The 57,572-nt window shown below is 67.5% G+C and carries 47 protein-coding genes; 34 read left to right on the top strand and 13 right to left on the bottom strand.

Annotation, left to right across the window (positions count from 1 at the left end; translation table 11 throughout):
• Positions 1–57: 57 nt before the first annotated feature.
• The 6 genes from lipA to ACYQ1H_RS06920 all read right to left on the bottom strand — a co-directional run bounded on the left by lipA (position 58) and on the right by ACYQ1H_RS06920 (position 5,561).
• Complete coding sequence (gene lipA, locus ACYQ1H_RS06895; RefSeq protein WP_460027309.1) at positions 58–1,032, bottom strand: lipoyl synthase; 975 nt, start codon at positions 1,030–1,032, stop codon at positions 58–60.
• A gap of 24 nt (positions 1,033–1,056) precedes the next feature.
• Positions 1,057–1,692: a lipoyl(octanoyl) transferase LipB gene (gene lipB / locus ACYQ1H_RS06900; protein WP_460027310.1), complete on the bottom strand. Its 636-nt coding sequence runs from the start codon at positions 1,690–1,692 to the stop codon at positions 1,057–1,059.
• On the bottom strand, positions 1,689–3,158 hold the full coding sequence (mgtE, locus tag ACYQ1H_RS06905) for a magnesium transporter (RefSeq protein WP_460027311.1): 1,470 nt from the start codon (positions 3,156–3,158) through the stop codon (positions 1,689–1,691). The genes lipB and mgtE overlap by 4 nt, the downstream gene beginning before the upstream one ends.
• A gap of 17 nt (positions 3,159–3,175) precedes the next feature.
• The gene (locus ACYQ1H_RS06910) at positions 3,176–3,472 is read right to left on the bottom strand and encodes a YbeD family protein (protein ID WP_460027312.1); all 297 of its coding nucleotides are present in this window, start codon (positions 3,470–3,472) and stop codon (positions 3,176–3,178) included.
• Between the two features lie 63 nt (positions 3,473–3,535).
• Positions 3,536–4,387 (bottom strand): D-amino acid aminotransferase, encoded by an 852-nt coding sequence (locus ACYQ1H_RS06915; RefSeq protein WP_460027354.1) that lies wholly within the window; start codon positions 4,385–4,387, stop codon positions 3,536–3,538.
• A gap of 25 nt (positions 4,388–4,412) precedes the next feature.
• Complete coding sequence (locus ACYQ1H_RS06920; RefSeq protein ID WP_460027313.1) at positions 4,413–5,561, bottom strand: D-alanyl-D-alanine carboxypeptidase family protein; 1,149 nt, start codon at positions 5,559–5,561, stop codon at positions 4,413–4,415.
• A gap of 150 nt (positions 5,562–5,711) precedes the next feature.
• On the opposite strand from ACYQ1H_RS06920, the gene mnmG reads away from it, so the two are divergent.
• The 22 genes from mnmG (at position 5,712) to ACYQ1H_RS07030 (ending at position 27,453) form a co-directional block, all read left to right on the top strand.
• Positions 5,712–7,586, top strand: coding sequence for a tRNA uridine-5-carboxymethylaminomethyl(34) synthesis enzyme MnmG (gene mnmG / locus ACYQ1H_RS06925; protein ID WP_460027314.1), 1,875 nt, complete (start codon positions 5,712–5,714; stop codon positions 7,584–7,586).
• Positions 7,583–8,212: a 16S rRNA (guanine(527)-N(7))-methyltransferase RsmG gene (gene rsmG, locus ACYQ1H_RS06930; RefSeq protein WP_460027315.1), complete on the top strand. Its 630-nt coding sequence runs from the start codon at positions 7,583–7,585 to the stop codon at positions 8,210–8,212. Before mnmG ends, rsmG begins: the two co-directional genes overlap by 4 nt.
• 6 nt (positions 8,213–8,218) lie before the next feature.
• Positions 8,219–8,983, top strand: coding sequence for a ParA family protein (locus tag ACYQ1H_RS06935; RefSeq protein WP_460027316.1), 765 nt, complete (start codon positions 8,219–8,221; stop codon positions 8,981–8,983).
• Positions 8,984–9,005: 22 nt separating this feature from the next.
• Positions 9,006–9,887 carry a ParB/RepB/Spo0J family partition protein gene (locus ACYQ1H_RS06940; protein WP_460027317.1) on the top strand — a complete coding sequence of 294 codons (882 nt, stop codon included), beginning with the start codon at positions 9,006–9,008 and terminating at the stop codon, positions 9,885–9,887.
• A gap of 49 nt (positions 9,888–9,936) precedes the next feature.
• Positions 9,937–10,317: an ATP synthase subunit I gene (locus ACYQ1H_RS06945; protein WP_460027318.1), complete on the top strand. Its 381-nt coding sequence runs from the start codon at positions 9,937–9,939 to the stop codon at positions 10,315–10,317.
• Between the two features lie 20 nt (positions 10,318–10,337).
• The gene (atpB, locus tag ACYQ1H_RS06950; RefSeq protein ID WP_460027319.1) at positions 10,338–11,117 is read left to right on the top strand and encodes a F0F1 ATP synthase subunit A; all 780 of its coding nucleotides are present in this window, start codon (positions 10,338–10,340) and stop codon (positions 11,115–11,117) included.
• A gap of 42 nt (positions 11,118–11,159) precedes the next feature.
• Positions 11,160–11,432, top strand: a complete 273-nt coding sequence (gene atpE, locus ACYQ1H_RS06955) for a F0F1 ATP synthase subunit C (RefSeq protein WP_460027320.1) — start codon at positions 11,160–11,162, stop codon at positions 11,430–11,432.
• 55 nt (positions 11,433–11,487) lie between these two features.
• On the top strand, positions 11,488–11,967 hold the full coding sequence (locus tag ACYQ1H_RS06960; protein ID WP_460027321.1) for a F0F1 ATP synthase subunit B: 480 nt from the start codon (positions 11,488–11,490) through the stop codon (positions 11,965–11,967).
• Positions 11,967–12,503 carry a F0F1 ATP synthase subunit delta gene (locus ACYQ1H_RS06965; protein ID WP_460027322.1) on the top strand — a complete coding sequence of 179 codons (537 nt, stop codon included), beginning with the start codon at positions 11,967–11,969 and terminating at the stop codon, positions 12,501–12,503. The genes ACYQ1H_RS06960 and ACYQ1H_RS06965 overlap by 1 nt, the downstream gene beginning before the upstream one ends.
• Before the next feature lie 15 nt (positions 12,504–12,518).
• Positions 12,519–14,060, top strand: coding sequence for a F0F1 ATP synthase subunit alpha (gene atpA / locus ACYQ1H_RS06970; RefSeq protein ID WP_460027323.1), 1,542 nt, complete (start codon positions 12,519–12,521; stop codon positions 14,058–14,060).
• A gap of 9 nt (positions 14,061–14,069) precedes the next feature.
• Complete coding sequence (atpG, locus tag ACYQ1H_RS06975; protein WP_460027324.1) at positions 14,070–14,936, top strand: F0F1 ATP synthase subunit gamma; 867 nt, start codon at positions 14,070–14,072, stop codon at positions 14,934–14,936.
• Between the two features lie 46 nt (positions 14,937–14,982).
• On the top strand, positions 14,983–16,365 hold the full coding sequence (gene atpD / locus ACYQ1H_RS06980; RefSeq protein ID WP_460027325.1) for a F0F1 ATP synthase subunit beta: 1,383 nt from the start codon (positions 14,983–14,985) through the stop codon (positions 16,363–16,365).
• Positions 16,366–16,392: 27 nt separating this feature from the next.
• The gene (locus tag ACYQ1H_RS06985; RefSeq protein ID WP_460027326.1) at positions 16,393–16,815 is read left to right on the top strand and encodes a F0F1 ATP synthase subunit epsilon; all 423 of its coding nucleotides are present in this window, start codon (positions 16,393–16,395) and stop codon (positions 16,813–16,815) included.
• A 137-nt stretch (positions 16,816–16,952) separates the two neighbouring features.
• On the top strand, positions 16,953–18,326 hold the full coding sequence (gene glmU / locus ACYQ1H_RS06990; protein WP_460027327.1) for a bifunctional UDP-N-acetylglucosamine diphosphorylase/glucosamine-1-phosphate N-acetyltransferase GlmU: 1,374 nt from the start codon (positions 16,953–16,955) through the stop codon (positions 18,324–18,326).
• 3 nt (positions 18,327–18,329) lie between these two features.
• Positions 18,330–20,162 carry a glutamine--fructose-6-phosphate transaminase (isomerizing) gene (gene glmS, locus ACYQ1H_RS06995; RefSeq protein WP_460027328.1) on the top strand — a complete coding sequence of 611 codons (1,833 nt, stop codon included), beginning with the start codon at positions 18,330–18,332 and terminating at the stop codon, positions 20,160–20,162.
• Positions 20,163–20,227: 65 nt separating this feature from the next.
• Positions 20,228–21,238: a phosphogluconate dehydrogenase (NAD(+)-dependent, decarboxylating) gene (gnd, locus tag ACYQ1H_RS07000; protein WP_460027329.1), complete on the top strand. Its 1,011-nt coding sequence runs from the start codon at positions 20,228–20,230 to the stop codon at positions 21,236–21,238.
• Positions 21,235–22,764 carry a glucose-6-phosphate dehydrogenase gene (zwf, locus tag ACYQ1H_RS07005; protein WP_460027330.1) on the top strand — a complete coding sequence of 510 codons (1,530 nt, stop codon included), beginning with the start codon at positions 21,235–21,237 and terminating at the stop codon, positions 22,762–22,764. Before gnd ends, zwf begins: the two co-directional genes overlap by 4 nt.
• Entirely contained in the window at positions 22,754–23,215 is a 462-nt protein-coding gene (locus ACYQ1H_RS07010; protein WP_460027331.1) for a YcgN family cysteine cluster protein, read from the top strand. Before zwf ends, ACYQ1H_RS07010 begins: the two co-directional genes overlap by 11 nt.
• Before the next feature lie 108 nt (positions 23,216–23,323).
• Positions 23,324–23,923, top strand: a complete 600-nt coding sequence (gene smrA, locus ACYQ1H_RS07015; protein ID WP_460027332.1) for a DNA endonuclease SmrA — start codon at positions 23,324–23,326, stop codon at positions 23,921–23,923.
• Positions 23,920–25,008 carry a phosphotransferase enzyme family protein gene (locus tag ACYQ1H_RS07020; protein ID WP_460027333.1) on the top strand — a complete coding sequence of 363 codons (1,089 nt, stop codon included), beginning with the start codon at positions 23,920–23,922 and terminating at the stop codon, positions 25,006–25,008. The genes smrA and ACYQ1H_RS07020 overlap by 4 nt, the downstream gene beginning before the upstream one ends.
• A gap of 74 nt (positions 25,009–25,082) precedes the next feature.
• On the top strand, positions 25,083–26,426 hold the full coding sequence (gene ribA, locus ACYQ1H_RS07025) for a GTP cyclohydrolase II (RefSeq protein ID WP_460027334.1): 1,344 nt from the start codon (positions 25,083–25,085) through the stop codon (positions 26,424–26,426).
• Between the two features lie 4 nt (positions 26,427–26,430).
• The gene (locus ACYQ1H_RS07030; protein WP_460027335.1) at positions 26,431–27,453 is read left to right on the top strand and encodes a zinc-dependent alcohol dehydrogenase; all 1,023 of its coding nucleotides are present in this window, start codon (positions 26,431–26,433) and stop codon (positions 27,451–27,453) included.
• Between the two features lie 49 nt (positions 27,454–27,502).
• Here ACYQ1H_RS07030 and ACYQ1H_RS07035 read toward each other — a convergent pair whose 3' ends face one another.
• The 3 genes from ACYQ1H_RS07035 to ACYQ1H_RS07045 are packed head-to-tail and all read right to left on the bottom strand — an operon-like array spanning position 27,503 to position 32,206.
• On the bottom strand, positions 27,503–29,038 hold the full coding sequence (locus tag ACYQ1H_RS07035; RefSeq protein ID WP_460027336.1) for an FAD-binding oxidoreductase: 1,536 nt from the start codon (positions 29,036–29,038) through the stop codon (positions 27,503–27,505).
• A gap of 16 nt (positions 29,039–29,054) precedes the next feature.
• A complete protein-coding gene (locus ACYQ1H_RS07040) occupies positions 29,055–29,990 on the bottom strand; it encodes a hypothetical protein (RefSeq protein ID WP_460027337.1) in 936 nt (311 codons plus the stop codon).
• Between the two features lie 50 nt (positions 29,991–30,040).
• The gene (locus ACYQ1H_RS07045) at positions 30,041–32,206 is read right to left on the bottom strand and encodes a YgiQ family radical SAM protein (protein ID WP_460027338.1); all 2,166 of its coding nucleotides are present in this window, start codon (positions 32,204–32,206) and stop codon (positions 30,041–30,043) included.
• A 167-nt stretch (positions 32,207–32,373) separates the two neighbouring features.
• On the opposite strand from ACYQ1H_RS07045, the gene ACYQ1H_RS07050 reads away from it, so the two are divergent.
• Both ACYQ1H_RS07050 and ACYQ1H_RS07055 read left to right on the top strand, forming a co-directional pair.
• Entirely contained in the window at positions 32,374–33,573 is a 1,200-nt protein-coding gene (locus tag ACYQ1H_RS07050; RefSeq protein WP_460027339.1) for a class I SAM-dependent rRNA methyltransferase, read from the top strand.
• Between the two features lie 111 nt (positions 33,574–33,684).
• Positions 33,685–35,034 carry a DegQ family serine endoprotease gene (locus tag ACYQ1H_RS07055; RefSeq protein WP_460027340.1) on the top strand — a complete coding sequence of 450 codons (1,350 nt, stop codon included), beginning with the start codon at positions 33,685–33,687 and terminating at the stop codon, positions 35,032–35,034.
• A gap of 41 nt (positions 35,035–35,075) precedes the next feature.
• On the opposite strand, the gene ACYQ1H_RS07060 is transcribed toward ACYQ1H_RS07055, so the two are convergent.
• Both ACYQ1H_RS07060 and ACYQ1H_RS07065 read right to left on the bottom strand, forming a co-directional pair.
• Positions 35,076–36,500 carry an efflux transporter outer membrane subunit gene (locus ACYQ1H_RS07060; RefSeq protein WP_460027341.1) on the bottom strand — a complete coding sequence of 475 codons (1,425 nt, stop codon included), beginning with the start codon at positions 36,498–36,500 and terminating at the stop codon, positions 35,076–35,078.
• 14 nt (positions 36,501–36,514) lie between these two features.
• Complete coding sequence (locus ACYQ1H_RS07065) at positions 36,515–37,117, bottom strand: TetR/AcrR family transcriptional regulator (protein ID WP_460027342.1); 603 nt, start codon at positions 37,115–37,117, stop codon at positions 36,515–36,517.
• A gap of 82 nt (positions 37,118–37,199) precedes the next feature.
• On the opposite strand from ACYQ1H_RS07065, the gene ACYQ1H_RS07070 reads away from it, so the two are divergent.
• From ACYQ1H_RS07070 to ACYQ1H_RS07095, 6 genes are all read left to right on the top strand, one after another.
• Complete coding sequence (locus tag ACYQ1H_RS07070) at positions 37,200–38,216, top strand: HlyD family secretion protein (protein WP_460027343.1); 1,017 nt, start codon at positions 37,200–37,202, stop codon at positions 38,214–38,216.
• A gap of 105 nt (positions 38,217–38,321) precedes the next feature.
• Entirely contained in the window at positions 38,322–39,821 is a 1,500-nt protein-coding gene (locus tag ACYQ1H_RS07075) for a DHA2 family efflux MFS transporter permease subunit (RefSeq protein WP_460027355.1), read from the top strand.
• Between the two features lie 34 nt (positions 39,822–39,855).
• Positions 39,856–40,911, top strand: a complete 1,056-nt coding sequence (locus tag ACYQ1H_RS07080) for an HlyD family secretion protein (RefSeq protein ID WP_460027344.1) — start codon at positions 39,856–39,858, stop codon at positions 40,909–40,911.
• Positions 40,908–43,664 (top strand): ribosome-associated ATPase/putative transporter RbbA, encoded by a 2,757-nt coding sequence (gene rbbA / locus ACYQ1H_RS07085; RefSeq protein WP_460027345.1) that lies wholly within the window; start codon positions 40,908–40,910, stop codon positions 43,662–43,664. Before ACYQ1H_RS07080 ends, rbbA begins: the two co-directional genes overlap by 4 nt.
• Before the next feature lie 5 nt (positions 43,665–43,669).
• Positions 43,670–44,797, top strand: coding sequence for an ABC transporter permease (locus ACYQ1H_RS07090; protein WP_460027346.1), 1,128 nt, complete (start codon positions 43,670–43,672; stop codon positions 44,795–44,797).
• A 16-nt stretch (positions 44,798–44,813) separates the two neighbouring features.
• Entirely contained in the window at positions 44,814–45,128 is a 315-nt protein-coding gene (locus tag ACYQ1H_RS07095; RefSeq protein WP_460027347.1) for a P-II family nitrogen regulator, read from the top strand.
• Between the two features lie 14 nt (positions 45,129–45,142).
• Here the strand turns inward: ACYQ1H_RS07095 and ACYQ1H_RS07100 are convergent, their stop codons facing one another.
• Positions 45,143–47,110, bottom strand: a complete 1,968-nt coding sequence (locus ACYQ1H_RS07100; RefSeq protein WP_460027348.1) for a monovalent cation:proton antiporter family protein — start codon at positions 47,108–47,110, stop codon at positions 45,143–45,145.
• Between the two features lie 317 nt (positions 47,111–47,427).
• Between ACYQ1H_RS07100 and ACYQ1H_RS07105 the strand changes: the two genes are divergently transcribed.
• From ACYQ1H_RS07105 to recD, 4 genes are all read left to right on the top strand, one after another.
• Complete coding sequence (locus ACYQ1H_RS07105) at positions 47,428–47,937, top strand: YbjN domain-containing protein (protein ID WP_460027349.1); 510 nt, start codon at positions 47,428–47,430, stop codon at positions 47,935–47,937.
• Between the two features lie 311 nt (positions 47,938–48,248).
• Positions 48,249–51,614: an exodeoxyribonuclease V subunit gamma gene (gene recC, locus ACYQ1H_RS07110; RefSeq protein ID WP_460027350.1), complete on the top strand. Its 3,366-nt coding sequence runs from the start codon at positions 48,249–48,251 to the stop codon at positions 51,612–51,614.
• On the top strand, positions 51,607–55,311 hold the full coding sequence (recB, locus tag ACYQ1H_RS07115; protein WP_460027351.1) for an exodeoxyribonuclease V subunit beta: 3,705 nt from the start codon (positions 51,607–51,609) through the stop codon (positions 55,309–55,311). The genes recC and recB overlap by 8 nt, the downstream gene beginning before the upstream one ends.
• A complete protein-coding gene (gene recD / locus ACYQ1H_RS07120; protein WP_460027352.1) occupies positions 55,308–57,158 on the top strand; it encodes an exodeoxyribonuclease V subunit alpha in 1,851 nt (616 codons plus the stop codon). Before recB ends, recD begins: the two co-directional genes overlap by 4 nt.
• A gap of 51 nt (positions 57,159–57,209) precedes the next feature.
• Here recD and ACYQ1H_RS07125 read toward each other — a convergent pair whose 3' ends face one another.
• Positions 57,210–57,443 (bottom strand): hypothetical protein, encoded by a 234-nt coding sequence (locus tag ACYQ1H_RS07125; protein ID WP_460027353.1) that lies wholly within the window; start codon positions 57,441–57,443, stop codon positions 57,210–57,212.
• Between the last annotated feature and the right edge of the window lie 129 nt (positions 57,444–57,572).

The raw sequence follows: 57,572 nt of genomic DNA on the forward strand, positions 1-57,572 counted from the left end.
ATTGGGTATGGCTGGCTCGCTGGGGCCTGAATGATGAGGCGGCTGACGATACCCGGTCTATGCCATCAAAGCTACGGCCTGGGCGTCGGCATGATAGGACGAGCGAACCATGGGGCCGCTGGCGACGGATGAGAATCCCAGCTCCCTGGCAAAGTTTGCCAGTTCCTCAAACTCCCGCGGTTCTGCGAAGCGAAGCACCGGATGATGGGCAGGGCTGGGTTGCAGATATTGGCCTATCGTCAGCATGTCGCAGCCGTGCCGGCGCAAATCGGCAATCACCGTCTTGACCTCGTCAGAGGTTTCGCCGAGGCCGAGCATCAGGCCGGATTTGGTCATGACGTGCGGGTGGCGCTGCTTGAACGATTGAATCAGGTCCAGGGATTGGTCGTAATGAGCCCCGGGTCGGGCGGATCTGTAGAGGCGCGGTACGGTTTCTAGGTTGTGATTGAAGACATCCGGTAGCGCAAGAGCGAGCAGATCGAGCGCGATGTTCTGGCGTCCACGAAAATCCGGTGTGAGAATCTCGATGCGGGTGCTGGGTGAATGCGTCCGGATCGAGGCGATGCAGTCAACGAAATGCCGGGCCCCGCCGTCGCGAAGGTCGTCGCGGTTGACCGAAGTGATGACCACGTATTTCAGTCCCAAGGTACGCACCGTCTGCGCGAGATGCTCCGGCTCAGCCGGATCGGGCGGTTTCGGGCGTCCATGGGCCACATCGCAGAATGGGCAGCGGCGCGTGCAAAGATCGCCCAGGATCATGAACGTGGCCGTTCCATGTCCGAAGCACTCGGACAGGTTGGGGCAGGCAGCCTCCTCGCAGACGCTGTGCAGTTGATGGGCGCGCAGGATTTGCTTGATTTCCCGCACCTTGGCTTCATTCCCCAGTCGGGTACGTATCCAGGCCGGTTTGCGCGGCGTGGCTTCAATCGTGATGGGCTGAATGGGGATGCGCTTCACCTTGTCCTGATTGCGGTGATGCGTTTCCGGGCTTTTGCGGGAAGGTGCCGTCGGGTCGTTTTCAGAGTATTTCATGGTTATGGGAGTCGGCAGCTGGGTTCAGTGGGCTTGGTTTTCGATGGATGGGTAGCCGAGTGCATCCATCAGTGACAGTAGCAGAGATGGCATCAAGACCATCACGGAGCTGCGAATGCCCTGATCGGCCAGGCTGGTGACCGTCAGGCCCGCATAGCCGCAGGGGTTGATGGCCAGAAATGGCCTCAGGTCGGGATCAATGTTGAGGCTGAGTCCATGGTAGCTACACCCTCGCACGATGCGCAGCCCGACCGACGCGATCTTGGCCCCCTGGATATAGACGCCGGGCGCCTGAGGAATGCGCTCGCCCCGTATTCCGAACGGAAGCAGGGTGTTGATGACGGCTGATTCCAGGCGGTCGACCAGGCTGCGTATACCGAAGCCGGCTCGCTTGAGGTCGATGAGTGTGTAGGCCACCAGCTGTCCCGGACCGTGCCAGGTGATCTGGCCGCCGCGGTCCGTTCTGACGAGCGGGATATGGCTAGACTCCCGCAGATGGGCAGGGTTACCGTTCAATCCTAGGGTATAAACAGATGAGTGTTGCGTGAGCCAGATCTCGTCCGGGGCATTCGCCGATCTGGCGAGGGTGAATGCTCGCATCTCTGCCCAGACAGCTGCAAAATCCGTCAGACCCAGTTGGCGAATGTGAATGGCACTCAAGGCGTCTTGTCGAGAAACAGCTTGGCCAGGCCGAGAAAGATGAAAAACCCCATGCCATCGGTCATCGCCGTCAGGAGCACGCTGGTGCCGATGGCCGGATCCAGATCAAGGCGGTGGCGAATCAGGGGAATGGCGAGACCGGTGATGGCGGCCACGACCAAGTTCAACAGGGTTGCGGCCATCATGACCAGGCCGAGCTGGGTGTTGCCGTAGAGTCCATAGGCGAGCAGCCCCAGTACCGCGCCCCAGACCACTCCGTTGAGCAGGCCGATCAGAAGCTCCTTGACGATTAGGCGCCGCGTATTGGTCGAATTGATCAGTCCCAGTGCGATCGAGCGGACGATCAGTATGCTGGTCTGGTTTCCTGTGTTGCCGCCAATCCCGGCCACGATGGGCATCAACGAGGCCAGTGCGACAATCTTCACGATCGTGTCCTCGAAGAGACCGATGACGCGGGTGCTGGCGAAGGCCGTGACCAGGTTCACGGCCAGCCAGAGCCAGCGGTTGCTGGCACTTTTCCATACGCCGGAAAAAATGTCCTCATCCTCCAGGAGTCCGGCCTCTGCCAGCTGGTCCTCGTCGGATTTCTTGCGGATGAGGTCGACGATGACGTCGATACCGAGACGCCCTTGCAGGCGGTGCTGCTCGTCCACCACGGGTGCCGACAGCAGGTCGTAGCGCTCGAAGGCCCGGGCCGCGTCTTCGGCATTGTCATCCAGGCGGAAAAAGACCACGTCTCTGGCCATCACCGATGCCACACTGCGGTCGGAGCTGTGGGTGACCAGTCGCTTGAGGGAGAGCACGCCCTGCAGGATGCTGTTTTCGTCGACAACGAACAGCTTGTCCGTGTGTTCCGGCAGCTCGCCGCGGCGCCGCAGGTAGCGCAGCACGGCGCCGAGGGTGGTGTCGGCGCGAATGGTGACCATGCCGAAATCCATCAGTGCGGCCACGCTGTCGCCCCCATAGGCCAGCACCGATTCGAGGCGCTGGCGATTCTGGTCGTTGAGGCTCTGCAGCAGTTCCTGCATCACCTCCTCGGGGAGATCCGGGGCCAGGTCGGCGATTTCGTCGGTGTCGAGCTGCTCGGTGGCGGACAGGAGCTCGCTCTTGTCCATCGAGGAAATCAGTGTCTCGCGAACCGCATCCGAAACGTCGAGCAGGATCTGTCCATCCAGCTCGGACTTGACCAGGTTCCACACCATGAGGCGCTGCTCCAGCGGCAGGGCCTCAAGGATGTAGGCAATGTCCGCCGAGTGCAGGTTGTCCAGCTTCTGCTTGATGGCCACCTGATGCTGTTTGTGCATCAGCGTCTCAACCAGGTCGTGATGGGGCATGGTCTGGTGCTGGATGATGGTTTCCTCCAGCTTCTGTTTTTTGAGCAGCTCGACGATTTCTAGCAGGTGCTGCCGCAGGTGCTCCTCGGGCGGGCTGTTGATGCCGTCATCCTGGCGGGGGCTCTCGGCCATGACGGATCTCGGGGTGCTCAGAGCGCCATGATGACGTCTGGACTGGCGGTCAGGTCCAGGTAAATGGCGTCCAGCTGGGGCTTGCTGGTGGCGGTGATGGTGACGGTGACTGCATCGTATTTGCCGCCTTGGCTCTTGCGCGACTGCACCGGGCTGTCCTCGGCAAGCCGGGCATGGCGAAGGATGATGGCGATCACTTGGGACTCGAACTCCGCGTGCGTATGACCGAAGACCTTGATCGGAAACTCGCAGGGAAACTCGAGCAGGGTTTCGTGGTTGTCGGTCATGATGGCGATCCGCTGTATTCGGGTCATGGGCCGGAAGGCCGGTGGCGCCGGCCTTCCGGAGCGCGGGCGTGCTGTTGGGGAATGGGCGGCTCAGCCGGCCCGCGCGGACTCCCTGAGCATTTGCTTGTATGCCTGATAGGCGGACTGCAATACCGCCCACAGCGGGCCGGCCTTGCCCTCGCCGACCGGTTTGCCGTCCAGTTCGATGACCGGGAGTATCTCGCGGGTCGAGCTGGTCATCCAGATTTCGCTGGCCTGCCCCAGTTCGCTCAGGTCGATCGTACGTTCTTCCGTCGGAACCCCCTGGGCCGCTGCGAGTTCCAGCACCAGATCGCGGGTGATGCCGGGCAGAATGGCCGCTCCCTTGGGTGGCGTTACCAGCGTGCCACCAAGGACGATCATGATATTGCTGGCGGCGCCCTCGAGCACCTTGCCGTCGCGGATCAGGATGGCTTCTGCAGCGCCGGTGTCGAGGGCCTGCTGGCGGAGAAGCACGTTGGCCAGCAGGGTGATGGCCTTGATGTCGCAGCGATTCCAGCGGATGTCCTCGACCGTGATCGCCCTGATGCCCGCCGGAGGCGGGGGGGCAATCGGCGTGCACATGGCGAAGAGGGTGGGCGCGACGCCCGCGGGGATGGCATGATCCCGCTTGGTGGCCACTCCCCGGGTTACCTGCAGATAGATCGACTGGTCATGTGTGCCACTGATCAGGCGATCGAAGATGGCGGACCAGGCCTCGTCCGTCAGCGGCGGCTGCATGCGGATATTGGCCAGACTCTGGTCCAGTCGCCGCAGGTGCTCGGTCAGGCGCAAGGGTTTGCCGCCGTATACCGGGATCACTTCGTAGACACCGTCGCCGAACAGGAACCCGCGGTCGAGCACCGAAATCTTGGCTTCGCCCAGTGGCAGGAACTCGCCGTTGAGGTAAACCTGCATATCCATATCTGTCATTGCTGCCTTGGTCTCCCTAGCGCTTGATTAACATCGCCAACTCATCGAACAGGCGTTTGAACAGGCCGCCTCTGGCGACGGATTCCAGTGCCACCAGATCATCACGGGCGATGACCTGATCGTTGAGGGTGACCTTGACCTCGCCAAGCCGGGCGCCGGCGTCGATGGGGGCGATACTCTTGTTGTCGACTTCCATGCTGGCCTTGAGGCCGTCATATTGGCCGCGGGGAAAGGTGACATGGAAGTCCTGCCGGAGTCCCGCGGGGATGTTGGATTGCGCGCCCTTCCAGACATGCGCCTCGGTCAGCTTGATTTTGCCCTGATAGAGCTGGCGCGTCTCGAAATGCTTGAAGCCATAATTCAGCAGGTCGGCATTGCTGCTGGCGCGCAGCTTGTCGCTTTTGGCGCCCATGACGACCGAGATCAGGCGCATGTTGTCCCGCACGGAGGACGCTGCCAGGCAATAGCCGGCACCCTTGGTATGTCCGGTCTTGATGCCGTCCACCGTCGGGTCCTGCCACAGCAGGCGGTTGCGGTTCCCCTGCTTGATGTTGTTGTAGGTGAACTCCTTGATGGCGTGCCATTTGTAATATTCCGGAAATTCCCGGATCAGTGCCCGCGCTAGGGTGGCCACGTCGCGGGCACTGGTGTAGTGGTCGGGGGCGGGAAGTCCCATGCTGTTGACATAGTGGGTCTGTGTCATCCCCAGCTGTCTGGCTGTCTCGTTCATCCGTTCGGTGAAGCGCACTTCGTCACCCCCGATCCGCTCGGCGAGGGCGATACTGGAGTCATTCCCGGACTGGATGATCATGCCCTTGATCAGATTCTCGACCGCCACGCTGCTGCCGGGTTCGGCGAACATGCGCGAACCCTCGGCGCTGGCGGCCTTGGCGCTGATGGTTACCATGTCGTCCAGCTGCAACCGGTTCTGCGACAGTTCGCCGAACGTGATGTAGGCGGTCATCATCTTGGTCAGGCTGGCTGGCTCGAGCTGCGTGTCGGCGTTCTGCTCGGCCAGTACGCGTCCGCTGTTGGCGTCCATGAGGATGTAGGCCGCCGCGGCAATCGGGGGCGGCGGCGGGATCGCTCCGTTCTCCGCCTGGACGCCTGTACCGGCGCTGACGATCAGCGCGGCGAGTATGAATCGGAAGGGATGCTGAAACACGATGGATCGGCCCTTTCGGCAATCATTGGGGTCGCCCGGATTGTAGCATGGGGGGTGCATGGGCCGTGTCCGTTGAGGTTCCGCGTGCAGGCAGGGCCCCGCATGGTGTAATGTACTCCTGCTAGGAATCGGGTCTGCCTCTTACTCCATATGCCGTTTTCAGAAGCTTACGATGTCATTGTGGTCGGTGGCGGACATGCCGGTACCGAAGCCGCGCTGGCCTCCGCCCGCATGGGCTGCAGAACCCTGCTGCTGACCCAGAACATCGAGACCCTGGGACAGATGAGCTGCAATCCGGCCATTGGCGGCATCGGCAAGGGGCACCTGGTCAAGGAGATCGATGCCCTCGGTGGGCTGATGGCCCGCGCCGCCGACCAGGCGGGCATCCACTTCCGCATCCTCAATGCCAGCAAGGGGCCTGCGGTCCGCGCGACGCGCGCCCAGGTTGACCGGGTGCTGTATCGCCAAGCGGTGCGACAGGCCCTGGAATGTCAGCCGAACCTCCATCTCTTCCAGCAGACCGTGTCCGACCTCCTGGTGCAGGGCGAGCGTGTCGCCGGCGTGCGTACCGTGATCGGCCTGCGCTTCACGGCGCCCTGTGTGGTGCTGACGGTGGGTACTTTCCTTGCCGGCCGCATCCATGTGGGGCTCAACAATTACGAAGGCGGCCGCATGGGCGATCCGCCTGCCAATGATCTCTCGGCGCGCCTGCGCGAGCTGGCGTTCGCGGTCGGGCGTCTCAAGACCGGTACGCCGCCGCGACTGGACGGTAGAACGCTCGCTTACGACAGGATGACCGAGCAGCCCGGCGACGAGCCGGTTCCCGTATTTTCCTTTCTCGGCGCGCGCGAGGAGCACCCGCGGCAGGTTTCCTGCTTCATTACCCGCACCTGCGAGCGCACGCACGAGATCATCCGCGCTGGCCTTGACCGTTCGCCCATGTATGCCGGGGTGATTGAGGGCGTCGGGCCACGCTACTGCCCCTCAATCGAGGACAAGATCGTCCGTTTTGCCGAGAAGGACTCGCACCAGATCTTTGTCGAGCCGGAGGGGCTCGAAACGCGGGAGATCTATCCCAACGGTTTTTCGACCAGCCTGCCGTTCGATGTCCAGTACCAGGCGATACGGTCGGTGCGCGGGTTCGAGAGTGCCCATATCACTCGCCCCGGCTATGCCATCGAATACGATTACTTCGATCCCCGTGGCTTGAAGGCATCCCTGGAGGCGCGGCAGCTGGCGGGGCTGTTCTTCGCCGGGCAGATCAACGGTACCACGGGCTACGAGGAGGCAGCGGCGCAGGGGCTGGTCGCCGGGCTGAATGCGGCCTTCCAGGCCCAGGGGCAGGAGCCTTGGTCGCCCAATCGCGCAGAGGCCTATATCGGTGTCATGATCGATGATCTGATCTCGCGCGGCACGGTGGAGCCTTACCGCATGTTCACCAGCCGGGCGGAATATCGTCTGCTGTTGCGCGAGGACAATGCGGATTTGCGTCTGACCCCGACGGGGCGCCGCCTGGGGTTGGTCGATGACGCGCGATGGCGGGCTTTCGAGGCCAAGCAGCACGCAGTGGCGTCCCTCAGGGACAGGCTTGCCGGCGAGTGGGTGCGGCCCAACTCGCCACTGGCCGAAGCGGTGGCGCTGCTGCTGGGGGGCGCGGTGACGCGCGAGGCCAGCCTGCTGGAGCTGTTGCGGCGACCGGAAGTCGGTATCGATCAGGTCGTCGCGCTGATGCCCATGGCGGCGGAAACCGTCGGGCAGTCTGTGCGCGAGCAGGTGGAAATCCAGGTCAAGTATCAGGGTTACATCGACCGGCAGCAGGTCGAGATCGAGCGCCTGCAGCGCTACGAGCACTGGCGCCTGCCCGATGAGATGGACTACGCCAACGTGGTCGGGCTGTCCAACGAGGTGCGTGAAAAGCTCAGGGCCCAGCGGCCCGAGACCGTGGGGCAGGCCTCCCGGATTCCGGGAGTGACGCCGGCCGCGGTGTCCTTGCTGCTGGTCCATCTGAAGAAAAAGACCGCGTGACGGCGCAAGATGCTCTGCACGAGCGCCTGTCTGCGGGGCTCATCCGTCTGGATCTGGCGCTTGATGCCGCGCAGATCCGTGACTTGCTGGCGTTCCTGGCGCTGCTGCGAAAATGGGGCGAGACCTACAATCTCACCGCGATCAGGGAGTCGCTGGCCATGGTCGATCGGCATCTGCTCGACAGTCTGGCGGTGGCGCCGTTCCTGGCCGGAGAGGCGGTACTCGACGTTGGCACCGGCGCAGGTCTGCCGGGTATTCCCCTGGCGATTGCCTTGCGGCAAAAACGCTTTGTGCTGCTGGACAGCAGCGCCAAGAAGATTCGATTCGTGAAACAGGTGATCCTGACCTTGGGGTTGGAGAATGTGCAGGCCGAGGCCATGCGAGTAGAGGAATACGTGCCCGCGCAGGGCTTCGATGTGGTGTTGGCGCGGGCGTTTGCGGGACTGGATGTGATGCAGGCGCTGACGCGTCGCTTGCTGCGACCGGGGGGGCGCCTGCTGGCGCTCAAGGGTCGTCTGCCGGTCGATGAGATGGCGCGCTTGCAGCAGGCCGAGATGCTGCGCGTTCACCCTCTGTCTGTTCCGGGCCTGGAGGCGGAGCGCCATCTGATCGAGATCGGGGCGTAACCGGCCATGGGCAAGATCATTGCGATCGCCAATCAGAAGGGCGGTGTCGGCAAGACCACCACCAGTGTCAACCTGGCGGCCTCTCTGGTGACGCTGGGGTATCGGGTTTTGCTCGCCGATCTCGATGCCCAGGGCAACGCCACCATGGGATGCGGTGTCGACAAGCACGAACGTGGTCATGGCGCCTATGAGGTGCTGGCGGGGCGGACCTTTATCGGTGACGCGATCGTCAGCACCGACGAGGAGGGGCTCGACCTTCTTCCTGGAAACGCCGACCTGACCGCGGTGCAGGTCGAGCTGATGCAGCGCATCGGCCGCGAGCGTGTGCTGTCCGAGGCGCTCGCGGCCTGCCGCGATGATTATCATTTCATTCTCATCGACTGTCCGCCCGCGCTGAATGTGCTGACACTCAACGCCCTGGTTGCGGCCGACAGCGTGTTGATCCCGATGCAGTGCGAATATTACGCGCTCGAGGGGTTGTCGGACCTGGTCGGCACGCTGCAGAACGTGCAGGAAATGCTCAATCCCGAGCTCCATATCGAGGGATTGCTGCGGACCATGCACGACAGCCGCAGCCGGCTGGCGGCGGAGGTTTCCGCGCAACTGCTGGAGCATTTCGGCGACAAGGTTTTCGCAACCATCGTGCCGCGCAACGTTCGCTTGGCCGAAGCGCCCAGTCATGGCCTGTCCATCGTCCGGTATGACCGGGGCTCCAAGGGGGCTCAGGCCTATCTTGCGCTTGCCGAGGAAATCGTTCGGCGCAACCAGTAGAACCATTCGAAGAAACACATCAATGTCGGCAAAGAAGAGAGGTCTGGGGCGCGGGCTGGACGCCCTGCTCGGCGGGGCCAAGCTGGAGGCGGGGAGCTCGGAGCGGCTCAGGCTGGTGGGGCTGGACCGGCTCTCGCCGAGCGCCTTTCAGCCGCGGAAGGATATCGACCCCGTCAAATTGCAGGAGCTGGCCGATTCGATCAGCGCCCAGGGTATCGTGCAGCCGGTCGTGGTCCGGGAAGTCGAGGCCGAGCGGTTCGAGATCATCGCCGGCGAACGGCGCTGGCGTGCCGCGCGATTGGCGGGGCTGGCCGAGGTTCCCGTGGTCGTGCGGAAGGTTTCCGATCAGGCGGCCCTCGCCATCGCACTGATCGAGAACATTCAGCGAGAGAACCTCAATGCGCTGGAGGAGGCCGAGGCGCTCAAGCGCCTGCTGGACGAATACCGCATGACCCATCAGCAACTCGCCGATGCGGTGGGCAAGTCCCGGGTGGCGGTGACCAACCTTCTGCGTCTCAACGACCTGCAGGCGGACGTCAAGGCGCTGTTGGCCGGGGGGCGCATCGACATGGGGCATGCCCGCGCCTTGCTGGGATTGCCCGAGGTGCAGCAATTCCAGGCGGCGCGACAGATTGTCGAGGGCGAGCTGAATGTGCGCGCCGCCGAGGCTCTGGTGCAGGCGATGAAGGAGGCGGCGGTCGCTGGCCGGCCGGCAAGGTCTGCGGCGGTGACGGCGAAGGACCCGGATATCCGCCGTCTGGAGGACGATGTCTCCGCGCGGATCGGCGCCCCGGTTTCCATCCGGCACGGCAGCAAGGGGAGCGGCCAGATCATCATCCGTTACAGCAGTCTCGATGAGCTGGATGGTGTGCTGAGCCGTTTTCGCGGCGAGTTGAATCGTTGATCTCCGGGGTTGGCGCTGATAGAATCGGCGAACTTGTGCGGCCATGACCTTGAGCGCACCGTCCCCCCGATTCTTTCCCATCATTCGCTGGATTCTCTTGGCGCAGGGCCTCGTCGTCCTGCTGTCCGGGCTTCTGGGGGCACTGTTCGCGGGTGGTCGGGTGGGGCTTTCCGCGGGCTTGGGTGGCTTGCTGGCGCTGGTGCCGAATCTCTGTTTCGCGTGGAGGTTCGGTGTGCGCGATGATCGCCGGACGGCCAGGCAGGTGGTGCGGTCGTTCTATCTTGGTGAAACAGTCAAGCTTGCCCTGACGGTGAGCCTCTTCGCGGTCGTTCTGCAATGGCCGTTCGTCCATTTTCCGGCGCTGTTGTCCGGGTTTGTTTTGGTGTTGTCGGTTTTGTGGCTCTCGCTGCTGGTGCGCGGAGCAAAATGAAATGAATGGGGGTAACGAGCATGGCGGCTGAAGCGGCGCACGGCGGTGGTGGGGCGACGGGGTATATCGTCCATCACTTGACGCCTCTGTCGGTGGGCGAAGGTTTCTGGACGCTGCATCTCGATACCCTGTTTTTCTCCGCAGTGCTTGGCGGTTTCTTCCTGTTCCTGTTCAAGCGGGTGGCCGATGGTGCAACCTCGGATGTGCCCGGGCCCCTGCAGAATTTCGCCGAAATGCTGGTTGAGTTCGTCGACACGCAGGTCAAGGACGCCTTCCACGGCAAGAGCGCCCTGATCGCGCCGCTGTCGCTGAGCATCTTCGTGTGGATCTGGCTGATGAACTTCATGGACCTGATCCCTGTGGATCTGCTGCCCCTGATCGGTTCGGCCATCGGTCTCGAGTATCTGCGGGTCGTGCCGAGCACGGATTTGAATGCCACCTTCGGCATGTCCATATCGGTCTTCTTGCTGATTATTTTCTACAGCGTCAAGGTCAAGGGGCCTGTCGGCTTTGCCAAGGAGATGCTGCTGAGCCCCTTCGGCAAGTGGATGATCCCCTTCAATCTGCTGCTGAAGCTGGTCGAGGAGGTGGCGCGGCCGGTGTCGCTGGCGCTGCGACTGTTCGGCAACATGTATGCCGGCGAACTCATCTTCATCCTGATCGCCTTGCTGCCATGGTTCGTGCAGCCCCTGCTGAGTTTCCCCTGGGCGGTGTTTCACATCCTGATCATTACCCTGCAGGCATTCATCTTCATGGTGCTGACGATCGTCTATCTGAGTCTGGCGCACGAAGATCACTAGACCGACTTTCATTTTAATCACTGCTTGTCCTCTGGAGGAACAATGGAAATTGCATCGATCGCCAATGTACAGGGCCTGACCGCCATCGCTGTGGGCATCATCCTGGGTATGGGCGCCCTCGGAACCGCCATCGGTTTCGGCATTCTGGGCGGGAAGTTCCTGGAAGGCGCGGCGCGCCAGCCGGAGCTGGTGCCGCTGTTGCAGGTCAAGATGTTCATCGTGGCGGGTCTGCTGGACGCCGTGACCATGATCGGCGTCGGTCTGGCGTTGTTCTTCACCTTCGCCAACCCCTTCCTGTCTGCGCTGAAGGGTTGAGCTTGGGCAATCCGTCGCTCTTGCGCGGCGAACTGACGTAACGAGGGAAAGCGCTGTGAGTATCAACGCAACACTGATCGGCCAGATGATCACGTTTGCGCTTCTGGTGTGGTTCACCATGAAGTACGTGTGGCCACCGATTATGCAGGCCCTGGAGGAGCGGAAGAAGAGGATCGCCGAAGGTCTGGCGGCCGCCGAAAGAGGCCAGCACGAGATGGATCTGGCCGAGAAGCGTGCCAGCGGCTTGTTGCGCGAGGCCAAGGATCAGGCGGCGGATATCGTCGGTCTGGCGCAGAAGCGGGCTGGCGAGCTGGTCGAGGAGTCCAAGCTGTCCGCCAGGGAAGAGGGTGAGCGCATCGTTACGGCGGCACGCGCCGATATCGACCGCGAAGTGCAGAAGGCCCGCGAAGGGCTGCGGCAGCAGGTGGCCGAGCTGGCCGTCGAAGCCGCCGAGCAGATCCTCAGGAAGGAGGTCGATCGCGGCCGGCACAGTGAAATCATCGATAACCTCGGCAAGGCACTGGGCGAAAAATAATGGGCGAATTGACGACATTGGCCCGTCCTTACGCGGTGGCCGCCTTCCGGCGGGCCAAGGAAACCGGCGCCGCCGACGAATGGGCCAATCAGCTGGCCTTTCTCGCCGCAGTCACCGCCGACGCGCGCGTGCAGCGCGCGCTGGCAAATCCCAGGGTGCGTCGCGAGGCCTTGGCGCAGGCCTTCCTCGGCTTGTGCGAGGGGCGATTGAATCCGGAGGGCCAGAACTTCGCCCGCCTGCTCATCAGAAATCAGCGGCTGAACCTGGCCGGGGAGATCGCGGCGCTCTATGCCGCGTTCAAGGCCGAGGACGAGGGCCATGTCGACGTCGAGGTGGCGTCGGCCTTCGAGCTGACCGCGGAGGAGCAGGCCAGCCTCGGCAGGACCCTGGACGATGCCCTGGGCCGGAAGGCCAGGATGACCGTGACGGTCGATCATGATCTCATCGGTGGCGTGTTTGTCCGTGCGGGGGATCGGGTGATCGATGCCTCCGTGCGTGGCCAGATCGAGCGGTTGGCCAAGAAACTCAGGAATTAATTGCGAGAAACGAAAATGCAGCTGAATCCATCTGAAATCAGTGACCTGATCAAGGCGCGGATCGAGAGTTTCGATCTCGGCGTCGAGTCGCGCAGCGAGGGGACCGTTGTCAGCCTGACCGATGGGATCGTGCGCGTGCATGGTCTCTCCGACGTGATGCAGGGCGAGATGGTGGAGTTTCCCGGCAATACCTACGGCATGGCGCTCAACCTCGAGCGGGACTCGGTCGGTGCCGTGGTGTTGGGCTCCTACGAGCATCTGGCGGAAGGTGATGCCGTCCGTTGTACCGGCCGCATTCTCGATGTGCCGGTGGGCGAGGGCCTGCTGGGGCGCGTGGTGGATGCCCTGGGGCGGGCGATCGACGGCAAGGGGCCCGTGGCCGAGGCCGGTCGTTCGCCGATCGAGAAGATCGCCCCGGGCGTCATCGCCCGGCAGTCGGTGGATCAGCCATTGCAGACCGGTCTCAAGGCCATCGACTCGATGATCCCGGTCGGGCGCGGCCAGCGCGAACTGATCATCGGCGACCGCCAGACCGGTAAGACCGCCATCGCTATCGATACCATCATCAACCAGAAGGGCACTGGCGTTAAGTGCATCTATGTCGCCATCGGCCAGAAGCAGTCTTCCATTGCCAACGTGGTGCGCAAGCTGGAAGAGCATGGCGCCATGGCGCACACGATCATCGTCGCCGCTTCCGCATCCGAGTCGGCCGCGCTGCAATTCATCGCTCCCTACGCCGGCTGCGCCATGGGCGAATACTTCCGTGATCGCGGCGAGGATGCGTTGATCATTTATGACGACCTCACCAAGCAGGCCTGGGCGTATCGCCAGATTTCCCTGTTGCTGCGCCGTCCGCCGGGCCGCGAGGCCTACCCGGGCGACGTCTTCTACCTCCATTCGCGTCTGCTCGAGCGTGCGGCGCGCATCAATGCCGAGGAAGTGGAGAAGCTGACCGGTGGCCAGGTCAAGGGCAAGACCGGCTCGCTGACGGCACTGCCGATCATCGAGACGCAGGCGGGCGACGTGTCCGCCTTCGTGCCGACCAACGTGATTTCGATCACCGACGGCCAGATCTACCTGGAAACCAGCCTCTTCAATGCCGGCGTACGTCCTGCCGTCAACGCCGGCCTGTCCGTGTCCCGTGTCGGCGGCGCGGCGCAGACCAAGATCATCAAGAAGCTGGGCGGCGGCATCCGTCTCGACCTTGCCCAGTTCCGCGAACTGGCGGCTTTCGCCCAGTTTGCCTCCGATCTTGACGAGGCCACCCGCAAGCAGATCGAACGCGGCCAGCGCGTCACCGAGATCATGAAGCAGAGCCAGTACTCGCCCCTCAGCGTGGCGCAGATGGCGGTGTCGCTGTTCGCGGCCAACGAGGGCTTCCTGGACGACATTCCGGTCGGCAAGGTGCGCGATTTCGAGGATGGCCTGCAGGCATACATGAAATCCGAGCAAGCCGCCCTGCTGGACAGGATCAACAGCACCGGTGACTACAACGACGAAATCCAGGGCGGGCTCCGCGCAGCGGTGACCACCTTCAAGTCCACCCACACCTGGTAAGGCAGCGCCATGGCCGTCGGCAAAGAGATCCGCCTGAAGATCACGAGTATCAAGAATACTCAGAAGATCACCCGGGCCATGGAGATGGTCGCCGCGAGCAAGATGCGCAAGACCCAGGACCGCATGCTGGCGACCCGCCCGTATTCGCGCAAGGTGGCGCAGATCATCCGGCACCTTGCCACCGCAAATCCAGAGTATCGCCATCCCTACACGGTGGCCCGGCCCGTTAGCCGGGTCGGCGTCATCCTGGTGTCCTCCGACCGGGGGCTCTGTGGCGGCTTGAACGCCAATCTGTTCCGGCTGGCGCTCCGCAGATTGCGCGAGTGGTCCGAAACCGGTGTCGATGCGCAACTGGGCGTGATCGGGCAGAAGGGCGCGGGGTTCTTCAACGCCATCGGCGCCAACATTGCCGCCCAGTCCACCCGCCTTGGCGACAGGCCGCACCTTGAGGACATCATCGGCGTGATCAAGGTCATGCTGGACGACTATGCCGAAGGCAAGGTGGACGAAGTGCACCTGCTCTACAACGAGTTCGTCAACACCATGACGCAGAAGCCCAGGCTGGTGCGTCTGCTGCCGGTGAGCCCCGACGAGATGGCCGAGGACGCCAGCAAGGGCCTGTGGGATTACATCTATGAGCCGGATGCCAAGGAGGTGCTCGATCAGCTTCTGATTCGCTATGTCGAATCCCTGGTCTTCCAGGGGCTGGTGGAAAACAACGCCTGCGAGCAGGCGGCGCGGATGGTGGCGATGAAGAGCGCCTCCGACAATGCCGGCAAGCTGATCAAGGAATTGCAGCTGATCTACAACAAGGCGCGCCAGGCGGCCATCACCCAGGAAATCGCCGAAATCGTCGGCGGCGCAGCGGCGGTCTGAGCCGGCCTTTGAACATTACGCAGACAAGAGTTTTAAGAGGACAACCATGAGTTCGGGCAAAATCGTACAGATTATCGGTGCCGTCGTAGACGTTGAGTTCCCCCGCGAGTCGCTGCCGAAAGTTTACGACGCCTTGCGCGTGGAAGAAGCCGGGCTGGTCCTGGAAGTCCAGCAGCAGTTGGGCGACGGCGTGGTCAGGACCATCGCCATGGGCAGCACCGACGGTCTGAAGCGCGGCCTGGCCGTCGACAACACCGGCGCGGCCATCTCGGTGCCGGTCGGCAAGCAGACCCTCGGCCGCATCATGAACGTCCTCGGCGACCCCATCGACGAGAAGGGCCCCATCGGCGAGGAAACCCGCTGGGGTATCCACCGCAAGGCGCCCTCCTTCGAGGAGCAGGCCGCTGCCAACGAACTGCTGGAAACCGGTATCAAGGTGATCGACCTGGTGTGCCCGTTCGCCAAGGGCGGCAAGGTCGGCCTGTTCGGTGGTGCCGGCGTCGGCAAGACCGTCAACATGATGGAGCTGATCCGCAACATCGCCATCGAGCACAGCGGCTATTCCGTATTCGCCGGCGTCGGCGAGCGTACCCGCGAAGGCAACGACTTCTATCACGAAATGAGCGAGGGCGGGGTTCTCGACAAGGTATCGCTGGTCTATGGCCAGATGAACGAGCCGCCGGGCAACCGTCTGCGCGTGGCGCTGACCGGTCTGACCATGGCCGAGTATTTCCGCGACGAAGGCCGCGACGTGCTGCTGTTCATCGACAACATCTACCGTTACACCCTGGCCGGTACCGAGGTCTCGGCGCTGCTGGGGCGCATGCCCTCCGCTGTTGGCTACCAGCCTAACCTGGCGGAAGAGATGGGTGTGCTGCAGGAGCGCATCACCTCCACCAAGGTCGGCTCCATCACCTCCATCCAGGCGGTCTACGTGCCGGCGGACGACCTTACCGACCCGTCCCCGGCCACCACCTTCGCCCACCTCGACGCCACCGTGGTGCTGTCCCGCCAGATCGCCGAGCTGGGCATCTACCCGGCGGTCGATCCGCTGGATTCCACCAGCCGCCAGCTCGACCCGCTGGTCGTCGGCCAGGAGCACTACAGCGTGGCGCGCAAGGTCCAGTCCACCCTGCAGCGCTACAAGGAGCTGCGCGACATCATCGCCATCCTGGGCATGGACGAACTGTCCGAGGAGGACAAGCTGACCGTGTCGCGTGCCCGCAAGATCCAGCGGTTCCTGTCGCAGCCCTTCTTCGTGGCCGAAGTCTTCACCGGCGCGCCGGGCAAGTACGTCTCCCTCAAGGACACCATCGCCGGCTTCAAGGGCATCGTCGAGGGTGAGTTCGATGATGTTCCCGAGCAGGCGTTCTACATGGTCGGCAGCGTCGACGAGGCCTTGGAGAAGGCCAAGAAGCTCGCCGCCTAATTACCGGAACCGCAAGAGGTCACAGCCATGGCGATGACGATTCATGTGGACATCGTGAGCGCGGAGGCGGAAATCTATTCCGGGCTCGCCGAGATGGTTGTGGCGCCCGCCGAGATGGGCGAGGTCGGCATCGCCGCGCGCCACGCGCCCTTCCTGACCCGCCTGAAACCGGGCGAGGTACGGGTCAAGGTGAGCGGCAACGAGATCCATCCGTTCTATATCTCCGGCGGCATGCTGGAGGTGCAGCCGCACGTGGTCACCATCCTGGCCGACACCGCCGTCCGCGCCCGCGATATCGACGAGGCCGCCGCCCTGGAGGCTAAGCGCAAGGCCGAGGAGATGCTTGCCGACAAGACCGGAAAGATCGACTACGCCGTTGCCCAGGCCCAGCTGGCCGAGGCAGTGATGCAGCTGCGCACCCTGGAAAAGTACCGTTCCGGCCGCGCCTGACGCACCTCGCCTCCCAGCAACCCGGTGTGGCTGAGCGCTTGTGTGGCAGCTCGGTCACGCCGGGTTTTTTTATGGTCGCCCGCGCCGCTGCCGGGCGACTGCCGGTATCCACTTTCTGATCGACACCACGCCTGTTCATGAGTCTCGAGATCATCATCCTCGCCGCTGGCCAGGGCACGCGCATGCGCTCGGCCTTGCCCAAGGTGCTGCACCGGGTGGGCCACCTGTCCCTGCTGGAGCACGTGTATCGCCTGTCCGCCTCGCTCGCGGCCGACAAGATAAGCATCGTTTACGGACATGGCGGCGAAGCCGTGCGCTCGGCGCTGCCGCATCTTGCGGCCACCTGGGTCGAGCAGAAGGAGCGCCTGGGCACCGGACATGCCGTCATGCAGGCGGCGGATCAGATCGCGGACGATGCCAGCGTGCTGATTCTCTACGGCGATGTCCCGCTGCTCCAGCAGTCGACGGTGGAACGCCTGCTGGGCCTGACCGTGGACGGCAGCGTGGGATTGTTGACCGTGCAGCTGGCGAATCCGCATGGCTACGGTCGCATCGTCCGCGGACAGGCCGGCGAGGTGTTGCGGATCGTCGAGGAAAGGGACGCCACACCGGAGGAACGCGCGATCCACGAGGGCAACACCGGCATCCTGGCCCTGAACGGCGGGCGGCTGAAACGCTGGCTGTCGCGGCTGGAGAACCGCAATGCCCAGGGCGAGTACTACCTGACCGACGTCATCGGCCTGGCGGTGGCGGATGGCGTGGCGGTCAGAACCACCGAGGCCGACGGCATCGACGAGGTGCTGGGCGTCAACGATCGCCAGCAGCTCGCGCATCTGGAGCGGGTCCATCAGGCCGCCTGGGCCGTGAGACTGATGCGCGAGGGCGTGACCCTGCGCGATCCTGCTCGCCTCGATGTCCGCGGCGACGTCCAGATACTGGGTCAGGATAGCGAGATCGATGTCAACGTGATCCTCGAAGGCGCGGTCCAGCTTGGCGCGCGTGTCCGGATCGGCCCCGGCGTGGTGATCCGCGACAGCGTCATCGGCGACGACGTCGAGATCCTCCCGCACTCCATCATCGAGCGCGCCAGCGTCGGCGCCGGCTGCCGCATCGGTCCCTTCGCGCGGCTGCGGCCGGATACCTTGCTGGGCGAGGGCGTCCATATCGGCAACTTCGTGGAGCTCAAGAAAGCCCGTGTCGCCGGTCACTCGAAGATCAACCATCTCAGCTATGTGGGCGACGCCCGGGTGGGTGCGGGCGTCAACATCGGTGCCGGCACCATTACCTGCAACTACGATGGTGCCAACAAGTTCGAAACCGTCATCGAGGATGGCGCCTTCATCGGTTCCGATACCCAGCTGGTGGCACCGGTGACGGTCGGCAGGAACGCCACCATCGGCGCCGGTTCCACCATCACCAAGGACGCACCGCCGGATGCGCTGACCCTGAGCCGGGTCAGGCAGCTCACGGTGGACGGCTGGCGGCGTCCGCTCAAGCGGCAGGAGGGCTAGCCCATGTGCGGTATCGTTGGCGCCATCGCCTTTCGCAACATCACCCCGGTTCTGGTCGAAGGCCTCAGGCGGCTGGAATACCGGGGCTACGATTCGGCCGGCGTGGCGGTGCTGGGTGAGGATGGCCAGCTGCAGCGGGTCCGGCGGAAGGGCAAGATCCGGGTGCTGGAGGACGGTCTGCGCGAGACGCCTGCCACCGGCCATCTCGGCATCGCCCACACCCGCTGGGCTACGCACGGCGTTCCGTCCGAACGCAATGCTCATCCGCATGTCTGCCGCGAGTCGGTGGCCGTGGTTCATAACGGCATCATCGAGAACCACGAAGCCCTGCGGGTGGAGCTGGAAGCCAAGGGTTACGCCTTCGCGTCGGAGACCGATACCGAGACCATCGTCCATCAGGTGCATGAATGGCTGGATGCCGGCTTGTCGCTGCGGGAGGCCGTCCAGCGCACCTGCGCCCAGCTGGAGGGGGCCTATGCGATCGGTGTGATCTCGACCGCCAGCCCCGATCGCCTGCTGGCGGCGCGGCAGGGCAGCCCGCTGGTCATCGGCCTTGGCGAAGGCGAAAACTTCATTGCCTCGGACATCTTCGCCCTGGTCGGCGAAACCCAGCGCTTTGTCTTTCTCGAGGATGGCGATATCGCCGAGCTGACCACCGACAGCGTCCGCATCTACGACCGTGAGGGCCAGCCGGTCGAGCGGCCGGTGCATGAGACCGGACTTGCCGCCGATGCCATCGAGCGTGGCGAGTATCGGCACTACATGCAGAAGGAGATCCACGAGCAGCCGGTGGCCATTGCCCGGACCCTGGAAGGCCGGATTCGCGCTGGCCAGGTCGTCGATACCGCCTTCGGTCCCCAGGCGGCGCAGGCCTTCGACCGCATCCGGGCGGTCCAGATCGTGGCCTGCGGCACCAGCTTCCACGCCGGGCTGGTGGCCCGCTACTGGATGGAGGATATCGCCGGCCTGCCCTGCGATGTCGAGGTCGCCAGCGAATTCCGCTATCGCCGGCATGTGGTCGCGCCGGGCACCCTGTTCGTGACGATCTCCCAATCGGGCGAGACAGCGGACACGCTGGCGGCGCTCAGGGAGGCCGGTCAACTGGGCTACGCCCATACGCTGGCCATCTGCAACGTGCCCGAGAGCTCCATCGTGCGCGCCTCCGACGCCAGCCTCATGACCCGCGCCGGTCCCGAGGTGGGCGTGGCCTCGACCAAGGCCTTCACCACCCAGCTGGTGGCGCTGCTGCTGCTGGTGCTGGCCCTCGGGCGCCGGAACGGTCTGGAGCGGGCGCGCGAGGCGCGCATCGTCACGGAACTCGAATCGCTGCCGCGACAGGTGGAGCAGGTGCTGGCCCTGGAGGCGGCCATCCGGGCCTGGGCCGAGCTGTTCGGCGACAAGCAGGACGCGCTCTATCTCGGCCGCGGGCCGCAATATCCGGTCGCGATGGAAGGGGCCCTCAAGCTCAAGGAGATTTCCTATATCCATGCCGAGGCCTATCCGGCGGGCGAACTCAAGCATGGCCCGCTGGCGCTGATCGACGAGGAGATGCCGGTCATCGCTGTCGCGCCCAACAACGAACTCCTGGAGAAGCTGAAGTCCAACCTGCAGGAGGTGCACGCGCGGGGCGGGCAGCTGTTCGTGTTCGCCGACGACGAGGCGCCCCTGGCCAATATCCCGGGGGTGCGGCTGCTGCGCGTGGCCGAGACCGATGACGTGGTGGCACCGATCGTGTTCACCGTCCCGTTGCAGTTGCTGGCCTACCATGTGGCCCTGATCAAGGGCACGGACGTGGACCAGCCGCGCAACCTGGCGAAATCGGTCACGGTGGAATGATCTGGCCCGCCGGTTGCTTGCAATGGGCGGGAATGCATTGATTTGACGGCGACAAGGGAGGCGTCATGCAGTTGGGAATGATCGGTCTGGGGCGCATGGGCGGCAACATGGTGCGGCGGCTGATGCGGGCGGGGCACGAGTGTGTGGTCTTCGACCTCAATCCCGCATCGGTCCAGGCGCTGGCGGCGGAGGGCGCGACCGGCGCCGGGTCGCTGGAGGCCTTCGTGCGCGCGCTGGCGCCGCCGCGGGCGGTCTGGATCATGGTGCCGGCGGCGGTGGTCGACCAGATGCTCGAGCGGGTCGTGCCATTGCTGCAACCCGGCGATATCGTCATCGATGGCGGCAACTCCCAGTATATCGACGACATTCGCCGGGCCGGGGCGCTGGCGCAGAGCGGCCTGCACTACCTGGATGTCGGCACCAGCGGTGGCGTGCACGGGCTGGAGCGCGGCTATTGCCTGATGATCGGCGGCGACCACGCGGCGGTGCAGCGCCTCGATCCGGTGTTCCGCACGCTGGCGCCGGGGGTTGGCGACATTGCGCCCTCGCCGGGACGGGAAGGCCGCAGCAGTACCGCCGAGAATGGCTATCTGCATTGTGGCCCGGCGGGCGCCGGCCATTTCGTCAAGATGGTGCACAACGGCATCGAGTACGCGCTGATGGCCGCCTACGCCGAAGGCTTCAACATTCTCCGGCATGCCGATGTCGGCGACTTCACCCGCGAGGCCGATGCCGAGACCACCCCGCTGCGCCACCCCGAGCATTTCCAGTACCACCTGAACCTGGCCGACATCGCCGAACTGTGGCGGCGCGGCAGCGTCGTGACGTCCTGGCTGCTCGACCTGACCGCCAGGGCCCTGGCGGCGAGCCCGGATCTGGGCGAATTCTCCGGCAGGGTTTCGGATTCCGGCGAAGGTCGCTGGACCATCAACGCCGCCATCGACCAGGGCACGCCGGCACCGGTCCTGAGCGCCGCGGTCTTCCAGCGCTTTGCCTCGCGTGGCGAGGATGAGTTCGCCTGCAAGGTGGTCTCGGCCATGCGCTACCACTTCGGCGGCCACCAGGAGAAGACATGAACGGTCCAGCCATACCGCCCGCCGGGGGCGGCGGCCGCCCCGGCGACTCCTGCGTCATGGTCATCTTCGGCGCCACCGGCGATCTGACCCAGCGCAAGCTGCTGCCGGCACTCTACAACCTGGCGCGGGCCCGGCTGCTGTCCAGTCGCTTCGCCATCATCGGCACGGCGGTGGAGCCGATCGCCGCCGATGCCTTCCGCGAAAAAATGCTGCAGGCGATCCGCGCCTACGCCACCGACGAGCTGGATCAAGAGGTGCTGGCCTGGTTCGAGCCACGCATCCACTACATTTCGGGCGACGTGCGCGAGCCGGAGTTCTATGCCCGGCTGCGGGCGCTGTGCGAGCAGATCCGCGCCGACCATGCCATCGAGGACAAGCACTTCTATTACCTGGCGACCTCGCCGGTCTTTTTCGGCGAGATTGTCCGCCAGCTCGGCCAGGCGGGTCTGGCCAGCGAAGAGAAGGACAGCTGGCGCCGCGTCATCTTCGAGAAGCCCTTCGGCCACGATCTGGAGTCGGCCCGCCAGCTGAACGCCGACATCAAGGAAGTGCTGCGCGAGCGGCAGATCTACCGCATCGACCACTACCTCGGCAAGGAGACGGTGCAGAACATCCTGGTGATGCGGTTCGCCAACAGCATCTTCGAGCCGGTCTGGAACCGCCGCTACATCGACCACGTGCAGATCACCGCCGCCGAAACCGTCGGCGTGGAGCGGCGCGGCGCCTATTACGAGACCGCCGGCGCGCTGCGCGACATGGTGCCCAATCACCTGTTCCAGCTGCTGTCGCTGATCGCCATGGAGCCGCCGGTATCGTTCGAGGCGGATGCCGTGCGCGACGAGCAGACCAAGATCCTGCGCGCGGTGCAGATTCCGACCCCCGAGGACGTGCTCAGCAAGATGGCCCGCGGCCAGTACGGCGAGGGCACGGTGGCCGGGGAGCCGGTGCCGGGCTATCGTCAGGAGGCCAATGTCGCGCCGGACTCGCGCACCGAGACCTTCATCGCCATGAAGCTGATGATCGACAACTGGCGCTGGGCCGATGTGCCCTTCTACCTGCGTACCGGCAAGCGCATGGCGACCCGCGCCACCGAGATCGTCATCCAGTTTCGCCGCGCGCCGCTGGTGCTGTTCCGCAATACCGCCATCGAGCATCTGCGCACCAACCGCATGGTGATCCACCTGCAGCCCAAGGAAGGCATCTCGTTGCAGTTCGGCGCCAAGGTGCCGGGGCCGGTGATGAAGCTGGGCTCGGTGAAGATGGATTTCGACTATGTCGACTATTTCGGTTCCACTCCCGACACCGGCTACGAGCGGCTGCTGCTGGACTGCATGATGGGCGATGCCACCCTGTTCCAGCGTGCCGACATGGTCGAGACCGGCTGGAGCCTGATCCAGCCGGTGCTGGATGTCTGGAAGGCGCTGCCGCCGCGCGCCTTCCCCAACTACGAGGCCGGCACCTGGGGGCCGCGCGAGGCGGACGAACTGCTGGAGCGCGACGGGCGTCACTGGATCAATGCCACCTGAGGGCGAGACAGCCGCCGGCTGGTGGGATCGCAAGCCGCTGGCGTCGCTGACCCCTGGTGAATGGGAAGCGCTGTGCGACGGTTGCGGTCGCTGCTGCCTCAACAAGCTGGAAGACGAGGCTACCGGCGAAATCCTCTATACCCGCGCCGCCTGCCGGCTGCTCGATCTGGACAGCTGCCGCTGTCGCCACTACGCCGAGCGACACCGGCAGGTGCCCGGCTGCCTTGCGCTGCGCGGTGGCTTCACCCAGTTCCACTGGCTGCCCCGCACCTGCGCCTATCGCCTGCGTGCCGAAGGCCGGCCGCTGCCGGACTGGCATCCCCTGAAGTCGGGCTCCGCCGGCTCGGTGCACGAGGCCGGCATCTCGGTGCGCCATTTCGCCATTTCCGAAACGCTCGTCGAGGATCTGGAAGATCATGTCCTGGACGACTTCGACGCCCGGGAGCCCTGAGCCCCGGCTTGCCGCGTCCGCATCGCGCGCCGGCGGATTTGCTATGCTCCGCCGAACCCGAATGCCCTCTGGCCGTCTGACGACAACCGCACCGCAACGGGCAGAACCATGAACGACGAGGATACCGAATTCTTCCGCCAGGCCATGGCCGACGTGAAACCCCTGACAGCGCCGGAGCGGCATCTGGCGCGCCAGGCGGATGGCTCGCTCACGCCCGGCATCCGCTACCGGCGCGAGGCGGCGCAGCGGGCCATGACCATGGACGAGAGCCAGCTGCCGACGGCCTTCGTCGACCCGGTGCGGCCGGAGGCCGTCATCAGCTACCGGCGCGACGGCATCCAGTACGGCGTGTTCCGGCGTCTGCAACAGGGCGCCTATCCCATCGAGGCGATGCTCGACCTGCACGGCCTGACGGTGGAGCAGGCACGGCACGAGGTGTACCGCTTCATCGGCGACTGCCTGCGCCACGATGTCCGCTCCGCCCTCATCAGCCATGGCAAGGGGCATCGCAACAAGGACCAGGTCCCCTTGCTGAAGAGCTTCCTGGCCCGCTGGCTGCCGATGTTCCCGGAGGTCATGGCCTACCACAGCGCCCAGAAGTGGCACGGCGGCGCCGGTGCCGTCTATGTGCTGCTGCGCAAGAGCGAAAAGGCCAAGGAAGCGACCCGCGAGCGCCTGGGGTTCGGCTCCGGCAAACCCGAGGCATGACGCCGGCCGCTGCCGGGCAGGCGGCCCGGGCCTTCGCCGCCCCGTCGGCGCGGCTGGTTCTGGAGCCGCTGGGGCAGGGCCTCATCAACGATACCTATCGGGTCACGGAAGGCCGCCTCCGCTGGGTGCTGCAACGCATCAACCGGCAGGTGTTTCCCGATCCCGCGGCGGTCATGGCCAACCTCAGGCGGCTGAGCGATCATGCCCGGCAGGCCCGCTCGGGCCAGCCCGACGATGGCTGGCGCCTGCCCGAGGTGATCGCTGCCCGTGACGGCACCGATGGGTATCGGGACGAGGCGGGCGAGTACTGGCGCGCCCTCACCTTCATCGACCACGCCGTCAGTCTGCCGGCCATCGCCCGGCCGGAGCAGGCGGAGCAGGTGGGACGCGCCCTGGGCTGGTTTCATGGCCTGGTCGCGACGCTGCCCGTGCGCGACTTTCACGACACCCTGCCCGGCTTCCATGTCTGCCCGGGCTACCTGCAGCGCTTCGATGCCGTGCTGGCGGCGCGGGAGGACCGTGCCGATGCGCCCGGTCTTGGCAGCGCCCTCGCCTTCGTCGCCCGGCGTCGCATGCGGGCCGGCATCCTGGAGTCCGGGCGCGACCTCGGCCGGCTGGTCGAGCGGGTGATACACGGCGATCCCAAGCTCGACAACGTACTGTTTGATCGTCATAGCGGCCGCGCGGTAAGTCTGGTCGATCTGGACACGGTCAAGCCGGGCCTGCTGCACTACGACCTGGGCGACTGCTGCCGCTCCTGCTGCAATGTCGCCGGCGAAGGCGCGGACGCCTCCGCGGCGGTCTTCGACCGGACGACTTTCCGCGCCATCTTGAGCGGCTACCTGCGCGAGGCCGGCGCCAGCCTGGGCGCCGACGATCGCGACTACCTGTACGACGCCATCTGGCTGTTGCCCTTCGAACTGGGTCTGCGCTTTCTCACCGACCACCTGGCCGGCGACCGCTATTTCAAGGTGCGCCTGCCCGGCCAGAATCTCCAGCGTGCCCTGATCCAGTTCGCGCTGGTCGACAGCATCGAAGCGCAGGAGCGCGAACTCCGCGCGCTGATCGCCTCCCTGGCGCCCTAGGCCGTCTTCCGCCGTTGCCGCGCGGGACCTCGGGCAGGGTAATCCGCGATCTTTGTCGTTATACTGTTCCGCTTTTGCAGACAAGCGCTGTCCGTTACCCCCTCGTGGTCAAGAATCTCGTCAAAACCCGTCTGCCGACCAGCTTCGGCGAGTTCTCGCTGTTTCTGTATGCCGAGCACGGCAAGGAGCATCTCGCGCTGGTGAAGGGGGACGTCAGCGGCGTGGCCGGGGTGCCCGTGCGGGTCCACTCGGAATGCCTGACGGGCGATGTCTTCGGGTCGCGGCGCTGCGATTGCGGGGACCAGCTCCGCCATACCTTGCAATACCTGGGCCGGGTCGAGGCCGGCATCCTGCTGTACCTGCGCCAGGAGGGGCGCGGCATCGGCCTCCTGAAGAAGATGGAGGCCTATAACCTCCAGGACCAGGGCATGGACACGGTGGAGGCCAATCTCCGCCTCGGCCACCAGCCCGACGAGCGCGACTACGGCATTGCCGCCCGCATCCTGCGCGATCTGGGCGTCGCCTCGATCCGTCTGATCACCAACAACCCGCACAAGGTCGAGGCCTTGCAGCACCACGGCGTCGAGGTCCAGGCGCGCATCCCGATCGAGGTGGGCCACCACCGGGAGAACATCGGCTATCTGCGCTCCAAGGCCGAACGCATGGCGCACCTCCTGAACTTCCGCGAGCGCAGGCCCGAGCACCAGGACTTCGGTTTCATCGACCCGCTGATCGATCAGCTGCGCCTGGCCCGCGAGGCCGGGCAGGGATTCCCCTTCGTCACCCTGACCTATGCGCAGAGCATGGACGGCAGCATCGCCGCCGATGCCGGCGCGCCATTGGCCCTGAGCTCGCAGCAGGCGCTGACGCTGACGCACTTCCTGCGCGCCCACCACGATGGCCTGCTGGTCGGCGTCAATACCATCCTGGCCGACGATCCGCAGCTGAACGTCCGCTACTGCGAGGGCGAGGATCCCCGCCCGATCATCCTCGACAGCCATCTGCGGACGCCGCTGGATTGCCGCCTGCTGCGGCAGGCCGGCAAGCCGCCGATCATCCTGACGACATCGCTGTCCGATCCTGCCCAGCGGGCGGCCCTGGCCGGACAGGGCGCGGTCGTCATCCAGGTCGACGGCGACGCCGAGGGCTGCGTCGACATACCCCAGGCGCTGGTGGCCCTGACCGCGCAAGGCATTCGCACCCTCATGGTCGAGGGCGGCGGCAAGATCATTTCAACCTTCCTGAAACAGCATCTCGTGAATTACTGCGTCATCACCATCACGCCGAAGATCATCGGCGGGCTGAAGGCCATCGACGGCCTCAGCGCCGCCGGCGAGGCGCCGCTGACCCTGGCGGACTGCCGCTACCAGATACTGGGTTCCGATGTCATCGCCTACGGGCCGGTCCATTTCGGCTAGTCGCATGAGCATCGAAGCCATATTCCACGTTGCCCCGCACACGGTCGCGCTGCGGGAAGTCCGTCCCGCCAAGCCCGGGCCCGGCGAACTGCTGGTGCGCGCGCACTGCTCCGCCATCAGCCCCGGCACCGAATCCCTGATCTTCCGTGGCGGGGTGCCGGAAAACCTCAAGCTGGACGAGCAGCTCGCCAGCCTGGACGGGCATTTCCGCTACCCCTTCAAGTATGGCTACGCCCTGGTGGGCGAGGTCATCGGCGTCGGCAGCCGCGAGGACCGCCGCTGGCAGGGTCGGCGCGTGTTCGCCTTCCATCCGCACCAGACCGAGGCCGTCATCGGCAAGCGCTATTGCCACCTCCTGCCCGAGGGCATGCCGGCAGATCGCGCGCTGTTCCTTGCCAACATGGAAACCGCCCTGAATCTGGTCATGGATGCCGCCCCGCTCACCGGCGAGCGGGGCATGGTGTTCGGCCAGGGCGTGGTCGGCCTGCTGGCCGCGGCCGTGCTCGGGCAGTTCCCGCTGGAGGAGTTGATCACGGCCGATCCCGTGCCCCTGCGCCGCGAGCTGTCGCAGAAGCTGGGCGTCAGCCTGGCCATCGATCCTTCGCGCGGACGCGAGCTGGCCGTGCTGGAAGACTGCCTGTTCGATGCCGACCAGAGCGGGCTCGACTTTGCCATCGAGGTGTCCGGCCAGATCGAGGGCCTGAACCAGGCCATCCGCCTGTGCGGCTTCGACAGCCGCATCGTGGTCGGCTCCTGGTATGGGCGCAACGCCGGGTTGGTCGATCTCGGCGGCCACTTCCACCGTCGCCGCATCAAGCTCATCTCCAGCCAGGTCAGCACCATCGACCCGGCCCTGAGCGGTCGCTGGAGCAAGGAAAGGCGTCTGGCGCTGGCGCTGGACTGGCTGGACCGGGTGGCGCCCGAGCAGTTCATCACTCACCGCTTCGGCCCGGCCGATTGCCAGGTCGCCTTCGAGCTGGCCGGCGACAAGAACGCCGGTGCGCTGCAGGTCATCTTCGAGTTCTGAGCCGGACCTGCCGGCCGCGTGGCGGGTGCGGTAGGCCGCTCCGCCCCGCTCAAGCCGGGCGGATCGATTGCGGAAAGCGGAACCGGTTGCCGGGATCGTATTGCCGCTTGATGGCCCTGAGGCGTGGCAGGTTGCTGCCGTAATAGGCGGTTTCCCAATCCTCGAGCGACGGGTCGACGAAGTTCTGGAAGGCGCCGCCGCCGGCAATCGGCACCAGGGCCGCATAGCATCCGTCCTGCCAGCGATGGGCGCGACGCTTGGACTGTGGCGACTGGGTGGGATCCCAGCCAATGCCGAGATCGAACAGCCAGCGGCTCCACCGGTGGACGAAGGCGGTGGCGTCGGCAGGGACATCGTTGATTGCGCCACCGGTCAGGAACAGTGACAGGTAGGCACCGCCCTGGACAGGCTCCCAGCGGTTCATCCACTGCCGGACGACGGCGATGAAGGCGTCCGGCAGGCTGCTGTCGACGAATCTCGACCGGGACTGATAACAGGCCGGCGTTCCCTCCTCGGCGAGGAAATACTGGCCTTCCCAGTACGGCAGGGTTTCGATGGTTGCGGCGCCGGGTTTCGCCGCTGCCGTCAGGGGCGCAAAGATGTCGCGCAGATCCGCCTCGCTACCGTGGAACTGGCCGTAAATCCGCAGCAGCAGCGCCGGTTCGCCGTGCCTGCCGTCCGCCAGGTAGGGTTCCAGGTAAAGCTTGGCGCCGAGCTGGTTTGGCGCGGCCTCGAGGGTGCGCACCACCGTCGCGATCAGTTCGTCCGGGGCCGCGCGCCAGGACAGATCGAACACCACGATCCGGTCGACCGGGAACGTCTCCAGCGTAAAGGCCGTGTTGATGCCGAAGTTGCCGCCGGCGCCGCCCCGGCAGGCCCAGAAGAGATCGGCATTGCTCGCTGCGTTGGCCACCCGGATGGCGCCATCGGCGGTCACGATTTCGGTGGACACTAGCTTGTCGCTGCCGATGCCATGGGCGCGCATTTCGAAACCGATGCCACCGCCGAGCAGGAACCCGCCGGCACCCACGCCGGTGCAGCGGCCATGGGTGACGGAGCGGCCGATACCCCCCAGTGCCTTGTAGAGCGCGCCGTTGAGCATGCCGCCACCGATGGTCACACGGCCGCTGCTGGCGTCGTAGGTGCTGCCACCCAGCGAGGACAGGCTGATCAGCAGCCCATGGGTGCTGGAATAGCCGGCATAGGAATGACCGCCGCCGCGCGTGGCCAGCGGCATGTTCTCTTCCTGGCACCAGCGCAGGCAGGTCGCGACGTCCTCGGCGTTGGTGCACACGGCGATGCCGGCGGGCTTGATGTGCCGGTAACGCTGGTTGTTTGGCGTCGACAGGCGCGTATAGCCGAACTGGCCGTGGCGGATGAGTTCGCCGCTCAGGCGCTGTTTCAGCCTTCTCCAGGCGCCTGCGGTCGCTGCCGGTGCCTGCGACAAGGGTTCGAGCGGACCCGGGAGCGCTGCAAAGGTGCGTTCCGCGATGGCGCCGCCCATCAGGGCCGCGCCGAAACCCATGAAGCGGCGGCGGCTGATGGCGAGGGTTTGGGTCAGGTCGAGGTCTGGTGTGGTTTTCATGTGTCAGGCTCCGCGGTCACAGGCTGGCCGGGTCGATCCCGGCCTGTTCCAGCATCTCCCGGTAGGCCGCCGAGTGCCGGGCCAGCGTTTCGGTGTCGGCGCTGCCGGCCTCGGCGGTCGCCAGCGGGATGAAGACCTGGACCATCGCCGCCTCGGCGATGGCGTCGAAAAAGGCGGCCTTGAGGGCCCAGGCGAAGACGCCGGCGAAGACATAAGGCCAGAAGCTCAGGTCGATGGGGATGCCGTCCACCAGCAGGCCGATGCCCGCCAGCAGCAGCGGGTACGCGGCAAGGAAGCCCAGCCAGGAAAAGAGCGTCGCAGCCAGCCGGTTGCGGGTCATGCGGGCGAAATGCCGTTCCTGTACCGCCAGCCCCTCGGCGGCGCTGCGCCAGGGCCGATCGGTGCCCGAGTAGAGCTGCCAGGCCAGCAGGGTCTGATGGTTCAGGGCCGACAGCCGGCCGGTGGCGCGGATCATGAACTGACGCAGGCCGGGTTTGTCCGCGGGCAGCTTCGGGCAGGGGTGCATCTCCGCCATGTCCCCCTGGACCTGGCGGATGGCCTGATCCAGCGCGAACAGCCGGGTCGTGCTGGGGAAGGCGGACCGCTGGCGCTGGCGGGCGTGCTCGACCAGCGCCCTGCCGCCGGGCAGCGCGACGCCGCGCGCCTGGTCCGCCAGCAGGGCCAGCTGCGGGATGCTGACGGCATTCAGCCAGGTCGGGCGGAGCCTGGCCATCAGCCAGGCGAACAGCGCGAACCCCGCGATCGCGCCATAGGGGCCCAGTGCACTGGCGTTCCTAGCCAGCGAGCCGAAGCCGACCAGCGTGCCGGCGCCCGCCAGCGTCGCCAGCAGGTAGCCCAGCGCCGCACCGAGGCAGAACGCCAGCCGGTACAGCACATAGGCCATGGAGGTCTCGATGGACCTCACCGCCGCCATCAGATTGAAATCCCACATCGTCGTCTCCTCCGCTGTTGCTGCTGGGGTTCCCGCAGGCGTCCCCGGTGTCATCGATAACGCTTGGTCGCCGGCCCCGGACGGGCGCCACCGGCCTTGCGCGTGCCGGCGGGCGGCTTGCCGGGCGGCGGCAGGCCGGTGTGCTGGGTGCGGAACGGCTGGGCCTTGCGCGCCACGCGGCGGCCCTCGGCCTGCTGGCCGGTGCCGGCCGGCTGCCAGGCCGGGATCAGGTGCTGCTTGCCGTTGCCGATCAGGTCGGCGCGGCCCATGCGTTTCAGGGCCTCGCGCAGCAGCGGCCAGTTTTCCGGATCGTGGTAGCGCAGGAAGGCCTTGTGCAGGCGTCGCTGCTTCATCCGCTTGGGGATGTAGACCGCCTCGCTGTCGCGGCCGACTCGGTGCAGCGGGTTCTTGCCGGTGTGGTACATGGTCGTGGCATTGGCCATGGGCGAGGGCAGGAAGGCCTGCACCTGGTCGGCGCGGAAACCATTGCGCTTCAGCCACAGCGCCAGGTTGAGCATGTCCTCGTCGGTGGTGCCGGGGTGCGCGGCGATGAAGTAGGGAATCAGGTACTGCTCCTTGCCGGCCTGCTTCGAATACTTGTCGAACATGGCCTTGAAGCGGTCGTAGGTACCGATGCCCGGTTTCATCATCTTCGCCAGCGGCCCCGCCTCCGTGTGCTCCGGGGCGATCTTGAGATAGCCGCCGACATGGTGGGTGACCAACTCCTTCACGTATTCCGGCGAGGTCACGGCCAGGTCGTAGCGCAGGCCGGAGCCGATGGTGATCTTCTTGATGCCGGGCAGGGCCCGTGCCCGGCGGTAGAGCTTGATCAGCGGTCCGTGATCGGTATTGAGGTTCTTGCAGATGCCGGGGAACACGCAGGACAGGCGCCGGCAGGAGGCCTCGGTCTTCTCGTCCTTGCACGCCAGCCGGTACATGTTGGCGGTGGGGCCGCCGAGATCGGAGATATGGCCGGTGAAGGCTGGTGAGGTGTCGCGGATGGTCTCCAGCTCGCGGATGATCGAGTCCTCCGAGCGGTTCTGGATGATGCGGCCCTCGTGCTCTGTGATCGAACAGAACGAGCAGCCGCCGAAGCAGCCGCGCATGATCGTCACCGAATGCTGGATCATCTCGAAGGCCGGAATCTTGCGATCGCCATAATCGGTGTGCGGCCGGCGCGAATAGGGCAGGTCATAGACGCCATCCATCTCCTTGGTCGTCAGCGGGATCGGCGGCGGGTTGATCCAGACCTCGCGTTCGCCATGGCGCTGCACCAGGGCACGGGCATTGCCGGGGTTGGTCTCCTGATGCAGCACGCGCGAGGCATGGGCATAGAGCACCGGATCGTCCTTGACCCGCTCGTAGGCCGGCAGGCGGATGACCGTGCGGCCGGGGTCGGTACGGCGGCGCTCGAAGCGGACAACCGGACCGCTGTCGGCGGGGGTGGCGCAGCCGGCGGGCTCCATCTGGTAGGGGTCGGGCGCCGGCGCCACCGGGCCGGGGCGGTCGATCTCGGTCGAATCGATGACGAACCAGTCCCCGGGCGGGGCCTTGCGCAGGAAGGCGGTGCCACGGATGTCGGTGAGCTGGCCGACGGGTTCCCCGGCCGCCAGGCGGTGGGCGATCTCCACCACCTGCCGCTCGCCGTTGCCATAGACCAGCAGGTCGGCCTTGGCGTCCATCAGCACCGAGCGGCGCACCGTGTCCGACCAGTAGTCGTAGTGGGCGATGCGGCGCAGGCTGGCCTCGATGCCGCCGAGGACGATGGGCGCGTCCTTGTACGCCTCGCGGCAGCGCTGGGCGTAGACCGTCACGCAGCGGTCGGGTCGCTGGTGCGGCTCGCCGTCCGGCGTATAGGCATCGTTGGAGCGGATCTTCCGGTCCGACGTATAGCGGTTGACCATGGAATCCATGTTGCCGCCGGTGACGCCGAAGAACAGATTGGGTTTGCCGAGGCGCTTGAAGCCATCGGCCGAGTGCCAGTCCGGCTGCGCCAGGATGCCGACCCTGAAGCCCTGGGCCTCCAGCAGCCGGCCGATGATCGCCATGCCGAAGCTCGGATGATCCACATAGGCGTCGCCGGTGACGATGACGATGTCGCAGGCATCCCAGCCCAGGGCTTCCATTTCGGCCCGGCAGGTCGGCAGCTGCGGCGCCGTGCCGAAACGCTTGGCCCAGTAGGGGCGGTAGGAGAACAGGTCGGGGGCGCGGATCATGGGAGCTGCGGTGCGGGATCGGGAGGATGGGCGCGGTATTGTAGCCCGAAGACCGGGGGCACCCATGCCCGTTTTCCCCCGCCGGTCGTTCATAATGCTGGGTTTCCAGCCGGGGAGCGCGGCTCTCCCGTGCCGTGTTCCCCATCCGCAGCTTCCATCATCCGCCCATGAGCCAACTGCCCCTGCTCCGCCTGAAGAAAAATGAAGACCGTCGCCTGCGCGGCGGCCACCTCTGGATATTCAGCAACGAGGTGGATATCGCCGCCACCCCGCTCCGGGGTTTCGCCCCGGGCGATCTGGCCGTGCTGGAGAACGCCCGCGGCGAGACCCTGGGCACGGTCTATGTCAATCCCGACTCGCTGATCGCGGCCCGCATCCTCGCCCGCGACACGCGCCAGGCCATCGACCGGGCCTTTTTCGTGCGCCGGCTGGAGCGGGCGCTGGCCCTGCGCGAGTGGGCCTACGGTCGGCCGTACTACCGCCTGGTCTATGGCGAGAGCGACGGTCTGCCGGGGCTGGTGATCGACCGTTTCGGCGATGTCTTCGTGTTGCAGACCAGCACCGCCGGCATGGAGCGATTGCAGGATCGGGTGGTCGAGGCGCTGGAGAGCCGCTTTGCCCCGCGCGCCGTGGTGATCCGCAACACCTCGGGCTTGCGGGCGCTGGAAGGGCTGGGCGAGGACACGCGGGTGGCCTCGGGCACGCTGGCGGCACCGGTCGAGCTCGAGGAAAACGGCGCGCACTTCCGCGTCGATCCCCTGCAGGGGCAGAAGACCGGCTGGTTCTACGATCACCGCGACAATCGCGCCGAGCTGGCCCGCTGGTGTGACGGCAAGCGGGTACTGGACCTGTTCGCCTATACCGGCGCCTGGAGCGTGCCGGCCGCGCTGGCCGGGGCGGCGTCGGTGACCTGCGTGGACGCCTCGGTGCCGGCCCTGGCGCTGGCCGCCGAAAATGCCCGGCTGAACGGCGTCCAGGCGCAGCTGGATTGCCAGGTGGCCGACGTGTTCGACTATCTCCGGCAGGCCCGCGAGGCGCGCCTGCACTTCGATGTCATCGTGCTGGACCCGCCGGCCTTCATCAAGCGCCGGAAGGATGTCGCCAAGGGACTGGAGGCCTATCGGCGGCTGAACCAGGCGGCCCTGCAGGTGCTGGCGCCGGGCGGGCTGCTGGTGTCGGCGTCCTGCTCGTTCCACCTGGCCCGCGACCAGCTGCACGACCTGCTGCGCGCCTCGGCGCGGCATCTCGACCGGCATCTGGTGTTCGCGCGGCGCGGCGGCCAGGCGGCGGACCATCCGGTGCATCCGGCGATTCCCGAGACCGATTACCTCAAGGCGTTCTTCTGCTGGGCCGGTCCCAGCCTGTAGGCGCCAGGCGGCGCGCCCGTATTGAAACCGCCGGCCGCGGCCCCCACCCTATGCCGGCGCGCGGCCCCGCGGTCCGCCTTTTCCGATTTCCATAACGCCTCAGGTGCAGACATGATCAAGCGCCCCCGAAATTTCCCTGCCATCCTGCTGGCCGGCCTGCTGTCGCTCGCGGCGCCGGCCTGGTCGGCCTTGCCGCTGGTGGTGGACGGCCAGTCCCTGCCCAGTCTTGCGCCCATGCTGAAGCGGGTGACGCCGGGCGTGGTCAACATCTCGACCAAGACCCAGATCCAGCAGGCCGAGCATCCCCTGCTGCGCGATCCGGTGTTCCGCCATTTCTTCGGCGTGCCGAACATGCCGCGCCAGCGCGAGAGTTCCAGCCTCGGCTCGGGCGTCATTGTCGATGCGCGGCGCGGCTATGTGCTGACCAACAACCACGTGGTCGACAAGGCGGACGAGATCACCGTCACCCTGACCGACGGGCGCAAGCTCCAGGCCAAGCTGGTCGGTGCCGACCGCGAGTCGGACGTGGCCGTGATCAAGGTGAACGCCGAACGCCTGACGGACGTGCCGGTGGCGAATTCCGACCGCCTGCAGGTGGGCGACTTCGTGGTGGCCGTGGGCAATCCCTTCGGGCTGGGGCAGACGGTCACCTCCGGCATCGTCAGCGCCCTAGGCCGCTCCGGGCTGGGTATCGAGGGCTACGAGGACTTCATCCAGACCGACGCCTCGATCAACCCCGGCAACTCGGGCGGCGCCCTGGTCGACCTCAATGGCCAGCTGGTCGGCATCAACACCGCCATCCTGGCGCCCAATGGCGGCAACGTCGGCATCGGTTTCGCCATCCCGGTGAACATGGCCATGAGTATCATGAACACCCTGGTCGAGCATGGCGAGGTCAAGCGCGGCCTGCTGGGCGTGACGGTGCAGGATCTGACCCACGAGCTGGCCCAGGCCTTCCGGCTCACGCAGACCCAGGGCGCCGTGATCACCGCCGTGCAGCCGGGTTCCCCGGCGGAAAAGGCCGATCTGGAGCCGGGCGACGTGGTGCTTTCCATCAACGGCAAGCCGGTCAGGAACAGTGCCGATGTGCGCAACATCATCGGCTTGGCCCAGATCGGCGACGAGGTCCAGGTGGAGGTGGTCCACAAGGGCGCTTCCGTGGTACGCGACGCCAAGATCGCCAAGCCGCAGTTCGCCAATGCCGAAGGCCAGGCCATCCACCCCAGGCTGGCCGGCACCCTGCTGCGCGACGCGCCCGGCAACGAGGGCGTGGTGATCGAACAGATGAGCCGCGCGTCCCATGCCTACCAGGCCGGTCTGGTGCCGGGCGACGTCATCATCGGCGCCAACCGCCGGCAGGCCGCCAACATCGCCGAGCTGCGCCGGGCGGTGAAGGGCGCCGGGCAGCTCATCCTCAACATCCAGCGCGACGATCAGGGCTTCATCATCGTCCTGCAGTAGGCGGCCGGCGAGCCGCGCCGCCTGGGGCGGCTCGCCGGCGATCAGCCCCAGGGACGGATGGACGCGTCGGCCGGTTGCACTTCCAGCTGTCCCGCCCCGCCCAAGGCCTTGTACAGCGCGACCAGGTGGACGAGCGTCCGGGCCTGCGACTGGGACAGCTCCAGCTCTTCCAGGTAGAGGGCACGCTGGGCGTCGAGCACATCCAGGAAGGTCGAGATGCCCTCGCGATAGCGCAGCTCGGCCAGCCGCAGCGATTCCCGCAGGTCGGTGAGCGAGCGGGCCAGCTTCTGCCGCCGCTGTTCCTCCTTGAGGTATTGGGTCATGGCGGTCTCCGTCTCCCGCAGGGCTTCCAGCACGGCTTTCTCGTAGCGTAGCCAGGCTTCCTTCTGGCGGGCGTCGGCCAGGTCGATGCCGGCCCGGATGCGGCCGAAATTGAAGATCGGCTGCATGATGGCGCTGCCGCTGGCCCAGGAGAAGGCGGTCGAGCGGAACAGGTTTTCCAGGTCGGAGTTCTGGAAGCCGGCGAAGGCCGCCACGGAAATCTTCGGGAACAGCTCGGCGAAGGCCGCGCCCTGGGTGGCCGTGGCCGCCGCCAGGTCGCGTTCCGCCGCGCGGATGTCCGGGCGGTAGCGCAGGGTTTCCGCCGGCAGGGTCAGCAGCTCGCGGACCTGGGTCTGCGGCAGGTCGGCGGGAGCTTCCAGCGACTTCAGCAGCGCGCCCGGCTTGGCCGCGACGAGGGTCTCCAGGCGATGGCGGGCGGCGGTCAGCTCGCCCTCCAGCGCCGGCAGCTGGGCCTCGGTGGATTCAGTCTGGGCGCGGGCGCGGGCGACGTCATAGCGGGTGCCGACGCCCTCCCGGAACAGCTGTTCCGTCAGCGCCAGCGTGTGCCACTGGGTATCCAGGTTGGCGTGCGTGATGCGTAGCCGGTTCTGCAGGTTGCGGTACTCGATGTAGGTGCGCGCCAGCTCCGCGGCAACCATGACCCAGGCCTGCCGGTAGGCCTCCGCGGCGCTCTCGCTGACGGCGGTGGCGGCCTCCAGCTTGCGGCGCAGGCGGCCGAACACGTCGATTTCCCAGACCGCGTCGAAACCGGTGAGGAAAAAGTTCAGGGCGTTGGAACCCTGGTTGGGGCCCGGGATCAGATTGTCCAGCCGGGAGCCGATGGCGGCGCCGGACACCTGCGGGAACAGCGCGGACTGGTTGGCCAGCCGCTCGGCCCGCGCCTGCTCGATGCGGGTGAAGGCCATCCGCAGGTCCAGGTTGCGATCCTGCGCCTGGGCCATCAGGCGGTTCAGGACCGGATCGTCGAAGGTCTTCCACCAGCTGGCGAGGGTGCTGGCCGGAACCCTCGCCAGCCCGGCGTCCGGATTCCGCGCGGCCTGCCAGCGGTCCGGCAGGACCGGGTCGGGTGTGCGGTAGTCCGGGCCCACGGCGCAGCCGGTGAGCCCGGCGACAAGGGGCAGCATCAGCGATCCGCGCCTCATGGACGATGCCCCTCCAGGAACAGGGTCACCGCCGCCTCGATCAGCCGTTCTCGCTCGGCTGCCGGCAGGCCCTGTTGCAGGCCGATCAGGCAGCGGAAATGCGCGGCGCCCTGCAGCATGCCCAGCAGCAGCTGGCTGGCGCTGTCGGGCTGGTGTACCGAGAGCGCGCCGCGATCGTGCAGCTCGGCGAGATAGCGGGACAGCAATTGCAGCATGGGGCCGGCGCTGGTTGCCCAGACCTGCTCGCGCAATTCCGGGAAATGCTGCTGCTCGGCGATGAGCAGGCGATACAGCGCCAGCGAGTCCGGCGCGTAGAGCAGGTCGACATAAGCGTCGGCGATGGCCCTGAGGCCCCTTGCGGGTTCCCGGTGGGCCAGCGGCGCCTCGCTCAGGGTGCTGAACAGGGCCTTGCATTGATCGGCGATGACGGCGACGAAGAGTTCATGCTTGCTGCCGAAGTGGCTGTACAGCGTCGGCTTGGACACCGGCGCGGTCTCGGCGATGGCATCCATGCTGGTGCCGTTGTAGCCGCTGGCCAGGAAGGCCTGCCGGGCGGCGTCGAGAATGGCCTGGCGCTTGGAAGGGGAGGGGGTTTTCATCGGGTGTCGTTGATGGGTGATTGCAGCCGCCGGAATCGGCGTTTATCATAAACTAAACCGTTCAGTTAAATAAATCCAGCCCATGCCACCCCTGAAACAGCTTCTCCTCCTCAGTCTGGCCGTGGGCGCCGCGGCCGGTGGGTTCGCGTACTGGCGGACGGCCATCCATCCCTACGAGAGCACCGACAACACCTATCTGAAGGCGCACATGACGCTGATCAGCCCGCGCGAATCGGGCTACGTCAAGTCGGTGCATTTCGAAAACAACCAGAAGGTCCAGGCCGGCGACCTGCTGGTGGTGATCGACGACGCCGATTTCCGCGCGCGGGTGGCCGAGGGCGAGGCGCAGATCCAGGTGCAGCAGGCGCAGATCCGCAGCCTTGAGAGCGACAAGCGCGTGCAGCAGAGCCGGATCGAGGAGCAGCACGCCGAGATCGCCAACGCCGCGGCCGACATGGAGCGTGCCGCCAGGGACCTCAGGCGCTTCGCCAACCTGGTCCGCGAAGGGGCGGTGTCGACCCAGGCCCACGATTCCGCCGATGCCGCCCTCAAGCAGGCGCGCGCCCAGCATGCCAGGGTGGTTGCCGCGCACGAGGAGGCAGAGCGGCAGCTGGTCGCGCTGGATGCCCGCATCGGCGAGGCGCAGGCGCGCATCCGCTCCATCGAGGCAGCCCTGGAGACCGACCGCATCGCCCTTTCGCACACCCGCATCCATGCGCCCATCGCCGGCACCCTCGGCAACCGCAGCGTGCAGGTCGGCCAGCTGGTCAAGCCCGGCAATACCCTGGCCTATCTGATCCCGGAGCAGGGCCTGTACGTGGAAGCCAACTTCAAGGAAACCCAGATCGAGCACATGCAGCCGGGCCAGCCGGTGGACATCACCGTCGATGCGTTCCCGGGCGACCGCTTCCAGGGTCGGGTCGACAGCTTCGCGCCGGCCTCCGGTTCCGAGTTCAGCCTGCTGCCGCCCGAGAACGCGACCGGCAATTTCACCAAGATCGTGCGCCGGGTGCCGGTGAAGATCGCCTTCGCGCCCGCCACCGACCTCAGCCGGCTCAGGCCCGGCTTGTCGGCGCTGGCCAGGGTGCGGGTGCGGTAAGCGCCGATGTCGGCGACCGGCATTCCGGACACCGCGGCCGAGATCGAGATTCCCGCGAGCGCGGAGCGCACTCTGTCGACCCGCGAATGGGTCGGTTTCATCGCCATGGTGTTCGGCATCTTCATGGCCATCCTCGACATCCAGATCGTCGCCAGCTCGCTGGAGCAGATCCAGGCCGGGCTGTCCGCGACCCGCGACGAGATCACCTGGGTGCAGACCGCCTACCTGATCGCCGAGGTGGTCATCATCCCGCTGTCCGGCTGGCTGGCGCGGGCCCTGTCGACGCGCATCCTGTTCGCCGTTTCCTGTGCCGGCTTCACCCTGATGAGCCTGCTCTGCGCGCTGGCCTGGAATCTCGATTCGATGATCGTCTTCCGCGGACTGCAGGGGCTGTTCGGCGGCGCCATGATTCCCAGCGTGTTCGCCGTCATCTACACCCTGTTCCCGCCACGGCTGCAACCCACCATGGTGATCGTCGTGGGGCTGGTGGTGACGGTGGCGCCCACCGCGGGGCCGGTGTTCGGCGGCTATCTCACCGACGCCGTGTCGTGGAAGGCGCTGTTCCTGGTCAATCTGGTCCCCGGCCTGCTGGTGACCGTGCTGACCTGGCTGCTGGTGCGGGTGGACGAGCCGGAATGGGCGCTGCTGGAAAAGATCGACTTCCGCGGCATCCTCTATATCGTCGTGTTTCTGGGCAGCATGCAATTCGTGCTGGAGGAGGGCGTCCGCAAGGAATGGTTCGAAAGCCGGGAGATCGCCGTTTTCAGCGTCATCGCGGTGCTGGCGGCGCTGGCCATGCTGCGCCGGGAGCTGACCATCGACCAGCCGATCGTCGACCTCTGGGCCTTCCGCGACTTCAACTTCACCGTCGGCTGCCTGTTCAGCTTCATCCTCGGCATCGGGCTCTACACCGTCATCTATCTGATGCCGGTCTACCTGGCCACGGTGAAGGGACTCAACAGCCTGCAGATCGGCCAGTACATCATGGTCGCGGGCGTCTTCCAGTTCGTTTCCGCCTTCGTCGCCGGACCGGCCGCCAAGGTGCTGGATTCGCGCCTGATGCTGGCGCTGGGGCTGACGATGTACGGTGCCGGCTGCTGGGCCAATGGCAACCTGACCCACGAGGATGCCTACTGGGAATTCTTCTGGCCGCAGGCCCTGAGAGGATTCGCCCTGATGTTCTGCTTCCTGCCGATCAACTCCCTGGCGCTGGGCACCCTGCCGCCCGACGAGGTGAAAAATGCCAGCGGGCTCTATAACCTGATGCGCAACCTGGGTGGCGCGATCGGCCTGGCGGTGGCCAATACCCTGATGATCCAGTGGAACAAGGCGCACTATGCCAAGCTGCGCGAGGCGGTCACCGGCGGCTCGCCCGTGGCGCGGAACCTGCTCGAAGAGTTGCAGGGCCGACTGGCGGCCGCCGGCGTGACCGATCCCGAGCTGGCCGCCGTCAAGCAGGTGCACGGCCTGGTCATGCGCGAGGCGGAGGTGATGACCATCAACTCCCTCTTCCATGCCCTGGCGCTGGTGTTTTTCCTCGCCCTGCTGCTGATGCCGCTGGTGAAGAAGGTGGCGGCCGGCAGCGATGCCGCCGCCGGGCACTGAACGGCCGGCGGCGGCACAATCTTGCGGAGGCGCAATGAAGCGATGGACCATCCTGCTGCTGTTGCTGGTCGCCGTCGCGCTGGCCGCCAGCTGGTGGGCCTCGCGCCCGGAGCCGTTGCCCCGGGGTTTCGCCGCCGGCAATGGCCGCATCGAGGCGACCGAGATCGATATCGCCACCCAGTCGCCGGGGCGCATCGCCGAGATCCGGGTCCGCGAGGGTGATTACGTGCAGGCCGGCACCGTGCTGGCCCGCATGGACACCGAGGTGCTGCGCGCCCAGCTGGCCGAAGCCGAGGCCCGGGTCCGGGAGGCCGAGCTGGCCCGCGTCACGTCCCGCTCGACGGTGGCGCAGCGCCAGAGCGAGCGGGTCGCGGCCGAGGCCCTGGTGGCCCAGTACCGTGCCGAGTCGGAGGCCGCCGGCAAGCGCCTGCGCCATTCCCGGGCCCTGGTGGGCGAGGGCGCCGTTTCCCGCCAGCAGCTGGACGACGACCGGGCCCGCGTGGAGGCCGCCGAGGCCATGATCCGCGCCGCCGAGGCTAGGGTGATGGCGGCCCGCGCCGCTGTCGCCGCCGCCGAATCGCAGATTCCGCAGGCGCAGTCGGTCGTCGACGCGGCGCGCGCCACGGTCGACCGGCTGCAGGCGGAAATCGGCCATGCCGAACTCCGCTCGCCGCGCGCCGGCCGGGTCCAGTACCGGATCGCCGAACCGGGCGAGGTGCTCCCCGCCGGCGGCCGGGTGCTCAGCCTGGTTGACCTCGCCGACGTCTACATGACCTTCTTCCTGCCCACCGAGGCCGCCGGCCGCCTGGCGCTCGACGGCGAGGCGCGGCTGGTGCTGGACGCCCTGCCCGACGACGTGATTCCGGCCCGGGTCAGCTTCGTCGCCAGCGTCGCCCAGTTCACGCCGAAAACCGTGGAGACCGCGCAGGAACGCATGAAGCTGATGTTCCGGGTGCGGGCGCGGATCGATCCCGAATGGCTGCGGGCCCATCTGGACCACGTCAAGGTGGGGCTGCCGGGCATGGCCTACGTGCGGCTGGACCCGGACCGGCCCTGGCCCGAGCGGCTGGCGGTCCACCTGCCGCCGTGAGGCCGCGCTCCGCCGCCGGGCCGGTCGCCCGGCTCCGCGATGTCCGCCTGGCCCACCGCGACCGCCGGGCGCTCGCCGGCGTGGACCTCGATATCCCGCCCCGCGCCATGGTTGGTCTGATCGGCCCCGACGGGGTCGGCAAGTCCAGCCTGATGTCCCTGATCGCCGGTGCGCGGGCCATCCAGTCGGGCGTCGTCGAGGTTCTCGGCGGCGACATCGGCCGCGCCGCCCACCGCCGCGCCGTCTGCTCCCGCATCGCCTACATGCCGCAGGGCCTGGGCCGGAATCTCTATCCCACCCTGTCGGTGTACGAGAACATCGATTTCTTCGGTCGCCTGTTCGGCCTGTCGCGTGCCGAACGCCGGCGGCGCATCGCCGAGCTGATCGAGGGCACCGGGCTCGCACCCTTCCGCGATCGGCCGGCCGGCCAGCTGTCGGGCGGCATGAAGCAGAAGCTGGGCCTGTGCTGCGCACTGATCCACGATCCCGATCTGCTGGTGCTGGACGAGCCGACGACCGGGGTGGACCCGCTCTCGCGGGCCCAGTTCTGGGCCTTGATCGACCGGTTGCGCCGCCGCCAGCCGGAGATGAGCGTGCTGGTGTCCACCGCCTACATGGAGGAGGCGGAGCGCTTCGACTGGCTGGTGGCCATGGATGCCGGCCGGGTCATCGCCACCGGCACGGCCGACGAACTGCGCCGCCGCACCGGCGCCACGAGCCTGGAGGATGCCTTCATCCGGCTGTTGCCGGAAGCCCGCCGCCGTGCCCGCAGGATGCTGGAAATCCCGCCGCTGCGGCGCTCGGCGGCGCCCGACATCGCCATCGAGGCGCGCGACCTGACCATGCGCTTCGGCGATTTCACCGCGGTCGACCACGTCAGCTTCCGCATCGAGCGCGGGGAAATCTTCGGCTTCCTGGGCTCCAACGGCTGCGGCAAGACCACCACCATGAAGATGCTGACCGGGCTCTTGCAACCGACGGCGGGCGAGTCGCGCCTGTTCGGTCAGCCGCTGGATGCCGGGCATCTGGCGACGCGCCGGCAGGTCGGTTACATGTCGCAGGGCTTCTCGCTGTATGCCGAGCTGACGGTCCGGCAGAACCTGGCGCTGCATGCCAAGCTGTTCCACCTGCCGGAGGAGGGCGTGCCCCGCCGGATCGTCGAGGTTGCCGAGCGCTTCGAGCTGGCCGCGGTCATGGACAGCCTGCCGGACGAACTGCCGCTGGGCATGCGGCAGCGGCTCTCGCTGGCCGTCGCGGTCATCCATCAGCCGGCCCTGCTGATCCTGGACGAGCCCACCTCGGGCGTCGACCCGATCGCGCGCGACGCCTTCTGGGCGCTGCTGATCGATCTGGCCCGCCGCGACCGGGTCACGCTGTTCATCTCCACCCATTTCATGAACGAGGCCCAGCGCTGCGACCGCATCTCGCTGATGCACGAGGGACGGGTGCTGGCCAGCGGTACGCCCGAGGAATTGGTCCGGCAGAGCGGCCAGCCGGATCTGGCGTCCGCGTTCATCGCCCGTCTGCAGGCGGCCGGCGGATTCCAGCCGGCGGTGCCGGCTGCTGCCGCCGGACCGCCCGCGCCGCCGATTCCGGCGGCTGCGCGGCGCCGGCCCCGGTCCGCCCGCTTCAGCCTGGCCCGCCTGCTCAGCTACAGCCGCCGCGAGGCCATCGAGCTGGTCCGCGACCCGTTGCGCGGCCTGATCGCGCTGTTCGGTACCGCCTTCCTGATGTTCATCATGGGCTACGGCATCAGCATGGATGTCGACAACCTGCGCTTCGCGGTGCTGGACCGCGACCGCACGCCGCTGAGCCAGAACTACGCCCTGGAGCTCAGCGGCTCGCGCTACTTCATCGAGCGGCCGCCGCTGGCCGGCCATGCCGAGCTGGATCAGCGCATGCGCACCGGCGAACTGAGCCTGGCTCTGGAGATTCCGCCCGGCTTCGCGCGCGACCTGAAGCGCGGCCGTCCGGTCGCCATCGGCGCCTGGATCGACGGCGCCATGCCGATGCGGGCCGAGAACGTGCTGGGCTTCGTGCAGGCCATGCACGCCGGCTGGCTGCAGGAGCAGGCGCGGCATCAGCCGCTGCCGGCCCGCCCGGCCGGGCCGGCCGGCATCGAGACCCGCTTTCGCTACAACCCCGACGTCAAGAGCCTGCCGGCCATCGTCCCGGCGACGATCCCGCTGCTGATCATGCTGATCTCGGCCATGCTCAGCGCCCTGAGCGTGGTGCGCGAGAAGGAGCTCGGCTCGATCATCAACTTCTACGTCACGCCGACCACCCGTTTCGAGTTCCTGGTCGGCAAGCAGCTGCCCTATGTGGCCATGGGCATGGTCAATTTCGCGCTGGTGTGCGCGCTGTCGGAATTCGTCTTCGACGTGCCGCTGCGGGGCAGCCTTGCGCTGCTGACCCTGGCGGCCCTGATCTACGTGGTGGCCGCCACCGGCCTCGGCCTGCTGGTTTCGGCCTTCGTCCGCAGCCAGATCGCCGCGATCTTCGCCACCGCCATCGCCACGATCATTCCTTCGGCCAGCTACTCCGGGATGATGGATCCGGTATCGTCCCTGGAGGGGGCGGCGCGGGTCATCGGCGAGCTGTTCCCCGCCACCTACTTCATGCTGATCAGCCGGGGCACCCTGTCCAAGGGGCTGGGCTTCTCCGAGCTGGGCTTTGCCCTGCTGCCGATGCTGGCGGCCGTGCCGGTCATCATCGGCCTGAGCGTCGCGCTGCTGCGCAAGCAGGAGCGCTAGCGGCGATGATGGGGACACTGCGCAACATCTACCATCTCGGCGTCAAGGAGCTGCGCAGCCTCGGCCGCGACAGCCTGATGACGATCCTGATCCTGTATGCCTTCACCGGCGCGGTCTATATCCGGGCCACCAGCGTCCCCGGCACCCTGCACAAGGCGCCCATCGCCATCGTCGACGAGGACCGTTCGCCGCTGTCGGGGCGCCTCGTCGACGCCTTCTATCCGCCGCATTTCCTGACCCCGGCGCTCATCGCGCCGAGCGCCATCGATCCCGGCCTGGACCGGGGCGTCTTCACCTTCGCCATCGACATTCCGCCCGACTTCCAGCGCGACCTGCTGGCGGGGCGCGCGCCGGTCGTGCAGCTGAACGTGGATGCGACCCGCATGTCGCAGGCCTTCATCGGCAACACCTACATCCAGAACATCATCCACGGCGAGATCGACGAGTTCCTGCGCGGCGACCGGACCGTCGAGCCGCTCCCGGTCGAGCTGACGCTCAGGACCCGCTTCAACCCCAACCTGAGCGCCGTCTGGTTCGGTTCCGTCATGGAGCTGATCAACAGCATCACCATGCTGTCCATCATTCTCACCGGGGCGGCGATCATCCGCGAGCGCGAGCATGGCACCCTCGAACACCTCCTGGTGATGCCGCTCTCGCCCTTCGAGATCATGCTGGCCAAGGTCTGGTCGATGGCCTTGGTCGTCGCCACCGTGGCGCTCGTGTCGCTGCTCGTGGTGGTGCGGGGTTGGCTCGGCGTGCCGATCGAGGGCTCGATCCCGCTGTTCGCCGCCGGCATGGCGCTGAACCTGTTCGCCACCACCTCGATGGGCATCTTCCTGGGCACGGTGGCGCGCTCCATGCCGCAGATGGGGCTGCTGATGGTCATCGCCCTGCTGCCGCTGGAGATGCTGTCCGGCGGCGCCACACCCTACGAGAGCATGCCGGCGTTCGTCCAGCAGCTCATGCAGGTGGCGCCCACCACGCATTTTGTCGCCCTGGCCCAGGGCATCCTCTATCGCGGCGCCGGGTTCGCTATCGTCTGGCCGCAGTTCCTGGCGCTCCTGGGCATCGGCGTGTTCTTCTTCGTCCTCGCCCTGGCGCGTTTCCGCAGGACGCTCAGTTTCATGACCTGACCGGGAGGTTGCCGACATGCGCACCAAGCTCATCATGGCCCTGGTGGACGAATCCCTGACCGCGGCGGTGCTGGAATCCGCCCGCACGCTGGGCTGCCTGGACGTCATCGTCATCGGCCCGGCGCAGGGCGCCGGCGCGCTGCCGGCGAAGACCTTCTTCGACCTGAATCTGCTCGGCCGGCGCGATGTCGTGCTGTTGCTGGCCTGGGCGACGGACAGTCCCGCCCTGGCGCGGATGGTCGCCGAGGTCGCCGGGCTTGGCCACGGGCCGGGGCGCGGACGGGTATTCCTGCTCGCGGTGGAGGATATCGTCGGCCTTCCGGAGGGCTGAGGGTCGGGGGGCGGTCAGGCGTTGATGAGCTGCTCCACCCGGTGCACCTGATCGTCCTGGCCACACACCACCACCACGTCCCGGGCCCGCAGGCGGAGGCGCGGGGACGGATGCGGCAGCCGCTTGCCGTTGCGCACCAGCGCCGTGACCGTCACGCCGTCCCAGTCGATGTCGGACAGCCGGCGCCTGGCGCAGGCGCTCTCCGGCGGCACCGGGATGGCGTGCAGCCGCCGCGCTTCCAGTTCCTGCGGTTTCAGGTACAGGTCGTTGCCGCGGAACAGCTCGCGCATCAGGCGGTAGCGGTTGGAGCGCTCTTGCTGCAAGCGCCGCAAGATCCGCGCGATCGGCACATCGAGCAGCAGCAGCGCCTGCGAGGCGATCATCAGGCTGGCTTCCAGGGTATCCGGCACCACTTCCAGCGCGCCGGCCTGTTGCAGTTCCTCGACATGCGTCTCGTCACGGGTGCGCACCATCACCGGCAGGCCGGGCCTGAGGCTCTTCACCGCGCTCAGTATCCGCAGCGCGGCCGGCACGTCGTCGAAGCTGATCAGCACCAGCCGCGCCTGTTGCAGCCCCAGCGATTCCAGCAGGTCGTCCTGGGTCGAGTCGCCGAAGTAGACCGGCTCGCCGGCCGTATGCGCCTCGCGCACGCAGTCGGCGTCGAGATCGATGGCGACGAAGGGGATGTCCTCCTCGGTTAGGAAATGGCCGACGCTCTGGCCGATCCGGCCGTAGCCGCAGAGGATGACGTGATCATGCCGGCCGGCCGGCGGGGCGTGGTCGGGCCTGGGCAGCTCGCGTTCGGCCTTGAGGATCGGCTTGCGGCCGCCGAACAGGGTGGCGATGCCGTGGTTGAAGCGGATCAGGATCGGCCCGGCGATCATGGAGAACAGCACGGCGGTGAGGATGATCTGTGCCAGTTCGACCTCGATGACCCGGTGGCCGATGGCGATGGCCAGGAGGGCAAAGCCGAACTCGCCGCCCACGGCCACGATCAGCCCGGTCCGCCAGGCCGTCAACCGGTCGATCCCGGTCAGATTGACCATGACGGCGACCAGCAGCGCCTTGATCGCCAGCATCGCGCCGGCGCCGAACAGCGCCCAGTGCCAGATGCGCGGCATGGCGGCGGGATCGAACAGCATGCCGATGTCGACGAAGAACAGCCCCAGGAGCACATCGCGGAAGGGCCGGATGGTCGACTCCAGCTGGTGCCGGAACTCCGTCTCGCCCATCATCATGCCGGCCAGGAACGCGCCGAAGGCCAGCGACAGCCCGAACTGCTGCGTGCTCCAGGCGGCCAGCAGCGCCACCAGCAGCACGGTCAGGGTGAACACCTCGGTGGAGCGGCGGCGGGCCACCAGGCGGAACACCGGCCGCAACACCCAGCGGCCGGCGACGAAAACCGCCACGAAGGCCCCGAAAGCCTTGGCCATCGCCCCGCCCAGCGCCACGGCCAGCACCTTGGCGTTCATGGCCTGGCCCAGCACCGGCAGCACCACCAGGAACGGCACTGCGGTCACGTCCTGGAAGACCGACAGGGCCAGGCCCAGCCGCCCGTGACGGCTGTTCTCCTCGCCCTGCTCGCCGAGCTGCTTGCCGATGATGGTGGTCGAGGACTGCGCGAACACCGCGCCGAGGATGAAGGCGTCGGTCGGCGGCAGCCCGCCCAGCCAGGCCAGCATCCCCACCAGCAGCGTGGTGAAGGCCACCTGGCCCGTGCCCAGGCCGAGCACCTGATGACGCAGGGCATGCAGCTGCGGCAGGGAGAAATTCAGGCCGATCGTGAACAGCAGGAAGACGATGCCGAATTCCGCGATCGACTTGATCTGTGGCAGATCCACCACCGGACCGACGGTGTGCGGCCCCAGGATGATGCCCACCAGCAGATAGCCGAGGCTGGAGGGGATGTGCAGCCGCTGGAAGGCCACCACCACCGTGACCGTGGTGCCCAGCAGCAGGAGAACCTGAGCGAAATTGTCCATGCCGATAACAGCTTGTATCTGGAGATGCGTGGCTGCCCGGTGCCTGGCCGGACCCGCGCCGGCGACGATCGCCACCCGCTTGCCGGCTTGCCGGCTTGTCCCGGTGCTCCGGCCGCCGTCCGCACTGTAGCACGACCGCTTCGCTGGCCGCCGGGACGGAATCCCGCGCGCGGCCCGCTGTCCGAGCGGCATGGCCGGTTTTTCCGCGGTCGGCCGGCGGCTTGTGTAACAATCTTGCCGAACTCACGCGCTATCCTGTCTTCGCCCCGGTCCGGCGGAGGTCGCACGGCTGCATTCATCCATGCAAAGGAGTCCCGATGAACATCCTCACCACCCTGGCTTACGAAATCCTCTCGGAACACGGTTATCCGGTCATCCAGAACGAGGAGCGCGACGGATCGGTGCAGAGCCTGATCAACCTCGACAGCGGCACCTTCCGCTTCGAGCTGATCACCGGCGGCAAGGAGCATGACTTCATGCTGTTCCTGCGCATGCCCGAGGACATCCCCGAACTCCACCGCTATGCCGTCATGGAGCTCATCACCCGCATCAATTACCGGCTGGCGGTCGGCCACTTCGAGATGGACCTCGACGATGGCGAGGTGCGGTTCGTGCACCGGCAGCTGCTGGAAGGCAATCCGCCCGGCGCGGAATTGCTGCTGACCCTGATGCGCGTCAGCCTGGACGTGGTCGATACCTGGTACCCGGCCATGTGCCGCATCGTCGACGACGGCCTGCACCCCCAGGCCGCCATCGCCGAAATCGACGAGCTCAGCGGTTACCAGGGCCGCTATGCCGGCCGCTATCCCAGCCATCGCCTGAATTGAGGCCCGGCCCCGCCGGGGACCGGGTGGGGGCTTGCCGCGCCCCCGCGCCCCGCGTCAGGCCGGCGCGGAGCTGCCCACGGCGAAAACCCGCTCCAGCGTCGCGGGCAGCAGTGCCTCGACCACGGCAGGCGGGAAATCGCGATGGTAGTACAGCAGGTAGCCGGCGGCGGGTCTTGCTTCCTCCGTGGCGCAGGCCGCGCTTTTCCACAGGCGCCCTTGAACGCCCTTGTTTGAGATGATGGGGTCATGAGCATCTTTCCATCCGCTAGCCGCGAAGCCGGCACGGTGGCCTCCCCGGCGAATCCCAGTCCATGCAGCCCGGCTTCAACCTGATTTTCTCCAACCGCCTGGAGGTGCTGAGCGCTTGGCTGCTGGCGGATCTCGGCGACGGATCCGGCGATCCCCTGGCGGCGGAGACGGTGATCGTGCCGGGCACGGCGATCCGGCGGCGGCTGGAGATGGACTGGGCCCGGTGCCATGGCGTCTGCGCGAATGTTGCCTTCGGCTTTCTGGCCCAGTGGGTGTGGGAACTGCTGCGGCAGGCGACGCCGGTCGCCAGCCAGTCGCCCTTCGCCCCGGATCTCCTGGCCTGGCGGCTCTACGGGCTGTTCGAGGACGGTGCCCTGGCGGCCGCGCATCCGCGCCTGGCCCGCTATCTGGCCCGGGCCGATCACGATCCTCTCATGCGCTATGAGCTGGCGCAGCGGGTGGCGCGGCTGTTCGACCAGTACATCACCTACCGGCAGGACTGGGTGCGGGCCTGGGCGGACGGCCAGACGCTGCCGCCGATGGCGCAGCCCATGGTGTTGACCGAGGGCCAGGCCGAGGATCTGGCCTGGCAGGCGGACGTCTGGCGCCGTCTGCTGGCCGGCATGGGGGTGGCGGCGGAGCATCCCGCCGAGGCGTTCTTCCGCCAGCTGCAGGCCGCGGGCCGCGGCGGCCTGCCGGTTTCCCTGCCGCCACGCGTGTCGCTGTTCGCGCTGGCCGACGTGCCGCCGCTCTACCTGGACATCCTGGCCCGGCTGTCGGCGTGGATGACGGTCAATCTCTACGTGGTGAACCCCTGCCGGGAATACTGGGATCTGCTCGCCACGCCCCGGCAAATGGCGCAGCTCAGGGTCAGCGGGCAGCTCGATTACCATGAGGTCGGCAATCGCCTGCTGGCCGGCTGGGGCCGCCAGACACAGGCGTTCCTGGCGCTGCTGAACGACAGGCAGGCCATGCGCCGGGACGATCGGGAGCTGTTCGTGCCGGCGGCCGGCGACAGTCTCCTGGCCCGGCTCCAGAACGACATCCTGCGCGCCGAAGAGGGGCCGGCCGCCATGTCCGCCAGCGGCTGGACGACCGGCGATCGCAGCCTCGAGGTGCATGTCTGCCATTCGCTGGCCCGCGAGCTGGAGGTGCTGCACGACCAGCTGCTGGATGCCTTCACCCGCCAGCCGGACCTGACGCCTGCCGATGTACTGGTGGTGCTGCCGAACCTGGACGAGGCGGCGCCCCTGATCGAGGCCGTGTTCGGCAGTGTGCCGCGCGCGCGGTCCATTCCTTACACGGTCACCGGGCTGCCGCGCCGGCTGGCCAATCCGGTGGCGGTCGGCTTCGGGGCGCTGCTGGAGCTGCTGCCCTCGCGCTGCCGGGCCAGCGAGGTGTTTGCCTTCCTGCGCCGGCCGGAGGTTCGCGCCCGTTTCGGCCTGGACGAGGCCGAGCTCGCCGCCGTGCATGACTGGATGCGCCAGGCTGGCATGCACTGGGGGCTGGATGGCGCACACCGCGCCCGGCTCGGATTGCCGGACGCGCCCGAGTTCACCCTCGGCGAAGGGCTGGACCGGCTGTTTCTCGGCTACGCCGTGCCAGGGCTCGACGAGCCCTTGCAGGGCCGCCTGCCAGCGGGCGGCATCGAGGGCTCGATCGCGCAGGCGTTGGGCGCCCTCGACCGCTTCGTCGAGGCGCTGGCAGCGGCCGCCGCCAGCGCCGGCCAGCCGGCCCCGGGCGAGGTCTGGCACCGGCGCCTGCTCGGCTGGCTGGACGATTTCTTCGTCGACGACCGCGACCGCCTGGATGCACGCGCCGAGGTCCGGCGCGCGATCCTGGGCCTGGGCGACCGGCTGGCGGAAACCGGCGTCACCGGCGACCTGCCGCTGCCGGTGGTGCAGGCAGCGCTGCGGGAGAACCTGGAAGCCGCCGCGCCCGGCGCGGTGCCGAGCGGGTCGGTGAGCTTCGCCGGGCTGGGGCCGATGCGCCATCTGCCCTACCGTTTCGTCGCCGCGCTGGGGCTGGGCGATGGCGTGTTCCCCGCCAGCCGGGCGCCCGACGAGTTCGATCTGATCGCCGCCGCTCCCCGGCTGGGCGGCCGGCAGCGGCGGCTGGACGACCGCAATGTCTTCCTCGACCTGCTGCTGGCGGCGCGCGAGCGGCTGCACCTCAGCTACACCGGTTGCAGCATCCGCGACAACAGCGCGCTGACGCCGTCGATTCTGCTGGCCGAGCTGGGCGACTATCTCGAGCGCCTGACCGGGGCGACGGATAGGCCCTGGGAGATCCGGCACCCGCTGCAAGCCTTTTCCCGCCGCTACTTCACGGCCGACGCGGTCCCGGGCGCGCTGTTCAGCCATGCCGTGGAGCTGGCCGAGGCGCTCAACCAGCCGCCGCCGGTGGCCGCCCCCGTGCCGGCACCGTCGCCAGCGGATGCGCCTGCGGATGAGGATGCCGATACGGGCGAGGAGGCTGGCCACGCGGCCACGGACCCGCCCGCCGGGCGGTTTTTCCCCACCCCGCTGGGCTGGCGCGACGACGATCCGCGCGAACTGGCCCTGGCCGACGTGCAGCGTTTCTTCGGCAATCCCTGCCGCTACCTGCTGGAGCGGCGCCTGCGGCTGGCCCTGCCGCAGGCGGACGAGGAACTGGCCGACGATGAACCTTTCCTGCCGGACCGCGCCAGCCGCATCCGCCTGGCCGAACGCCTGCTGCCACAGGCATCGGCGGCATCGCCGGACACGCTGATGGCGCTGGCCCGCGCCGCGCTGGACTATCCCCCCGGCGTTTTCGGCGCATTGCTGCTGGAGGAGGAGGTGACCACCATCGCCGGCTTCGCCGGCCGGCTGCGCGACAGCCTGACCGGGCCGACCCTGCCGCCGGTGACCGACACGCTGACGCTGACGGTGGACGGCGAAACCTGGCGGCTGAGCGGGGCGCTCAACGCTCTGTGTCCGGCCGGGCTGGTCCGCGCCCGCTACGACGACCTGCGACCGGGCGATCGTCTGGCCGGCTGGATCGAGCACCTGTTCCTGAATGCCCTCCGGCCGTCCGGCGTGCGGCCGGAGACCCGCTGGATCGCGCGCGATGGCGGTTACCGGCTGCCGCCCTGCGAGGATGCACGCGAGTGGCTGACGGTGCTGCTGCGGCTCTATCGCGACGGCTGGACCCGGCCGCTGCATTTCTATCCCCGCGCGGCCTGGGCCTATGTCGACCGGCATGCCAGCGATCCCGACCAGGCCCTGGCGGCAGCCCGGAGGGTCTGGGAGGTCAATGCCCAGGGTTATGGCGAAAGCCTGCAACCGGCCTACCGGCTGGCGCTGCGCGGCGTGGAACAGCCGCTGGATCGCGACTTCGAGGACACCGCCCTGGCGGTGCTGCGGCCGTTCCGGGCGCTGGCGCTGCCGGAGGCTGCGGATGACTGAGTTCCGCGAGCTGGAGGTCTTCGACTGCCCGCTGTCGGGCGTGAACCTGATCGAGGCGTCGGCCGGCACCGGCAAGACCTGGAACATCTGCTGGCTCTACCTGCGGCTGTTGCTGGAGCAGGGCCTGCAGGTCCGCGAGATCCTGGTGGTCACCTTCACCACGGCGGCGACCGCGGAACTGCGCGACCGCATCCGCGGCCGCATCGTCGATACCCTCGGCGGGCTGGAGCGCCGGGAGGCCGGCATGCCGCTCGACGATGACGACCCTGTGCAGGGCCTCCTGGCGCGCCTGATCGTCCGGGGCCGTACGCCCGCCGAGCTGCGCGACCGGCTGGCGCTGGCCCTGGCATGCTTCGACGAGGCCGCCATCTACACCATTCACGGATTCTGCCAGCGCGCCCTGGCGGATGCGCCATTCTCCGCCGCGCAGCCGTTCGAGCTCGACGCGGTGCAGGACGACCAGGAACGCCTGCAGCAGGCGGTTTACGACTTCTGGCGCCGGCGCGTCGCCCATGCGCCGCCGGGCAGCCTGTCGCCCCTGCTGGCGCGCTACCTGCGCGATGTCGGGGATACGCCGGAAAAGCTGGCGGCCCTGCTGCGGCCGGTGGTGGCCAAGCCCCTGGCGCGTCTGCACTGGCCACCGGATCTGGACGCCGTCGCCGCGCCGGACGAGGCGCCCGTGCAGCAGGCCTTCGCTGCGGCGCAACGCCACTGGGGCAGTGACGGCGCCGCGCCCAGCGCCTGTCTGCTGGCGGCGCTGGCGGAAGGGCGGCTCAAGGCCAACAGTTACAAGCCCGACAGCGTGGCGGCCGGGCGTCTGGCCTGGACCGGCTGGTTCGCCTCGGGTGTGCCCGCCGGCGGACAGCACCGCGCCGACGGCAAGCGGCTGGGGCTGTTCGCCGCCGAGCGCCTGGCGGCGGGGAAGGGTACGAAAAAGGGGTGCCAGCCACCGCAGCATCCCTTCTTCGCCGCCGCCGAAACCCTGCTGGCGGCCTGCGACACCCTAGATCAGGCGCTCCGGTATGCCCGCCTGCGCTGGCTGCGGGAGCTGGTCGAGACGGTCCCGGCCGCGCTGCGGCAGGGCAAGCGGCAGCAGCGCGTGGTCAGCTTCGACGACATGCTGCGCAACCTCCACGAGGCCCTGTCCAGCGATGGGGGCGACACGCTGGCGATGGCCCTGCGCCGACGCTTCCCGGCGGCGCTGATCGACGAATTCCAGGATACCGACCCCCTGCAATTCGGTATCTTCGACCGCCTGTACGGACAGGACGTCGGTCCCCTGTTCATGGTCGGTGATCCCAAGCAGGCTATCTACCGCTTCCGCAACGCCGACCTGCATACCTATCTGGCCGCGCAGCAGCGGGCCGGCCAGCGCTATTCGCTGCCGCGCAACCAGCGTTCGGTCGCCGGCCTGATCGCGGGCGGCAACGCGCTGTTCGGCGTCCATGAGCGCGCCTTCCTGCAGGAAGGCATCGCCTATCGTCCGGTTTCCCTGGGTGACAAGCAGCGCCAGCCGGGTTTTCCGGCACTCGTCGATCATGGGGCGGCCGCGCGCGCGCCGTTGCAGGTCTGGTTGCTGCCCCGCGCGCCGGATGGCCAGCGGCGGCTGCGGGCCGAAGCCTTCCCGCTCGCCGCCGCGACCGTGGCGGCGGAAATCGCGCGGCTGCTGGGCGAGGCCCGGGCGGGGCGTGTCACCCTGGGCCAACGGCCACTGCGGGCGCGCGATATCGCCGTGCTGGTGCGCAGCCACGCGCAGGGCCGGCGGATGCGCGACGCGCTGGCCGTGCGCGGCATCGCCAGCGTCGAGCTATCGCAGGCCAGTGTCTTCACCACCGTCGAGGCCGAGGAGCTGGCCTGCATCCTCCTGGCCGTGTCCGAGAAGCGCGACGCGTCGATCCGCGCCGCCCTCGCCACCGGCCTGCTCGGCCATGATGCCGTCACCCTCGACGGCTATGTGCGGGACGAGGCGGCCTTCTTCCGGCATGTGCAGGCGTTCGCCGGCTACCGCGAGCAATGGGAGCAGCGTGGGTTCGCCGTCATGTTCCGCCATCTGCTGCGCGAGCAGGGGATCGAGGCGCGTCTTCTGCGCGAGCCGCACGGCGAGCGCCGGCTGACCAACCTGCTGCACCTGGGCGAGCTGCTGGCCCAGGCTGCCCGCGAGCACGCCGGTATCGACGCGCAGCTGCGCTGGTTGCAGGCCCAGCGCCTGGACGTCACCGTCGGCGACAGCGCCCAGCTGCGCCTGGAATCCGACAGCGAGCGCGTCCAGATCGTCACCATCCACAAGTCCAAGGGCCTCGAGTACGCCGTGGTGTTCTGTCCCTTCCTCTGGGATGGCTACCGCAACAGCCGCAGCGATGCGCCCGATCTGCGGCAATATCACCGGGCCGGCACGACCGTGCTCGATTTCGATCCCGCCGCGCGGGACGATCTGTCGCTCAAGGCGGCCATCCGCGACGAGGATGCCGCCGAGACGCTGCGCCTCATCTATGTCGCCCTGACCCGCGCGGTGCACCGCGTCTACCTCATCGCCGGCTGCTACGAGCGCTGCTACCAGGGCAGTCGCAATGCCGGCGAAAGCACCCGCAGCCTGTTGAACTGGCTGGTCGCGGGCGGCGGCATGACGACCGACGACTGGTTCGACAACCGGAAGGTGCGGGCGCCCGACGCCATCGAGGACGCCTGGCGCGCGCTGGCCGAGCGTGCGCCAGGCGGTCTGGCGGTGGCGGAACTGCCGGCGCTGGAGACGGCAACGGCGGCCGCGCCCGAGACGTCGCCACCCTGCCGGGCGCGGCCCTTCCGGCGGGTGTTGGTCGAAGGCTGGAACCGGGGCAGCTTCACCGGCATGACCCGCCAGCGCGCCGAGGGCGAGTCCGCCGCCGACCATGATGCCGACGCGCCACCGATGCCCGGCGAGCGGAGTGTGGCGCCGGCCGACCTGGCGGCCGACGACATCCTGCGCTTTCCCGCCGGCCCCGGGGCCGGCAGCTGTATCCATCGGCTCTTCGAACTGGCCGACCTGGCCCGGCCGGCCGCGGCGGAGCAGGCCATCCGGCAGGCGCTGGGCGAATATCCGCAACAGCCGGTGGATGGGCTGGGGCAGCCGCTGGCGCCGGAACCGATGCTTGGCCGGCTCCTGCGGGACGTGCTGGCCACGCCCCTGCCGGCCGGCGCCGGCAGCCAGCTGTGGCTGTCCCGGCTGAAGCCTGGCGATGTTTTGCGGGAAATGGCCTTTACCCTGGCGGCGGACACGCTCACGCCGGAGCGGCTCAATGCCTTTCTCCGCCAGCAGGGCTACGCGCTGGCGCCGCTGTCGTTCCGGACGCTCAGGGGTTACCTCACCGGCGCCATCGATCTGGTGTTCCGTAGCGGTGGCCGCTATTACCTGCTCGACTGGAAATCCAACCACCTGGGCTATGCGCCCGCCGACTATGATCCCGTCCGGCTGCACCAGGCCATGCGGGAACACGCCTATCCTCTCCAGTACCTGCTATACACGCTTGCCCTGCACCGGCAGCTGGCCCGGCGCCTGCCGGGCTACGACTACGACAGGCATTTCGGCGGCGTTCTTTATCTGTTCGTGCGTGCCGTGCGTCCGGACTGGGGCGATGCCGGCATCTTCTTCGACCGGCCGTCGGCCGGCACCGTCGCGGCGCTGGACGCCCTGATCGGCCGCGCCGGGGCGGCATCGCCGTGACCCCCATCCGGGCCGAAACCGCCATGTCGCGCGCCCAGTGGCTGGCCGAGGGCTTCGCCCGCCACCTGGTCTGCTGGGCGCGGGCGTGCGATCCCGAGCGTACCGATGCCGACCTGCTGGCGGCGGCGGCCCGGCTCGCCAGCCTGGCCACCGCCGAGGGGCATGTCTGTGCCGATCTGGGCGACTGGCCGGAGGCCGATCGCCGGCGCCTGCTGGCCTCCGGGCTGGTCGGCGCGCCCGCGGCGCCGCAGCGCCTGCCGCTGGTGCTGGACGACGCCGGCCGTCTCTATCTGCGTCGCTACTTCGATTACGAGCGCGAGCTGGCCACCGCCCTGCAGGGCATGGCGGCCAGCATCCCCCGGCCGCCGTCGGTGGTGGCGGCGGAGCGCTTGCGGGATCTGTTCGAGGGCGGGGCGGCGGCAACGCCGGACTGGCAGCAGCTGGCGGCGGCGATGGCCCTACTGGGACGGCTGACCGTCGTCAGCGGCGGTCCGGGCACGGGCAAGACCACCACCGTGCTCAAGCTGCTGGCCTGCCTCCTGGCCGACGATCCCGACTGCCGCATTGCCCTGGCGGCGCCGACCGGCAAGGCCGCGGCCCGCATGGTCGAGGCGCTGCGCGGCCAGGCCGAACGGCTGGGCCGCGCCGGACAGTTGCCGCCCGAGACCGCTGCGCGCCTGCCGCAGCAGGCCGCGACCCTGCACCGGCTGCTGGGCGTACTGCCCGACGGCGGTTTCCGTCACCATGCCGGCAATCCCCTGCCCGTCGACGTGCTGGTGGTGGACGAGGCGTCCATGCTCGACCTGGCGCTGGCCGCCAGGCTGGTCGCCGCCGTGCCGCCGGCGGCACGGCTGATCCTGCTGGGCGACAAGGACCAGCTGGCGGCGGTGGAGGCCGGGGCGGTGTTTTCCGAGATCGCCGGCGACCCGGGGCTGTCGGTGGCGCGCCGCGCGGCGCTGGCGGCGTTGACCTGTTGCCCGGCCGCGGCGATCGAGCCACCCGCGCCCCTGCGACCGACACCGCTGGCCGACGCGGTGGTCTGGTTCGCGCGCAACTACCGCTTCCACGAGGCGCCGGGTATCGGCGAGCTGGCCCGCCGGGTCAACGGCGGTCAGGTGGAGGCGGCGTTGCAGCTGCTGGGCGCGAGCGCGTCGCCTGACCTGGTCTGGGTGGCGGATGCCGGCGGAGGCCTGTCCCGGGCGCTGCAGGCGCAGCTGATCGAGGGGTATGACGAGTACCTGGCCGCGTTGCCCGACGGGTTGCCGGGGCCGGAACAGCTGGCCGCGGTGTTCGCCGCCTTCAACCGCTTCCGCGTTCTCTGCGCCATCCGCGACACCGCGCGCGGCGTGCAGGCGATCAACCGGCTGCTGGTCGAGGCGCTGCGCCGCCGGCTCGGTCTGCCGCCCGCCCTGGGCCAGGATGATGTCTGGTTTGCCGGCAGGCCGGTGCTGGTGCTGCGCAACGATTACACCAGCCGGCTGTTCAATGGCGATATCGGCATTGTCCTGCCGGGCCCGGCGCCGGACGAGCTGCTGGTCTATTTCCCCGAGGGCGAGAGCGGCTTCCGTCCGGTGCCGCGGTTGCGCTTGTCCGAGCACGACACGGCGTTCGCCATGACCGTGCACAAGTCGCAGGGATCGGAATTCGATCGGGTGGCCCTGATCCTGCCGGAGGTTCCCGGCCGGGTCGTCACCCGCGAGCTGATCTACACCGGCATCACCCGCGCCCGGCGTCAGGTCCTGGTGGCCGGCAGCGCGGCGGTGTTGGCGGCGGGCATCCGCACGCCCACGCAGAGGCGTTCCGGTCTCCTCGCCCGGCTGGACGAGGCCCGCGCCGAGGGCGGCTGAGTTCGGGCCGCTGGACGGCCGCGGGGTCTCGCCGGTCCCGGCGGGTGACCTTCAGGGGTTGCAGCTGTAGGCCTTGCCCTCGGCTTCGCCGTTGAAGCTGCCCACCGGCCGATAGTGGGTGAACACGATGTGGGTGGCGCCCAGCTTGCCGGCCTTGATTTCCGCACTGGCCTTGGCCAGGGGTTTCCAGCCCATGTTCTTGCCATAGCCCGAGTTGCCCGCCACGGTGCCGAGAAAGTGGCACTTCGAAACCGTTGCCGCGCTGGCCTCATCGGGATTGGCCATGGCGGTTTTCGCTGCGAAACCGATGGCGAGGACCAGACTCACCGTTGTTCTTGCAAAAGCGCTAACCGTCATCTTCGGCTCCCGGAAATTGTTCTTCTACACCAATCTGGTGCGTAATTGCACTATGTT

Source organism: Methyloparacoccus murrellii (assembly GCF_054657115.1).

What these genes read in the sequence shown, in the direction of transcription:
- ACYQ1H_RS07030 (WP_460027335.1), top strand. Translation starts at nt 26,431, where the DNA reads ATGAGCATCGAAGCCATATTCCACGTTGCCCCGCACACGGTCGCGCTG.
- ACYQ1H_RS07090 (WP_460027346.1), top strand. Translation starts at nt 43,670, where the DNA reads ATGATGGGGACACTGCGCAACATCTACCATCTCGGCGTCAAGGAGCTG.
- ACYQ1H_RS07100 (WP_460027348.1), bottom strand. Translation starts at nt 47,110, where the DNA reads ATGGACAATTTCGCTCAGGTTCTCCTGCTGCTGGGCACCACGGTCACG.
- mgtE (WP_460027311.1), bottom strand. Translation starts at nt 3,158, where the DNA reads ATGGCCGAGAGCCCCCGCCAGGATGACGGCATCAACAGCCCGCCCGAG.
- ACYQ1H_RS06965 (WP_460027322.1), top strand. Translation starts at nt 11,967, where the DNA reads ATGGGCGAATTGACGACATTGGCCCGTCCTTACGCGGTGGCCGCCTTC.
- mnmG (WP_460027314.1), top strand. Translation starts at nt 5,712, where the DNA reads ATGCCGTTTTCAGAAGCTTACGATGTCATTGTGGTCGGTGGCGGACAT.
- gnd (WP_460027329.1), top strand. Translation starts at nt 20,228, where the DNA reads ATGCAGTTGGGAATGATCGGTCTGGGGCGCATGGGCGGCAACATGGTG.
- ACYQ1H_RS07035 (WP_460027336.1), bottom strand. Translation starts at nt 29,038, where the DNA reads ATGAAAACCACACCAGACCTCGACCTGACCCAAACCCTCGCCATCAGC.
- atpA (WP_460027323.1), top strand. Translation starts at nt 12,519, where the DNA reads ATGCAGCTGAATCCATCTGAAATCAGTGACCTGATCAAGGCGCGGATC.
- atpD (WP_460027325.1), top strand. Translation starts at nt 14,983, where the DNA reads ATGAGTTCGGGCAAAATCGTACAGATTATCGGTGCCGTCGTAGACGTT.
- ACYQ1H_RS07095 (WP_460027347.1), top strand. Translation starts at nt 44,814, where the DNA reads ATGCGCACCAAGCTCATCATGGCCCTGGTGGACGAATCCCTGACCGCG.
- ACYQ1H_RS07055 (WP_460027340.1), top strand. Translation starts at nt 33,685, where the DNA reads ATGATCAAGCGCCCCCGAAATTTCCCTGCCATCCTGCTGGCCGGCCTG.
- ACYQ1H_RS07040 (WP_460027337.1), bottom strand. Translation starts at nt 29,990, where the DNA reads ATGTGGGATTTCAATCTGATGGCGGCGGTGAGGTCCATCGAGACCTCC.
- ACYQ1H_RS07105 (WP_460027349.1), top strand. Translation starts at nt 47,428, where the DNA reads ATGAACATCCTCACCACCCTGGCTTACGAAATCCTCTCGGAACACGGT.
- ACYQ1H_RS06940 (WP_460027317.1), top strand. Translation starts at nt 9,006, where the DNA reads ATGTCGGCAAAGAAGAGAGGTCTGGGGCGCGGGCTGGACGCCCTGCTC.
- ACYQ1H_RS06985 (WP_460027326.1), top strand. Translation starts at nt 16,393, where the DNA reads ATGGCGATGACGATTCATGTGGACATCGTGAGCGCGGAGGCGGAAATC.
- atpB (WP_460027319.1), top strand. Translation starts at nt 10,338, where the DNA reads ATGGCGGCTGAAGCGGCGCACGGCGGTGGTGGGGCGACGGGGTATATC.
- recC (WP_460027350.1), top strand. Translation starts at nt 48,249, where the DNA reads ATGCAGCCCGGCTTCAACCTGATTTTCTCCAACCGCCTGGAGGTGCTG.
- ACYQ1H_RS07060 (WP_460027341.1), bottom strand. Translation starts at nt 36,500, where the DNA reads ATGCTGCCCCTTGTCGCCGGGCTCACCGGCTGCGCCGTGGGCCCGGAC.
- ACYQ1H_RS07080 (WP_460027344.1), top strand. Translation starts at nt 39,856, where the DNA reads ATGAAGCGATGGACCATCCTGCTGCTGTTGCTGGTCGCCGTCGCGCTG.
- zwf (WP_460027330.1), top strand. Translation starts at nt 21,235, where the DNA reads ATGAACGGTCCAGCCATACCGCCCGCCGGGGGCGGCGGCCGCCCCGGC.
- ACYQ1H_RS07010 (WP_460027331.1), top strand. Translation starts at nt 22,754, where the DNA reads ATGCCACCTGAGGGCGAGACAGCCGCCGGCTGGTGGGATCGCAAGCCG.
- ACYQ1H_RS06915 (WP_460027354.1), bottom strand. Translation starts at nt 4,387, where the DNA reads ATGGATATGCAGGTTTACCTCAACGGCGAGTTCCTGCCACTGGGCGAA.
- atpG (WP_460027324.1), top strand. Translation starts at nt 14,070, where the DNA reads ATGGCCGTCGGCAAAGAGATCCGCCTGAAGATCACGAGTATCAAGAAT.
- ACYQ1H_RS07020 (WP_460027333.1), top strand. Translation starts at nt 23,920, where the DNA reads ATGACGCCGGCCGCTGCCGGGCAGGCGGCCCGGGCCTTCGCCGCCCCG.
- ACYQ1H_RS07070 (WP_460027343.1), top strand. Translation starts at nt 37,200, where the DNA reads ATGCCACCCCTGAAACAGCTTCTCCTCCTCAGTCTGGCCGTGGGCGCC.
- recB (WP_460027351.1), top strand. Translation starts at nt 51,607, where the DNA reads ATGACTGAGTTCCGCGAGCTGGAGGTCTTCGACTGCCCGCTGTCGGGC.
- ACYQ1H_RS07045 (WP_460027338.1), bottom strand. Translation starts at nt 32,206, where the DNA reads ATGATCCGCGCCCCCGACCTGTTCTCCTACCGCCCCTACTGGGCCAAG.
- smrA (WP_460027332.1), top strand. Translation starts at nt 23,324, where the DNA reads ATGAACGACGAGGATACCGAATTCTTCCGCCAGGCCATGGCCGACGTG.
- ACYQ1H_RS07050 (WP_460027339.1), top strand. Translation starts at nt 32,374, where the DNA reads ATGAGCCAACTGCCCCTGCTCCGCCTGAAGAAAAATGAAGACCGTCGC.
- ACYQ1H_RS07075 (WP_460027355.1), top strand. Translation starts at nt 38,322, where the DNA reads ATGGTGTTCGGCATCTTCATGGCCATCCTCGACATCCAGATCGTCGCC.
- lipA (WP_460027309.1), bottom strand. Translation starts at nt 1,032, where the DNA reads ATGAAATACTCTGAAAACGACCCGACGGCACCTTCCCGCAAAAGCCCG.
- ACYQ1H_RS07125 (WP_460027353.1), bottom strand. Translation starts at nt 57,443, where the DNA reads ATGGCCAATCCCGATGAGGCCAGCGCGGCAACGGTTTCGAAGTGCCAC.
- ACYQ1H_RS07065 (WP_460027342.1), bottom strand. Translation starts at nt 37,117, where the DNA reads ATGAAAACCCCCTCCCCTTCCAAGCGCCAGGCCATTCTCGACGCCGCC.
- glmU (WP_460027327.1), top strand. Translation starts at nt 16,953, where the DNA reads ATGAGTCTCGAGATCATCATCCTCGCCGCTGGCCAGGGCACGCGCATG.
- atpE (WP_460027320.1), top strand. Translation starts at nt 11,160, where the DNA reads ATGGAAATTGCATCGATCGCCAATGTACAGGGCCTGACCGCCATCGCT.
- ACYQ1H_RS06935 (WP_460027316.1), top strand. Translation starts at nt 8,219, where the DNA reads ATGGGCAAGATCATTGCGATCGCCAATCAGAAGGGCGGTGTCGGCAAG.
- glmS (WP_460027328.1), top strand. Translation starts at nt 18,330, where the DNA reads ATGTGCGGTATCGTTGGCGCCATCGCCTTTCGCAACATCACCCCGGTT.
- ACYQ1H_RS06910 (WP_460027312.1), bottom strand. Translation starts at nt 3,472, where the DNA reads ATGACCCGAATACAGCGGATCGCCATCATGACCGACAACCACGAAACC.